The 57397-nt window shown below is 58.5% G+C and carries 55 protein-coding genes (2 of these 55 running past the window's edge); 23 read left to right on the top strand and 32 right to left on the bottom strand.

Annotated features, from left to right (window positions below; genetic code table 11):
* The 7 genes from IB248_RS02635 to IB248_RS02605 form a co-directional block, all read right to left on the bottom strand.
* On the bottom strand, window positions 1-541 hold the 5' portion of the coding sequence (locus tag IB248_RS02635; RefSeq protein ID WP_192240228.1) for a sugar phosphate isomerase/epimerase family protein. It extends 329 nt beyond the left edge of the window; the window shows 541 of its 870 coding nt (coding positions 1-541); its start codon is at window positions 539-541; the stop codon falls past the left edge of the window.
* An 89-nt stretch (window positions 542-630) separates the two neighbouring features.
* A complete protein-coding gene (locus IB248_RS02630; RefSeq protein ID WP_192240227.1) occupies window positions 631-1278 on the bottom strand; it encodes a nucleoside triphosphate hydrolase in 648 nt (215 codons plus the stop codon).
* Window positions 1279-1347: 69 nt separating this feature from the next.
* Window positions 1348-2196, bottom strand: a complete 849-nt coding sequence (locus tag IB248_RS02625) for a sugar phosphate isomerase/epimerase (RefSeq protein ID WP_192240262.1) — start codon at window positions 2194-2196, stop codon at window positions 1348-1350.
* Window positions 2197-2198: 2 nt separating this feature from the next.
* Window positions 2199-3194 (bottom strand): ABC transporter permease, encoded by a 996-nt coding sequence (locus IB248_RS02620; protein ID WP_062369877.1) that lies wholly within the window; start codon window positions 3192-3194, stop codon window positions 2199-2201.
* Window positions 3191-4207 (bottom strand): ABC transporter permease, encoded by a 1017-nt coding sequence (locus IB248_RS02615; protein WP_192240226.1) that lies wholly within the window; start codon window positions 4205-4207, stop codon window positions 3191-3193. Before IB248_RS02615 ends, IB248_RS02620 begins: the two co-directional genes overlap by 4 nt.
* On the bottom strand, window positions 4200-5690 hold the full coding sequence (locus tag IB248_RS02610; protein WP_112645786.1) for a sugar ABC transporter ATP-binding protein: 1491 nt from the start codon (window positions 5688-5690) through the stop codon (window positions 4200-4202). Before IB248_RS02610 ends, IB248_RS02615 begins: the two co-directional genes overlap by 8 nt.
* 115 nt (window positions 5691-5805) lie before the next feature.
* Window positions 5806-6780, bottom strand: a complete 975-nt coding sequence (locus IB248_RS02605) for an autoinducer 2 ABC transporter substrate-binding protein (RefSeq protein ID WP_025662254.1) — start codon at window positions 6778-6780, stop codon at window positions 5806-5808.
* 249 nt (window positions 6781-7029) lie between these two features.
* Between IB248_RS02605 and IB248_RS02600 the strand changes: the two genes are divergently transcribed.
* The gene (locus tag IB248_RS02600) at window positions 7030-8112 is read left to right on the top strand and encodes a LacI family DNA-binding transcriptional regulator (protein ID WP_192240225.1); all 1083 of its coding nucleotides are present in this window, start codon (window positions 7030-7032) and stop codon (window positions 8110-8112) included.
* Window positions 8113-8477: 365 nt separating this feature from the next.
* Window positions 8478-9494 (top strand): DUF4105 domain-containing protein, encoded by a 1017-nt coding sequence (locus tag IB248_RS02595; protein ID WP_192240224.1) that lies wholly within the window; start codon window positions 8478-8480, stop codon window positions 9492-9494.
* A gap of 160 nt (window positions 9495-9654) precedes the next feature.
* Here IB248_RS02595 and IB248_RS02590 read toward each other — a convergent pair whose 3' ends face one another.
* Window positions 9655-10296, bottom strand: coding sequence for a dihydrofolate reductase family protein (locus tag IB248_RS02590; protein ID WP_192240223.1), 642 nt, complete (start codon window positions 10294-10296; stop codon window positions 9655-9657).
* Between the two features lie 146 nt (window positions 10297-10442).
* Here IB248_RS02590 and IB248_RS02585 point away from each other — a divergent pair, with 146 nt between their 5' ends.
* Together IB248_RS02585 and IB248_RS02580 are read left to right on the top strand one after the other, a co-directional pair.
* Window positions 10443-10778, top strand: coding sequence for a metalloregulator ArsR/SmtB family transcription factor (locus IB248_RS02585; protein ID WP_025662250.1), 336 nt, complete (start codon window positions 10443-10445; stop codon window positions 10776-10778).
* Window positions 10778-11266: an SRPBCC family protein gene (locus IB248_RS02580; protein ID WP_192240222.1), complete on the top strand. Its 489-nt coding sequence runs from the start codon at window positions 10778-10780 to the stop codon at window positions 11264-11266. Before IB248_RS02585 ends, IB248_RS02580 begins: the two co-directional genes overlap by 1 nt.
* Before the next feature lie 142 nt (window positions 11267-11408).
* On the opposite strand, the gene IB248_RS02575 is transcribed toward IB248_RS02580, so the two are convergent.
* The 4 genes from IB248_RS02575 to IB248_RS02560 all read right to left on the bottom strand — a co-directional run bounded on the left by IB248_RS02575 (window position 11409) and on the right by IB248_RS02560 (window position 15350).
* On the bottom strand, window positions 11409-11651 hold the full coding sequence (locus tag IB248_RS02575; protein WP_192240221.1) for a DUF982 domain-containing protein: 243 nt from the start codon (window positions 11649-11651) through the stop codon (window positions 11409-11411).
* Between the two features lie 547 nt (window positions 11652-12198).
* Complete coding sequence (locus IB248_RS02570) at window positions 12199-12957, bottom strand: sulfite exporter TauE/SafE family protein (RefSeq protein WP_246779199.1); 759 nt, start codon at window positions 12955-12957, stop codon at window positions 12199-12201.
* Window positions 12958-12985: 28 nt separating this feature from the next.
* A complete protein-coding gene (locus IB248_RS02565) occupies window positions 12986-13864 on the bottom strand; it encodes an MBL fold metallo-hydrolase (RefSeq protein ID WP_192240219.1) in 879 nt (292 codons plus the stop codon).
* Complete coding sequence (locus IB248_RS02560; protein WP_192240218.1) at window positions 13851-15350, bottom strand: aminotransferase class V-fold PLP-dependent enzyme; 1500 nt, start codon at window positions 15348-15350, stop codon at window positions 13851-13853. Before IB248_RS02560 ends, IB248_RS02565 begins: the two co-directional genes overlap by 14 nt.
* A gap of 101 nt (window positions 15351-15451) precedes the next feature.
* Between IB248_RS02560 and IB248_RS02555 the strand changes: the two genes are divergently transcribed.
* A complete protein-coding gene (locus IB248_RS02555) occupies window positions 15452-15988 on the top strand; it encodes an Lrp/AsnC family transcriptional regulator (protein ID WP_281419698.1) in 537 nt (178 codons plus the stop codon).
* Between the two features lie 370 nt (window positions 15989-16358).
* On the opposite strand, the gene IB248_RS02550 is transcribed toward IB248_RS02555, so the two are convergent.
* Complete coding sequence (locus IB248_RS02550; protein WP_018855691.1) at window positions 16359-16631, bottom strand: hypothetical protein; 273 nt, start codon at window positions 16629-16631, stop codon at window positions 16359-16361.
* A 798-nt stretch (window positions 16632-17429) separates the two neighbouring features.
* Here IB248_RS02550 and IB248_RS02545 point away from each other — a divergent pair.
* Entirely contained in the window at window positions 17430-17762 is a 333-nt protein-coding gene (locus IB248_RS02545) for a DUF982 domain-containing protein (protein ID WP_169679655.1), read from the top strand.
* A gap of 93 nt (window positions 17763-17855) precedes the next feature.
* On the opposite strand, the gene pmtA is transcribed toward IB248_RS02545, so the two are convergent.
* The 3 genes from pmtA to IB248_RS02530 form a co-directional block, all read right to left on the bottom strand.
* On the bottom strand, window positions 17856-18446 hold the full coding sequence (gene pmtA, locus IB248_RS02540; RefSeq protein WP_112645766.1) for a phospholipid N-methyltransferase PmtA: 591 nt from the start codon (window positions 18444-18446) through the stop codon (window positions 17856-17858).
* 77 nt (window positions 18447-18523) lie between these two features.
* Entirely contained in the window at window positions 18524-18979 is a 456-nt protein-coding gene (gene panD, locus IB248_RS02535; RefSeq protein WP_169679657.1) for an aspartate 1-decarboxylase, read from the bottom strand.
* A 464-nt stretch (window positions 18980-19443) separates the two neighbouring features.
* Complete coding sequence (locus IB248_RS02530; RefSeq protein ID WP_246779178.1) at window positions 19444-20271, bottom strand: DMT family transporter; 828 nt, start codon at window positions 20269-20271, stop codon at window positions 19444-19446.
* 169 nt (window positions 20272-20440) lie between these two features.
* On the opposite strand from IB248_RS02530, the gene IB248_RS02525 reads away from it, so the two are divergent.
* The gene (locus tag IB248_RS02525) at window positions 20441-21313 is read left to right on the top strand and encodes a LysR family transcriptional regulator (protein ID WP_192240216.1); all 873 of its coding nucleotides are present in this window, start codon (window positions 20441-20443) and stop codon (window positions 21311-21313) included.
* Between the two features lie 813 nt (window positions 21314-22126).
* Here the strand turns inward: IB248_RS02525 and IB248_RS02520 are convergent.
* The 3 genes from IB248_RS02520 to IB248_RS02510 form a co-directional block, all read right to left on the bottom strand.
* A complete protein-coding gene (locus IB248_RS02520) occupies window positions 22127-23299 on the bottom strand; it encodes an adenylate/guanylate cyclase domain-containing protein (RefSeq protein ID WP_192240215.1) in 1173 nt (390 codons plus the stop codon).
* A gap of 329 nt (window positions 23300-23628) precedes the next feature.
* Window positions 23629-24444, bottom strand: a complete 816-nt coding sequence (locus tag IB248_RS02515; protein WP_192240214.1) for a PDZ domain-containing protein — start codon at window positions 24442-24444, stop codon at window positions 23629-23631.
* A 358-nt stretch (window positions 24445-24802) separates the two neighbouring features.
* Window positions 24803-25285 (bottom strand): Lrp/AsnC family transcriptional regulator, encoded by a 483-nt coding sequence (locus IB248_RS02510; RefSeq protein WP_192240213.1) that lies wholly within the window; start codon window positions 25283-25285, stop codon window positions 24803-24805.
* Between the two features lie 110 nt (window positions 25286-25395).
* On the opposite strand from IB248_RS02510, the gene IB248_RS02505 reads away from it, so the two are divergent.
* From IB248_RS02505 to IB248_RS02495, 3 genes are read left to right on the top strand one after another with little or no spacing between them, the layout of a single operon-like run.
* Entirely contained in the window at window positions 25396-26604 is a 1209-nt protein-coding gene (locus tag IB248_RS02505; protein ID WP_192240212.1) for a diaminopropionate ammonia-lyase, read from the top strand.
* Entirely contained in the window at window positions 26601-27845 is a 1245-nt protein-coding gene (locus IB248_RS02500; protein ID WP_192240211.1) for a Zn-dependent hydrolase, read from the top strand. The genes IB248_RS02505 and IB248_RS02500 overlap by 4 nt, the downstream gene beginning before the upstream one ends.
* 4 nt (window positions 27846-27849) lie before the next feature.
* The gene (locus tag IB248_RS02495; protein WP_192240210.1) at window positions 27850-29004 is read left to right on the top strand and encodes a M20 aminoacylase family protein; all 1155 of its coding nucleotides are present in this window, start codon (window positions 27850-27852) and stop codon (window positions 29002-29004) included.
* Between the two features lie 281 nt (window positions 29005-29285).
* On the opposite strand, the gene IB248_RS02490 is transcribed toward IB248_RS02495, so the two are convergent.
* The 6 genes from IB248_RS02490 to IB248_RS02465 form a co-directional block, all read right to left on the bottom strand.
* Window positions 29286-30440, bottom strand: coding sequence for a mandelate racemase/muconate lactonizing enzyme family protein (locus IB248_RS02490; protein WP_192240209.1), 1155 nt, complete (start codon window positions 30438-30440; stop codon window positions 29286-29288).
* 13 nt (window positions 30441-30453) lie between these two features.
* Window positions 30454-31662: a D-mannonate dehydratase ManD gene (gene manD, locus IB248_RS02485; RefSeq protein WP_192240208.1), complete on the bottom strand. Its 1209-nt coding sequence runs from the start codon at window positions 31660-31662 to the stop codon at window positions 30454-30456.
* 3 nt (window positions 31663-31665) lie between these two features.
* Window positions 31666-33366, bottom strand: a complete 1701-nt coding sequence (locus IB248_RS02480; RefSeq protein ID WP_192240207.1) for an ABC transporter ATP-binding protein — start codon at window positions 33364-33366, stop codon at window positions 31666-31668.
* Window positions 33363-34517 (bottom strand): ABC transporter permease subunit, encoded by a 1155-nt coding sequence (locus IB248_RS02475; RefSeq protein WP_192240206.1) that lies wholly within the window; start codon window positions 34515-34517, stop codon window positions 33363-33365. Before IB248_RS02475 ends, IB248_RS02480 begins: the two co-directional genes overlap by 4 nt.
* Window positions 34514-35500, bottom strand: coding sequence for an ABC transporter permease (locus IB248_RS02470; protein ID WP_018855673.1), 987 nt, complete (start codon window positions 35498-35500; stop codon window positions 34514-34516). Before IB248_RS02470 ends, IB248_RS02475 begins: the two co-directional genes overlap by 4 nt.
* A 72-nt stretch (window positions 35501-35572) precedes the next feature.
* Window positions 35573-37513: an ABC transporter substrate-binding protein gene (locus tag IB248_RS02465; protein WP_192240205.1), complete on the bottom strand. Its 1941-nt coding sequence runs from the start codon at window positions 37511-37513 to the stop codon at window positions 35573-35575.
* A gap of 185 nt (window positions 37514-37698) precedes the next feature.
* Between IB248_RS02465 and IB248_RS02460 the strand changes: the two genes are divergently transcribed.
* The 8 genes from IB248_RS02460 to IB248_RS02425 all read left to right on the top strand — a co-directional run bounded on the left by IB248_RS02460 (window position 37699) and on the right by IB248_RS02425 (window position 44932).
* Window positions 37699-38379 carry a GntR family transcriptional regulator gene (locus IB248_RS02460; protein WP_245267907.1) on the top strand — a complete coding sequence of 227 codons (681 nt, stop codon included), beginning with the start codon at window positions 37699-37701 and terminating at the stop codon, window positions 38377-38379.
* A gap of 253 nt (window positions 38380-38632) precedes the next feature.
* Window positions 38633-39331: a GntR family transcriptional regulator gene (locus tag IB248_RS02455; RefSeq protein ID WP_192240204.1), complete on the top strand. Its 699-nt coding sequence runs from the start codon at window positions 38633-38635 to the stop codon at window positions 39329-39331.
* Window positions 39332-39557: 226 nt separating this feature from the next.
* On the top strand, window positions 39558-39869 hold the full coding sequence (locus tag IB248_RS02450; RefSeq protein ID WP_192240203.1) for a hypothetical protein: 312 nt from the start codon (window positions 39558-39560) through the stop codon (window positions 39867-39869).
* Window positions 39866-41059: an amidohydrolase family protein gene (locus IB248_RS02445; RefSeq protein ID WP_192240202.1), complete on the top strand. Its 1194-nt coding sequence runs from the start codon at window positions 39866-39868 to the stop codon at window positions 41057-41059. The genes IB248_RS02450 and IB248_RS02445 overlap by 4 nt, the downstream gene beginning before the upstream one ends.
* A gap of 53 nt (window positions 41060-41112) precedes the next feature.
* Entirely contained in the window at window positions 41113-42636 is a 1524-nt protein-coding gene (locus IB248_RS02440; RefSeq protein ID WP_246779195.1) for a gamma-glutamyltransferase, read from the top strand.
* 47 nt (window positions 42637-42683) lie between these two features.
* Window positions 42684-43886: an amidohydrolase family protein gene (locus IB248_RS02435; RefSeq protein ID WP_348648496.1), complete on the top strand. Its 1203-nt coding sequence runs from the start codon at window positions 42684-42686 to the stop codon at window positions 43884-43886.
* Window positions 43887-44076: 190 nt separating this feature from the next.
* Window positions 44077-44427: an antitoxin Xre/MbcA/ParS toxin-binding domain-containing protein gene (locus IB248_RS02430; RefSeq protein WP_025658548.1), complete on the top strand. Its 351-nt coding sequence runs from the start codon at window positions 44077-44079 to the stop codon at window positions 44425-44427.
* A 7-nt stretch (window positions 44428-44434) separates the two neighbouring features.
* Window positions 44435-44932: an RES family NAD+ phosphorylase gene (locus IB248_RS02425; RefSeq protein ID WP_169680129.1), complete on the top strand. Its 498-nt coding sequence runs from the start codon at window positions 44435-44437 to the stop codon at window positions 44930-44932.
* A gap of 91 nt (window positions 44933-45023) precedes the next feature.
* Here IB248_RS02425 and IB248_RS02420 read toward each other — a convergent pair whose 3' ends face one another.
* The 4 genes from IB248_RS02420 to IB248_RS02405 form a co-directional block, all read right to left on the bottom strand.
* On the bottom strand, window positions 45024-46004 hold the full coding sequence (locus IB248_RS02420) for an ABC transporter permease (RefSeq protein ID WP_025658546.1): 981 nt from the start codon (window positions 46002-46004) through the stop codon (window positions 45024-45026).
* Window positions 46001-46996 carry an ABC transporter permease gene (locus IB248_RS02415; RefSeq protein ID WP_169679703.1) on the bottom strand — a complete coding sequence of 332 codons (996 nt, stop codon included), beginning with the start codon at window positions 46994-46996 and terminating at the stop codon, window positions 46001-46003. Before IB248_RS02415 ends, IB248_RS02420 begins: the two co-directional genes overlap by 4 nt.
* On the bottom strand, window positions 46993-48531 hold the full coding sequence (locus IB248_RS02410; RefSeq protein WP_192240199.1) for a sugar ABC transporter ATP-binding protein: 1539 nt from the start codon (window positions 48529-48531) through the stop codon (window positions 46993-46995). Before IB248_RS02410 ends, IB248_RS02415 begins: the two co-directional genes overlap by 4 nt.
* Window positions 48532-48603: 72 nt before the next feature.
* Complete coding sequence (locus IB248_RS02405; protein WP_018855660.1) at window positions 48604-49743, bottom strand: sugar ABC transporter substrate-binding protein; 1140 nt, start codon at window positions 49741-49743, stop codon at window positions 48604-48606.
* Window positions 49744-49980: 237 nt separating this feature from the next.
* On the opposite strand from IB248_RS02405, the gene IB248_RS02400 reads away from it, so the two are divergent.
* Together IB248_RS02400 and IB248_RS02395 are read left to right on the top strand one after the other, a co-directional pair.
* Window positions 49981-51066, top strand: coding sequence for a LacI family DNA-binding transcriptional regulator (locus IB248_RS02400; protein WP_192240198.1), 1086 nt, complete (start codon window positions 49981-49983; stop codon window positions 51064-51066).
* 184 nt (window positions 51067-51250) lie between these two features.
* Window positions 51251-52324 carry a GSU2403 family nucleotidyltransferase fold protein gene (locus tag IB248_RS02395; RefSeq protein WP_192240197.1) on the top strand — a complete coding sequence of 358 codons (1074 nt, stop codon included), beginning with the start codon at window positions 51251-51253 and terminating at the stop codon, window positions 52322-52324.
* 202 nt (window positions 52325-52526) lie between these two features.
* Here IB248_RS02395 and IB248_RS31505 read toward each other — a convergent pair whose 3' ends face one another.
* From IB248_RS31505 to IB248_RS02385, 3 genes are all read right to left on the bottom strand, one after another.
* On the bottom strand, window positions 52527-52769 hold the full coding sequence (locus tag IB248_RS31505; protein WP_246733567.1) for a hypothetical protein: 243 nt from the start codon (window positions 52767-52769) through the stop codon (window positions 52527-52529).
* A gap of 106 nt (window positions 52770-52875) precedes the next feature.
* Window positions 52876-53073 (bottom strand): hypothetical protein, encoded by a 198-nt coding sequence (locus IB248_RS31500; protein WP_062369951.1) that lies wholly within the window; start codon window positions 53071-53073, stop codon window positions 52876-52878.
* A gap of 499 nt (window positions 53074-53572) precedes the next feature.
* Entirely contained in the window at window positions 53573-54352 is a 780-nt protein-coding gene (locus tag IB248_RS02385; protein ID WP_192240260.1) for a GntR family transcriptional regulator, read from the bottom strand.
* A gap of 178 nt (window positions 54353-54530) precedes the next feature.
* On the opposite strand from IB248_RS02385, the gene IB248_RS02380 reads away from it, so the two are divergent.
* The 3 genes from IB248_RS02380 to IB248_RS02370 all read left to right on the top strand — a co-directional run.
* Window positions 54531-55787, top strand: coding sequence for an ABC transporter substrate-binding protein (locus IB248_RS02380; RefSeq protein ID WP_025658538.1), 1257 nt, complete (start codon window positions 54531-54533; stop codon window positions 55785-55787).
* 92 nt (window positions 55788-55879) lie between these two features.
* Complete coding sequence (locus tag IB248_RS02375; RefSeq protein ID WP_192240195.1) at window positions 55880-56989, top strand: ABC transporter ATP-binding protein; 1110 nt, start codon at window positions 55880-55882, stop codon at window positions 56987-56989.
* A protein-coding gene (locus tag IB248_RS02370) for a sugar ABC transporter permease (protein WP_025658536.1) crosses the window boundary here: on the top strand, window positions 56986-57397 show its beginning. 479 nt of this gene lie beyond the right edge of the window; 412 of the gene's 891 nt are visible here — the first part of the coding sequence; the start codon lies at window positions 56986-56988; its stop codon lies off the right edge, out of view. The genes IB248_RS02375 and IB248_RS02370 overlap by 4 nt, the downstream gene beginning before the upstream one ends.

The raw sequence follows: 57397 nt of genomic DNA, 5'->3' as shown, positions 1-57397 counted from the left end.
TCACTTTAACATTCGGCTTCCCGACATCCTTCACGAATGCGACACCCTCTGTGGCGGTGTTGAGAACGTGGTTCTCGAAGCGGTTCAGGACTTCGATGCAAAGGTTAATTCCCAAGTTGGCGGCGAAATCCGCAATGCCGTGAATACCCTCGACTCCGCGAGCCCGGTCGCCCTCCTTGTCGACTGGCTTCGAGTAGTCCACCGGCCAATAGGAATGCAGCGCGCCGCCGATCGTCTTGATGTCAAGCTTTGCGACGTTTGTAAGCGTTTGCTCGAAGAATGCTTTTCCCGCCTGGCGCACCGCAATGTCCGGTGATGAAAGGTTCTTGGATTTCGAAGGACCGATCCCGGCCGTGAGGACGATGTCATTGTCCGTGGCGGTCCGTCTGATTTCTGCCAGTTCGGCGTCGCTGTATTCATTGATATGGTGTGCAGCTACCTCGATGACGTCGAAGCCGAGTTTGGCTACCTTCTCGACGTAGGGGCCGAATTTTGCGCTCCACTCGTGTTCCCAGTAAGAGTAGTAAATTCCGTGTTTCATAGGAGTCTCCAATGTAGTAGATCCCGCCGAATGTCCCTGGCGGGGTTGGCAGTGGCGGACCGCAGCTACCTCCGGTCGGCCTTCGCGGATCAGTTGTTCTCGATGCGGAGGTCCGGCTCGGCGCTTCCCGCTACGATCGCAAGTCCGTTCGGCAGATCGTTCTCTTCGACCTTCCGATTGATCTCCTTCGGATCGAGGCCGTAGCTCCGCCAGCGGTTCTGAAGTCTCTGCCGCAGGTGATCCTCGTCCACGTCGACGAATACGGTGAAGTCGAAAATCTCCTTCAACTTGTCCCAGGGCGGCTGGCGCGCCAGCAGGTAGTTGCCTTCGCAGACAATGATGTTCGTCGACCGGGGAATTAGATTGCCGCCAGCCCGCGCGATCTCGATCGAGCGGTCGAATACCGGAACGGCAACGACGTCGTCCTCGTTGGCCTTCAAGCGCTTGAGCATGTGACGCAGACCATGAGCATCGAAGGTGTCGATTGCCCCCTTGTAAGGCCGGCGCCCCATCTGCTCCAGGACGACATCGTCATAGTGGTATCCGTCCATCGGAAACAGGGCTGCGTTGAGGTGATGATCCTTGTTGATAATCTCCACGGCGCGCTCCGCGAGCGTGGATTTACCTGAACCGGGTGCTCCCGCTACGGCTATCAGAACTCGCCGACCGTTGCTTTCGTTGAAGCGTTGCGCCGCGATCTTCGCGATATTCCGCGCGTTTCCTTCAATCTTGCTCAAGGATTTCCTCCCGTTGCCACTTCGCACTTTCCGCTACCAACGCCGTTGGGGGCGCTGAACATTGCGAAGTCATGCCAGTTGGTATTGTGCGGCTTTGTTGCGCAGGAAAGAGAGGCCATTGCCCATGACTTCCTCCTCGTCACGCGCAACCGGTCGCCAGGTCGATATGTCGCCGGCCATCTCCGGCGGCATGCTGACGAAACTCTCCAGGGTAAGCGCGCCCTTGAAGCCGATCGCCGACAAAGCGGCGAAGATCGGATCCCAAGGCACGTTGCCTGCACCGGGGGTCCCGCGATCGCTTTCCGAAAGATGCATGTATTTGAGGTGATCGCGCGCGGCCAGGATGCCGTTTGCGGCCCCCTTCTCCTCGATGTTCATGTGGAACGTATCGAGATGGACGAACACATTGTCCACACCGATGCGTTCGACCAAAGCCACAGCTTGTTCGGCCGAGTTGACCAGATGGTTTTCGTACCTGTTCACGGCTTCAACGCCGAACTGGATGCCCTGGGATTTGGCATGCTTCGCGGCCGCCTCGAGCGCACGCGTGACGTTGTCGTACTCCGCCTGTGTCGGAGGAGCTCCAGTGCGTTCGTTGGTACCGCCGTAGGTGACGCCCGTAAGTGCCTCGGCGCCCATCTCGGCCGCCTTGTCTATCGCCACCTTCAGGTGACGGATGGCGGCGTCCGGCCTTGCCGAGGCCCATGCCGCTTCCGGCAGTACGAGCGAGCATGCTGCACGCAGGCCATGTTTTTCCAAAAGGTCGCGAGTGTGCTTGGCATCGACCGACGGCGCGTCAGCAAGTGGAATCTCGACAAATTCCATCTTGTACTTTTTAGCACCGGCAATGGCCCGCTCCGCGCCTGCGCGGTCCCAGTTCATAGTCCACATGCTCGCGTGAATTCCAAAACCTTGCACGGTCATCCCTTCTTTCTGCGTGATGCGATGTACGTTGAAACGATAGTTCTTGCGGCCATGACGACGATCATCAGCACGCCCCAAAGCGCCGTTGCCAGATGCTGGTTGGCACCCATCAGGTTCAGGCCCGACGAAAGGAGCTGGAGCACGATGAGAGCGACAAAGACCGGCAATACGCGACCGAAACCGCCGAACGGGTCGATGCCGCCGAGAAACGCGGCGAGCACGGTGATCAGCAGATAGGACTCGCCGTGGCCGACGCGGACCGAATTGAAGCGGGCGAGCATTATCACACCTGCGACGGCGCACATCAGACCCGACAGCGTGTAGACCAGCACCAGTATGCGACGCGTATTCAGGCCGGAGTATCGAGCCGCCTCGATGTTTGAGCCGATCATCAGCAGGCCGAAGCCGAGCTTGAAGCGCGTCAGCAGAAGCTGCCAGATCCCGACGCAGGCTATGAAAATCAAGAGCGGAATTGGAAATCCGAAGATCGACCCGTGTCCGATAGGAGCGATGAAGCTCGGAAATCCGGACACGTCGCCGCCTCGGGTGAGGAACTCGCCAAGCCCGCGCAAGAAGATCATCATCGACAGCGTGACAAGGATCGGGTGGGCCCGCGTGTAGGCAATGGCAGCGCCGGTCATGAGGCCTGCGGCGCCGCCCGTCGCCAGCGCAGCAAGGACGCCCAGCAGGAATGCAGCCGGCGAGGCATCTACGCCGCCGTACGATTGCATGACCCAGGCGGCGGCCAGTCCAGATAGGTTTGCGGTAAACGTCACCGAGAGGTTGATCCCGCCGGTCAAAAGTGGCAGCAGCATTGCGAGCGTCAGAAGCCCGAGTTCGGGAAGCTGGAATGCCACCGATCCGAAGGTTGCCGACGAAATGAAGTTGTTGGCGGCCAGTCCGAAGATCACCATCACTGCTAAGAATGCGATCGCCGGGCCGGTCATATCCGCGCCGAAGGTGGCGTTGAACTTTTGAGCGATGGCTTTCATGAGTGCGAGCTCCCCCTTTTGGCGTTGCTTTTCGCGAGGAATGGCAGAAGCTTGTCAATGCGCGCGGAAGAAAGCGTGATGGCGATGAGGATGATTGCGCCGACGATCATCTTGAACGCGAAGGGCGACACGCCCATCAGGTTGAGCCCGTTTTGCGTGATCGAAACCATCAGGACGCCGAGGACGCAGCCAATAACGGATCCCTTACCACCACCCAGCCGCGCACCACCGAGAACCGTGGCGGCGAGGACGTCGAGTTCGCGACCATAAAGCGCATTCGGAACAACTTCCTCGGCGTAGTGAGCCTGCATCAGGCCGGCGATGCCAGCCATCAGGCCAAGCCATCCAAACGAGATGTAGTGCATGGCGCCGATGTTGATCCCGAAGCGACGTGCTCCTTCAGGATTGTCTCCGAAAGCGTAAAGCTGGCGGCCGATCGTCGTCCTCGAGATCATCAACCAGGTCGCAAAGCAGCAGAGGATCATCACCACCACCGGAAGTGTGAGTTCGACCCAGGATCCATCGGCCATCTCGTGTTCAAAGAACACGACGCGCGTCGTCAGCCATTCCGGCAGATCGTAGATCGACACGCCCTTGGTGAAGAACATCAGGAGTCCGAAGAAGATGTTGAAGGTCGAGATCGTCGCTACGATCGAGATGATGTGAAGCCGGTAGACCAATGCGGCATTGATCAGCCCGAGGCCGATCCCAACCGCCCCCGCGATGATGAAGCCTTCCGCCCAGTTGCCGCCACCCAGCGCGCCAAGCGCAAGCGCCGTGACGTATTGGACCACCGATGCGGCAACGGCGAAGGAGATGTCGATCCCGCCGGAAATCAAGACGACTAGAAGTCCGACGGCAAAGATGATGTTGACGGCCGAGACGTTCAGCACATCAAAGGCGTTCGAGATCGTAAGAAAACGCTCCGTGCCAAAAGACAGCCCGATGCAAAGCACGACCATGACCGCCAGAAGTGTGAATTCGGTTGTGTGTCCAAGGATCAGCCTACGCATAGACGGCAGACTCCAGTTCGCTGAGCGACAACTGTCGCGGATCATAGGTCGCGTGGATCTTGCCCTCGACCATGTGAATGATGCGGTCCGCATTGAAGTAGACCTCGGGCGGCTCGTCGGAGATCAGAATGATCGCCAGCCCCTGAGCCGCAAGCTTGCGCACAATGTCGAAGATGCCCGCTCGCGCGCCGACGTCGACGCCTACGGTTGGGGCGTCCAGGATGAGAATTTTCGGGCCGATCGCGAGCCACTTGGCGATCGCCACGCGTTGTTGGTTGCCGCCTGACAAAGTCCGGATGGGGTCGTCTGGCGTTCCAATCTTGACGCCGAGCGCCGAGATCCAATGGCTGACAACGCTCGCTTTCTTGGCCGGCGAGATCATCCCGCCGGACAGCAGCTTATCAAGCGATGCCATAACAAGGTTGTCGGCGATCGACTGTGGCTGATTGAGGCCAAGCGACAAGCGGTCTTCCGAAAGGTAGGCAACACCAGCACGAATGGCGTCGCGATTGGAACCGAACCTGACCCGCTCACCTTCGATGGTGACCTCGCCCGCCTGTGGGCGGTGCATCCCGAAGAGCGTGAGAGCTAGCTCGGTGCGCCCTGCTCCGAGAAGGCCGGTGATCCCGAGCGTCTCTCCTCGGCGAAGATCGAACGAAATATCCTCGAACTCGCCGGCTCGCGTCAGTCCCCGCACGGAGAGCACGACCGCCTCGTTGTCGTGATCGGTAGCGATAACGGAACTGTCGAAGTTCCTGCCGGTCATCAGTTCGGTTACTCGTGACTGCGTCATCCCCTCGACTGGGAAGACACCAACGAGGGCCCCGTCGCGGAGCACGGTCATTCGGTCGGATATTTCGAGGACTTCCGCAAGACGGTGCGACACGAAGACCACCGCCACTCCTGAAGCGGAAAGGTTGCGGACGATGTCAATGAGATAGTCGGTCTCCGATTGGGTCAGCGACGCCGTCGGCTCATCCATGAAGACGAGCCGGGCTTCGCCCACAAGGGCGCGCGCTATCGCAACGATCTGGCGCTGCGCGATCGGCAACTCCTTGAGCGGGAGATGAATGTCGATGCTCACCCCAAGGCGAGCGAGTGCCTTCTCAGCCGCGTCCTCGATGGCACGCTTGTCGACAAGCCCATATTTGCCGTTGACTGCGTACTGGAAGCCTATGTTTTCGGCGACGCTCATTTCGCCGAACAGCGCCAAGTCTTGCCAGATCACCTGAATCCCGAGCGATTGCGCCAGAGTGGGTGTCATGGCCGAGATCGGGTTGCCGTCGAAATAAAATTCAGCACCGTCCTGTGGTTTGTAGACGCCGGTAATCACCTTGATGAGCGTGCTCTTGCCGCATCCGTTCTCGCCAGCGAGACAGTGGACTTCTCCGGGGTTGACCTCGAAGGACACACCCTTCAGCGCGCGTACGCCGCCAAAGGTGACCTTGATGTTCTTGAGTGAAAGCAGCGGTTCGACGCTCATGGAGTATCCTCCTGTTCAACCGCTGCTTCAGCGGTCGGCCCCAGGTTTTGCATTGTCCGTAAGGAGGTCGCGGGGAATATGTCCCCGCGACCTCAGGGCGTGGGTCCCGGGAGGATTAAAGGCCCATGCCAACGAGCTTGTCGATGCTGTCCTTGTTGATGGCCAGCAGTTGGTCGACGATGATGGTGTTGCCCTCGGGATTGATCTTTCCAAGGCCCTCAATGTCGTCGCCAGCCTTCGGCGTCTCGCCTTTGGAAATTCGGTCGGCAAGCGTCACGAAGACCTCGCCGGCCTGCTTCGGGTTCCACATGAAGCCGCCAGTCAAAGCACCTGATTTAATGAGCTTTGCTCCCTGCCCCGGAGAGAACGGACCGATGACGAATACCTTTCCGTCCTTGCGGCGCTCTTCCACCGCGCGACCTGCGCCAATCGGACCCTGCGAGCCGAATGCCAGGAAGCCCGTGAGATCGGCATTGGCCGCCATAAGGTCGAGAGCGGTCGAGCGACTCTTGTCGACGTCTTCGGCAACACCATAGCGGTCGCCCACCAGCTTCATGTCGGGATAGTTGGCCTTGATATAGGCGATCGCCGCGTCGGCCCAAGCGTTGTGCAGCGGAACGGTCAAGGATCCGACGAACACCGCATAGGAGCCCTTGCCGCCCATCTTCTCGGCGAGGAGCTTGCCATGTGCTTCGCCGAAGCCCTTGGCCGAAGCGAGTTCAAAATCCCAGTCGGCACCGACCTGCTTGGGCGATTCATGCGTGATGACCTTGATGCCGGCCTCCTGCGCCTTCTTGAGAACCGGCTCCAGTACCTTCGCGTCATTCGGCACCACGCCGATATAATCAACCTTCTGCGCGATCAGATCTTCGATGGCGCGGACCTGGAGTGCCGGGTCTGCACTGGTCGGCCCAACCATAAAGCCTTCGACGCCGAGCTTGGCACTTTGTTCCTTGATCCCAGCTTCCATGGCATTGAACCACGGGATGCCGCCGATTTTAACGACGACGCCGATCTTCGGACCAGCGAAGGCGGTGGATGCCAGAAGTACAAGCGACAGACCAAGCGTCGCGGCTAGCATTTTTCTCATTGGATCTTTCCTCCTCCAATAGTGCTGACAAGCAAGATCCGTTCACAGGAACGGTAGCGCTCCCGCGTTGAACGTTTCGGCTCCGACCATCGGAACCTCCTCCCTGTCACCTCCTCTAAGTGACTTGCCATCGTGCACAATCGCTCTTGCAATTGAGCACCATCGATGGTGCAATAACATTAACACGGAACGGACTTTCGTCAAGAGGACCATTGATCTAGAGAAACGGAGCGGTGGAGGAGTCTGCGAATGACGGAAAAAGAGCAAAAGAAAGCAACAATTTACGATCTTTCGGTGATCTCGGGCGTAACCGCCTCGACTGTAGCCTCCGTCCTCAATGGCACGTGGCGGAAGCGGCGGATATCGGAAGAAACAGCCGAAAAGATCCTGTCGCTCGCAAAAGCGCATCGCTACACCGCCAATCGCCAGGCTCGGGCGTTGAGAAGTTCCCGCTCGGGACTGGCCGGACTGCTCTTGCCTGTTTACGACACCCGCTTCTTTTCCTCGATGGCTCAGACCTTCGAGGCGCAGGCACGCAAGCGCGGATTACTGCCGGTGGTGGTCTCCGGCCGGCGCGATCCTGAGGAAGAACGGCGCACCGTAGAGTCGTTGATCGCGTATTCGATTGATTCGCTATTTATCGCAGGCGCCACTGATCCGGACGGCGTCCATCAGGTGTGCGCCCGTGCGGGATTGCCGCACGTGAATATCGACCTTCCCGGCAAGTACGCACCGTCGGTGATCTCGGACAACCGACGGGGTGCAGAAGCGCTGACCTCGGCAATTATCCGCCACGCTGAAGGAATGGGGCCACTCGGTGCTGAGGACGTATTCATGTTTGGCGGCCGCGATGACCATGCCAGCCGCGATCGCATCCTGGGCTTTCATGCGGTGAAGCGATCTATTTTTGGAGTGGATACCGAGGGCGATATCGAGACCACGGGATACTCGCCGGGCATGACACAGCTTGCCTTCGAGCGGTTCTTCGAACGCCATGGCAGGCTGCCGCGCTGCTTCTTCATTAACTCGTCCATAAATTTCGAGGGGTTGCTGCGCTTCATGAGCCGCCACGACGGGGTAGCATTCGAAGATATCGTGGTCGGATGTTTCGACTATGACCCGTTTGGTTCATTTTTGCCGTTTCCGGTCTACATGATCAGGCCGAACACAGCTGATATGCTCGAAAGAGGCTTCGAGCTTTTAGAAGAGCAGGACACGAACCCACAGCTCGTGATGATCGAGCCACAGTTGGTTCCGCCGCGAACTGCGTTGGAAGGGCCGCTCGACGCTTTGAAGGATCCGATAGCGGTACATGACCTCGCGCGTCGATGACGTGGTGAAACGTCTCGATCCGTGGGAGGTGGGAAATCGCCACGCTTTGCGGATGGGTGCCGCCTTCAAAGGCCACGTTTGGTGCGAAGCCGCCGTTCGAGGAAAGCAGACATGGGCCGTGGCTGGCTTGCGACAATTGCCGCCATGGGGCTAATGCACTGAGATGAACGACCTCGCTACCAGGCGATGCAACGTCTCGCACGGTGCCCATAACAGAAAGCATTTGAACAAACGAATACCCTAGCATGTGGTAAGACCTGTACTAATTGCGGTCGCAATAAGCTCTTTGTGGCGTCTTGTTGATCTCGCCGGCTAGTGTGCTGCAGCGAGATTTTCTGCACCAATTGAAACGGGAGGAGAGTAAATTGCGTCGTTCAGGGTGGGCGATTCTCGCTGTTCTACTCGCAATCCTCATAGCGATAGCCGTTACATGGGCATCACTTGCATTGTGGTATCGCCTTCCCGTTTCGGAGTTGGCCAGAGGCTTTGCCGCCGGGCTATTCGCTCTTTTTGGATTGTTCACAATCACGAGATTGTTTGGCCCGTGGCGTTTCAAAACCGTCGTTATATTCGCAGCGACGTTCGCACTTGTCCTGGTCTGGTGGCATACGATCAAACCCCTCAAGAATGCATCCTGGGCACCCGATGTCGCTCGACAGGTCACAGGCGAATTCAACGGCGACCTGCTGACACTGACAAATGTGCGGGATTTCGAGTGGCATGGCAGTACTGACTTCCTCGAGCGATGGACGACGCGCACCTACGATATGAGCAAGCTTCGGACGATCGACCTGTTCATGTCCTATTGGGCCGGGCCAGAGATTGCCCACGTGATTTTTAGCTTTGGTTTTGAAGGTGGCGAGCAGCTTGCGTGGTCGATCGAAGTCCGTCGCCGGGTTGGAGGTGCATTCTCGCCCGTCGCGGATTTGTTCAAAAGCAATCCTTTGGTGATCATCGCAGCAGACGAGCGGGATGTCGTGGGCGTCCGTTCGAACGTCCGTCGCGAAGATGTGCAAATCTACCGCCTGAAAGCATCCCCGGAACAGGCACGTGCGCTCCTGCGCGAGTATGTTGCCGACGCCAATGCCCTTGCCGCGACGCCGGCTTTCTACAACTCGCTTACGAGCAATTGCACGACGACGGTCGTCAAGATGATGCGCGTGGTTGGAGGCACCGTTCCCTTCGACTGGCGTCTCATCGTCAATGGCTATCTCCCGGACTACGCCTACGATCATGGGGCGTTGGATATGTCAGTGTCGCTCGCTGAACTCAGGACCGCCGCTCATATTGACCAGCGGGCGCGGGTCGACGCATTGTCGCCGCACTTCTCAAAGTCGATACGCGTCGGCGTACCTTCGCCACCGCCGGCGGATCCGCAATAAGCGAGAGACGTGCCATTGTTTCGATCGCGCCTGGAAGCTGCCGAAACCTCGAAAGGAGGAATAGCTTCACGTCGCGGTGACGCAGGTTGGCCAGAGCGACAACACTCCTGGCTTGGGAAGAATGCTCGAGGCCGCGATCTCCCAAGTTACAGGCTGGTGGTCAGCGTTGGAAGGTAAGATGGATGGTTCCGCTCGGCGCCGTTTCAGCTTTGACGTCGTAGCCAGTCTCCAGACCGCGCAGGTCGTCCCATAAGCGTATGCCGCGACCGAGCAGGATCGGCGCAATTGCAACATGAAGGCGATCGACAAAACCTGCTCTCAGAAAGTCACGAACAACAGTCGGGCCACCGCCGATCCGCACATCCTTGCCGCACGCCGCCGCAACAGCCTGCTGGAGCGCATCAACCGGAGTGGTATTGAGGAAATGGAAAGTGGTACCGCCAGCCACCTCTATGGAGGGGCGAGGCTTGTGTGTGAGAACGAAGACCGGAACTCGGAAGGGCGGCTCCTCGCCCCACCAGCCACACCAGTTCGGATCGTCGGGGAAGTTGTGGAGCCCGAACATGCCGGCGCCCATGATCTCGGCGCCCACGTTGGCGAAATATTCCTTCGCGTAGTCGTCATCGACGCCGGTGGTCCCGGTTCCGCTGGTATCCTTGAGCACGCGCTCACGGAAAGTTCGCGTTGCCACATATGCGCCGACAAGGCGCGGCCAGTCCTCCCCGAACGGGACTTCGGGCGTTTGATCCGTCGTGGTCGCGAAACCATCGAGCGAGATCATGAGATCGACACGAACTGCCATGGGAGCTCTCCTTGCGAGTGGTTGCACCCTAGCCGCCCCAAGCCAGGGCATCGATACTAAGGCAGATGCCTTTATAATTGATCTTTATACTAAGGCAAGTGCCTTATTGTCCTTGACCACCATTCCAATGCGTCTTAACAATTCGCATGCCCTATCATTCGACCCCACTCGACCTTGCCTTTCACGCTCTCAGCGATCCGACGCGTCGCGCGGTCGTATCACGGCTGGCTGATGGCGAGGTGCCGGTCAGCGTTCTGGCCGAGCCATTCGACATGGCGCTGCCCTCCTTCGCCCAGCACCTCAAAGTACTGGAAGATTGCGGACTGATCGCCAGCGAGAAGCGCGGGCGCAGTCGCTGGTGCCGGTTGGTACAGGCGCGCTTCGACGAGGCGGCGGACTGGATGATAGCGGAGCGCAGGCGCTGGACCGAGCGGTTGGATCGTCTGGAGGTCTACCTGGACAAAGCGGGAGAGGATGATTGATGAAGACCATGGCAACCCTGTTTGACACCTGGTCGCTTGATCGGGAAATTGTGCTGGTGAAGCTGCTCAATCACTCGCGTGACAAGGTCTTTGCTGCCTGGATGGACCCCGCGGCGCTTGCCGAATGGTACGGTCCGGCCGGCCTCAGGATCGAGAGCCATGAGGCCGATATCCGTGAGGGTGGGCTCTGGCGGTTCGACATGGTGGGCGTGTTCGAGGGCCAGGAGCAGCGCTTCCCGAATCTGATGCGCTTTCTGGAGATCGTGCCGAACGAGCGGATCGTGATGGACTATGGCACACCCGACCCGGACGATCCCGACCGCTTCCGCGTCACGGTGACTTTCGATGAGCAGGCCGACGGCAAAACAGTGCTGACCTTGCGCCAGCTCCACCCCAGCCCCGTACGGCGTCGGATCGTCATCGGTTTTGGCGCAGTCGAATACGGATTGCAAACCCTGGATGGCCTGGCAGCCTGGCTCGACCGCTGAGCGTTTGGCCAATTTGTGCCTCGGTCGCCATTGACTGGGGCTGCCACGAGCCGTGCCCGGAGACAATGACCGCAATGGGCCCGGAAGGAAATCAGCCACGGAGGGCCTGTTTGACGCGAGAACCCCTCACGTCAATCCTTGGCTAGTGCACGCGCATCTTGGCCGCGGTTACTGCTTCCAGAAACTTTGCACGCGCGACTTCGGCGTCGACACGACCGGCAAGGGCACCTCGGCAGGCATTTCGCGCCTGGAGGAAGGACACCGTTTCACAGTCCTCCCAGCTATCTTTCAGAAACAGGACGGCATCGAAGGCGCTCGATACGAATTCGCTACCTCGCGAGCCCACCGAGATTTGAACGGGCTTCTCCCACTTGACGATTGACATGACGATCTCCCCACTGGCTCTAGCGACGGGCAAACGTGCAATTCGTGGAAGAGTTCCGTGACCCCTGGCGAGGTCACGGATGGTGCCTCTGCGAGGGCGCGGACAGCCGACGAGAAGTGTCGCCGACCGCCCACGCCTCGTGTGCTACCCAGCCCCATCCAATGATCAGCAGATACTAACCTGTTCCCGGTCTTCTCCCTACGTGGTCCAGGTAGCAGTGGTTCAAAAGGAGAGAGTCTCCTGTCTGTTGAATTGGTTAGGCTGTGGTTATCCTGTTGATAGGCGGTGTATTGTCTGCTGCCACCGGAACCTGCCCACGCGCCGGTTGTCGGGATGGCGCTGCGGGAGGGACGCCTTAGCGCGTGCAGGTAGCAAGTTCTGGCGCCCGTCCAGAGTGAGCTTCTGGCCCGTGAGCAGTCATCCGGCGATGCCGCCTTTGCATTCAACTGTCGTCATCAAACATGCTGATGCAGGAGCGAAAGGCTGTTTTACGCCACGCCGGCGGTTCGCCCCTTTTGTGGGACCGAAGTATCTTGGTTGTTCGTTGCTAGAATGCCGCGTGGCTTCGCCAGAGAACATACAGGCTGACGCAAAATATCAACCACCTGAAGACCTGCGCGAGGATGTTCCTGTAGTTCGCCAGTCGCGTGGCGGCAATCGTGCCGATGATACCGCCACCGATGCCACCTAGAATGAAATAACCCGCAGTAAGCCAATCGACAAAGCCCGACGCGGCATAGTTCACGGCCGTCGCCAATCCGAAAGTGCCGACCGCGAGCAGCGAGGTTCCAATCGCGTTTATGAGAGGCATGCCCGTTGCGACGAGGAGACCGGGCACAATAAGGAAACCGCCCCCTATTCCGAAAAGGCCGGAACATCCGCCGGCAAAAAGCGCAATCAGGCTTGTCTTCCCGTGCGCCCGTATCGTCAGCGACTGCGCGGTAACATCCGCCCGGCTCCTCGTCCTTCGCATCATGAAACTGACGAGCATCATCAGGAGGCCAAACATGAAGAGCAGGTTTTGGCCGTCGATGAGCTTCCCCAGACTGGAACCCAGGTAGGCACCGAGACATCCGGCGATCGCAAAGATCAAGGCGCATCGCCACCAGACATGACCCTTCACCGCATGGCCGGCCAGGTTGAGATACGCATTGGCCGAAACAGCGAGAGCCCCTGTGCCAATCGCGGTGTGCACATCGCGCATTCCGACAACATACACCAGCAGCGGCGTGGCGAGGATTGATCCGCCTCCGCCAATCAAACCGAGAATACAGCCGATCAATGATCCTGAGCCGAGAGCAAGCATAAGTTGCAAGAGACTGCCATCCACCTTGTTACGCGCCCCACGCCGATCCGGAAAATGCATCGAGGGGAATTTTTAGATAACGACGGCCGTTCTCCTCGATCGGAGGCAGTTCCCCTCCCCGTAAATTCACCTGCAGCGCGTGCAAGATAAGCTTCGGCATGGGCAGGATCCTGTCGCGGGCTTCCCGCAAGGCGATGAAGTCACTTCGCGATTGGCCTGCGACATGCGGGTTCTTCCTACGCTGCTCTGCAACCGAGCTTTCCCAAAGTGCCTGACGTCCTTGGGGAATGTAGTCATGGCCGGTGAACAGGCGTGTCTCCTCCGGCAGCCGCAGGATATCCTGGATTGACTGCCACAGGCTGGCTGCGCTGCCGCCTGGAAAATCAGCGCGGGCGGAGCCGCTATCGGGCATGAACAGTGTATCATGGATGAAGGCTGCGTCGCCCACGACGTAGGTGATCGACGCCAGGGTATGGCCGGGCGAATGCATGATGCGGACCTCGAGCTCGCCGATGTTGAATGTGTCGCCATCACGAAAGAGCCGATCCCATTGCGAACCGTCGCATGCGAAATCATGCCAGTTGTAGATATCTTTCCAGATCTGCTGCACTGCCGTCACATGCTCACCGATCGCCGTCGGCGCTCCGGTTTTTGCCTTGAGATAACTGGCTGCCGAAAAGTGGTCCGCATGAGGATGAGTGTCCAAGATCCACTCAAGCTTCAGGTCGTTGCCCTCGATGTAATCGAGGATGATGGTCGCATTGATCGAAGCGGTCGTGCCGGACTTCTCATCGAAATCCAGCACCGGGTCGACGATGGCGCAGTTTCGCGTTTTGGGGCACGAGACGACATACTGGATACTGCCAGTGCTCGGGTCGTAAAATCCGGCGACCTCAGGTTTTTGCATGGGGGCTGCCCTCTGGTGCTGCTCCACGCGCAAAGAAGATCGCCCGGCTCGGATCGACGTCGTAATCCTTTTCGAAGGTCGTCGCGTCAGTTGCGATTGTTGCCACTGAATCGAGAATGAACTGCACCTTCTCGTCCGGTAGCAGCACACTAAAGTTCAGCCGGACAAAGCCGGGCTTCTTTAGTTCATCTCCTGAGAGAATGGCCTGTCTGATCTCCTCGGACTGCTGTTCATCGATCGACAGCAGTCGGTGGACATAAGGCCCGGCACAAGCGCAGCCACCGCGCGCCTGGATCCCGAAGCGGTCACTGAGCATTCGCGTCACCAGTTGCTGGTGGACGTAGCCGCCCTTCCCGTTCATCACTCTGAAGGAGAAGATCGGCAGCCGATCGGCATTGGACAGACCGAGCAACTCCAGTTGCGGGACGTCCTTCCAGGCTTGGAGTGCACGTCGTGCAAGCTCGCGATTGCGCATCGTCATTGCATCAGCCCCGATCGCATCCTTGACGATGAATGCGAGGGCCGCACGGATATCGCCGACCACATTCGGCGTACCGGCTTCTTCGCGCGATTCGAGACTGTCGCTATAATCATGCGTCTGCGGCGAGACGAACTTCACCGTGCCACCACCCGGCCAGGTCGGTTTCTTCGTCGAAAGCCCGTCGCGCCGAAGGATCAGGATTCCGGAGGCACCTGGGCCACCGATGAACTTGTGCGGCGAAACAACGATCGCGTCGATTTCCGCATCGGCGGCAGGTGACATGGAAATCGGCACATAGGGACCGGCCCCCGCATAGTCCCAAATCATCTTTGCGCCAGCAGCCTTGACCATCGCAGTAATCGGCTCGACGTCGCTGGTGATGCCGGTGATGTTTGATGCAGCGGACAGCGCGCACACCACCAAATCGGCGTTAGCGTGCTTGAGCGCATCTGTCAGCAGCGACAGGTCAGGTCCGCCCGATGGACTCTCGGCGATCTCGACAACCTCGGCACCACTTTCCCGCCAGGGCAGGATGTTCGAGTGATGCTCGTAAGGGCCGACAACAACGCGAACGTGCTTACCAGCCGAAACCGCCTCGGCAATGCCATAGAGCTTGACGAGGCGATTGATGCCAGACGTCGCGCCTGAGCCCGTGAAAATTACTGCATGTTGTTCACTCGCCCCACAGAATTCCCCGATCATCGCGCGTGCTTCCCGGCGCATACGGGTCATGAACCCTCCGCAGTAGGAAGCCTCCGTGTGACTGTTGGCATAGTAGGGAAGGATGTCTTCCAGGACGAAACGCTCGATTTGGTGGAGCGCGCGACCGGATGCAACGTAGTCTGCATAGACCAGTTCCTTCGCCCCGTACGGCCCGTCGATCGTCGCATGCGATCCGACCAGTCCTTCCCGGAGGTCGTCCACGAGGCGGTTGCGTTTCAAACTTCGGCGAAATCTGGAAATTGGGGATTCAGTCTGTCGCGCCGCAGGTTGTGCAAAGTCCACGATCGTTCTCCTTCGCCTCGGGGCGTTGACACCGATCGTATCCTCCTTCAGGCTCAAAAAAGTCACCTAATTTTCGCTAATTTCTGCAAAAGACCTATCATTTGAACGAAGAAACCACAAAAATTGACGATTTTGATATGAAGATACTGAGTGCGATGCAGCACGATGCCAATCTCTCGCAGCGCGATCTCGCGGAGAAGATCGGCTTGTCTCAAAATGCCTGCTGGCGGCGACTGCAACGTCTTCATTCCATCGGCCTGATCAAAGGCGCACACTGCGATATCGATCTCCAGGCGCTGGGGTTAGACCTCACCGTTTTCGTGATGATCCGGACGCGCCACCATTCGAAGGAATGGAGCGAAGGATTCCGCGCGCATGTCGAGGGCCTGCCGGAGGTGATCGACTTTTATCGGATCGGCGGGGATTGGGACTATCTGATCAAGGTCATCACCAAAGGCATGTCCGGCTACGACGCATTTTATCAGAAACTGATCACGAACTTCGACCTTGCAACGGTGACAGGCTTCTTTTCCATGGAAGCGATCATCAACAATCGGCCGGTCGAGTTGAGAAAACTGACCTCCAAGGGCCCGGGATCCACCCCGCCGAAAGCGACCCCGACGCGTGACCGCCTCTAGTGCCTCAGCAACGGACTGACTTCTTCCGCCGGTGTTGCTTTCGCACCGCAAACATCCCCGTGGAGGAAGAAAACGATCAACATTTTCGTCTGCAAAAGGAACTCCATTTTGCGGGGCAAGGCAGCGACGCAGGCTCAACCTGCTTCTCCTTCGACGCCGACCGCCTTGCAGAAAGCGGCAGGAAGGTGCCGCCCAACCTCCCCGCCCGTCCCGGTCTCGCCAAACTCACTCGCATACCCTGGGCTGTCTAGCCCGCCGCGGGTAGGGACAAGGCGTTGCCAGAACGGCGGCGTCCGCCAGCCGTCGGTTGGACGTCCGGCGGTGAGCGAGGTTGAACAGGCCCGAAGGAGAGCCTATTCCGGGAAAGCGATTACCCCTTCGATTCGACGAGGATCACCAGAGACTCCGGCACCACCCCGTCAAAGGCCATCGCATCGGCGGCGGCCTTGCTCTGCATCGCCGCCTGCAAGCCATCCATATCCGCAACGTCCATCATCAACGCCACGCGAGTCGGATCCTGAGGATCAACAAACGTTCGGATGTTGGTAACCCCGAGCGGACCAAAAAACTCCTCCCGCTTTGGTGAGGTGAGCCAGTGTTTCGCGCCCTTTGTGATGTTGTGATAGCCAATAATCGTCGGCATGGCATCCTCCCTGCGACGACGACGTCGGCCGGATCAAGGGCCGCGCTCCATCGCGTAAAGCTACTGTGCCCTGTTTTTGCAGGGTTGTGAATTGGTGACGGTGAGATGACGAGTTCCACGTCACAGAGTTCGTGATGAAAGCCACACGCAGGATCAGTCGTCTGGTGGCGAATGAAAGCCAGATGGCAGGAAGGATCCAGCCGGGGGGACTTCGATATCCTTCCGAGACGAAGCGGATGGTCGGCGAACGCTGAACGCGGCGGCAATCGCCCTAAATCCGATCGGGCGATAGGCAGGATCGTCGCCCGGTTCGCCAAGGTCCTTCGATTTCGGATCTTTCAACGCACTGTCCTCCCGACCCCGCAACGACAAGGTCAGATAATACCAGCCTTTCTCTATGCCCGCCACGGAAGAGGCCCCCTTGCCAACCGCGGTCTGGCGCGCGAATTTGCAGCTCTGAACAAAGCGCCAGAGGTCGGAACCAGGAGCTGGATTGGCGCGTCTTCAACTTTTGCTTCTTGCTGCCAGAGATTTGCTTCTAGCCGCCAGCCATCTTGCTGGTGCTGTTTCGACTATCCATTTGTCGATGCAACGGTGGGGAAGCGCTTTGGGACCTTCCGATCTCTTAAGGAGGAAAGTAGATGACTAGTCTAGCGTCGAGCCGCGTGTACCGCAAAAGTCGAGTTACATGGTGACTTCGATCTTTGCTCCTTCGGATCCTATATGCCGCTCCCCGGGTCTACCGGAACAGCAATTGCATGGTCTCTAATATAATTTGCGGTTGGGAGGCTGGGTGTAATGAACTGGCACAGATCCGATAATTTCGCTCCACTGATCCTCGTGTTCCATGGTCAACAAAAATACAGGCAGATCCGTTCGCTTCGGCAAATGGCTGAAGTTCTTATTGCCGCCTGGCCCTCCTTTGACGGTGAGGAATACCTGACGGCTGCGAAAATTTGCCTGGATGCGCACCTTGGCACCTGCTCGGTGAACGAGGCGCGGATCGCGTTGATTCGTGCTGCCGCAGAAGCAAATATTCCGGTCATCGCCGTCGTGCCAGCAATCTGCGACGAGCAGTCTTCAATTGTGGAAGGCGGCGCTTCGTTAGTGAAAGGGGTTCATTCCGCATAAGTCTGAACCACGATCGGCTTGGCCCCGACGGTACGCTCCGTTGCTCTGCACGCTATCACTGCAGGTCATAAATCGCCGGACAACGCCATAAGCCTACGGAATCTTCCGGTAAATCCAAAGCTGGGCCGGAGGGATATTTCGTACCATGAACGCCAAATGGCGCACCTCGTAGCCGGCGGGAAGTGCCACGACCGGAGACAATAGGCCGTAGGTTATTTGAACAACCGGTCTCCCGACGGGAACGCGTTCCAACAGATCGAGGACGAGTGCCAGCCTCCGATCCACAGGCAGGTGCAAAAGCGGGATGGCGGAGATGACGCAATCAAACTTGGCGGCTCGTTTCTCACCCAACGTTAGGTCGAGTGCAAAAGCGTCGCCGCATCGAATATCGACCTGTGGGAAAAGACTTCGCAGATGCTGACAGAACTCTGGCGAGTACTCGATGGAGGTAAGGTTTTGTGGTGCGATACCGCGTGCCAGAATTGCTTTGGTAATCACGCCTGTGCCTGGACCGAGTTCAAGTACGGGTAGCCCAGAACCGGGATGCACAACGCTAGCCATCTTTCGAGCTGTCACGGTGGAGGTCGGCGCAATTGCACCGACAGAAGTTCGATCACGTTTCCAACCCTTTAAGAAAGCAATTTCATCCCTGAACTTAAGTCCGACACGCTTCCGCACACTCATTGAACTGTCCCTTCATTCGTTACGAAGCCTCATCACGAGCTGTCAGCTGCGAGGCCAAAATGCGTTTGTGAAAATCTTTAGGAGGCGCCGGACACGAGCAGTGGCACGGAGAGGGGCTTCGCGTTGTCGTCAAGAATTTCGAACCGGTAACGATTGTCTTCATCGAACGATACCGAGTAGGTCAGCCTGTCGACGACGTTGTTTTGGGCGTCAAAGGTGAGAACCGTGGGCTTAAGTTCCGTGATCTCGTGCTCGGCGAGATAGATCGAATTGCAGATGATAATCTGGTCCCCGGGCTGGCATGTGCGGGCGGCGGCACCGTTTAGGACACAGCATCTGGATCCGCGCACACCTAAAATGACGTATGTGGAGATGCGGGCGCCGGAGTTCTTGTTCCAGATTTCCACAAACTCCATCGGAAGGATTCCGGCCTCTTCGCAGTGAGCGGGGTCGAGTGTGATCGATCCGTGGTAATTGAGATTTGCCTCAGTCACATGGATCCCATGGAGCTTCCCGGCCACCAATTTTCGCATTTTGCCCCTTCGCTATCGGTCTTGCCCGCTCCGACCGCTGTCGGCTGTCCGGCACTGTAAAGCAGCCGTCGGAAATTGGAGGCTCGCGTCGGAGACTCAAGAAATAACTTCCAACCAGCTAATTAAGTTGGTGCTATCGGATTGGAGGCGGCGTTAACAGGCCAGAATATGTCGTTTGGGTACGGTTGGGCAATTATTGCGGATGCCAACGCGCCTAGCCGGCGGGCGCCAGTTTGCTCGCCGCTCCAGCAGGCAGCATTTGCTCGGTCGCGGTGGAGAGCGGCGGGTTTTCCAGCATGAGTTCCGTTCCGAGTGGGGTGATTCCGAAAGCAGGCTCTATGAGGCGAGCGGAGTATTAGCTGCGTGTGATCGCGACTGCCCTCTCCTGCGTGCTGTGGGCCGTGATCCACCGCTCCGCCGCATCCCGACATCGAAACGATGAAAGCTCCATTCGAGCTCTCGACCTAGCGGCTGCTGTTGACAGACCAGATTGCAATACCCATCAAAGCAAGTCCGGACATTTGAACGAGTGAAAGCGAATGGCCGTAAATCTTCCAATCGATCACAAAAGCCGTCATGGGATATACAAACTGCAGTGCGGCAGTTCGACCGGTGCTTAGGCGAGCAAACCCGGCAAACATTACGACATAGGCAAGACCCGTATGGATTGCGCCTAGCCCTGCTAGCCAGGCTATTGTGTCCCAATGGCTGGGCCACCCGTATAGAACTGGCCACCAAAATGTAAGGAAAGCGCCAACTAGACACTGCCACCAAGCGAGGGCGAATGAGCTTACGGATCTCATCACTTTCGTCAGTAATGGAACCCAGGCGTAGACAAACGAGCCCGACAGGCTCATCAGCAATCCATAGAAATACTCTTGATGCCGCGCGCCCGTACCCATCACGTCGGTCGTCAGCACCAATCCCGCGAATGCCAAGAGCGCCGCGCCCACCTGCTTTCGGGACACCTTTTCCCGAAGAAGCCACACACCGAGCGCCATCGTCCAGAATGGCTGGATGTGGAATACGACAGTGGAAACGCCGATTGACGTACGTGGAATCGCGGCGAAATGGAGCGCCCAGCTAATAATCATCAGTACGCCCGTCGCGACAGCGCCGAGTAGGTCCCGTGCCTGCAGCCTGATTTCAGCCAACCGCCCACTCAACACGCCCCAGGAAAGCAGAGCAAGAAACCCAAAAAAGCATCGGAAGGCTACCGTAGTGATCGGGTCTTGGTTCGCCTGGAGCACGAAGATGCCGACCGTCCCAAGGATCAGCCCGCCGAGCACCATAAGGATCGTGCCCTGGCGTTCCCGCGCGTCGCCCGGGACGGCCAAACCGGCAGATGTTGCAAGTGATGTGAGACCCCGTGTGTTCATGGGAAAATAATGGCGCTGGATCGATATCCAGAAAAGCGAATATCTGTTACAAGTAGCATTCGATAATCGAATGGTTGGTGAGATGAACGATCTCCAGATTGATTGGCTTAGAACCTTCGTGGCAGTTGTTGACACTGGCTCCATCACGGCGGCATCCCGTCAAGTTTCCCGTTCCCAGTCGGCAGTCAGTATGCAACTCAAGAAGCTTGAGGAATGCGTAGGAAGTTCCTTGCTAAACCGGGGGCCACGCCACCTGTCTCTGACGCCTCCCGGCTTCGATTTACTCGCTTACGCCCGACAACTGATCGAATTGCACGGCCGCGCCCAGATCGCGATGCGCGGATCAACGGTTTCTGGGAAGGTCGCCGTCGGTGTCCCTGACGACTACGTCGCGAGTTACTTCGCGCCAATTTTGCGGACCTTCGCCAACCGTTTCGCCGAAGTAGAAATATCAGTCGTTTGCGAGCCGTCGAGTTCGCTATTGCCAAGGATCGACCGTGGTGATCTGGATTTGGCACTCGTGACACGCGACATGGCGACCCGAGGGGAACCAAATCGCGGCATATTCCTTTTCTACGAACCCTTGGTGTGGGTTGCGTCAGACCAACATGAGGCGTGGCGGAAAAACCCACTGCCCTTGGCATTGCACGAACTGGGAAACCGCTTCCGTGGCGAAGTTCTGGCAGGCATCGCGGCACTTGGGCGGGACTACCGTGTAGTCTATAGCTCACATAACCTAACGGGACAGTTGGCGGTAGTAGAGGCAGGTTTGGCCGTTGCCGCGCTCGCACGATCCAGCGTTCCCAGCCATTTCAAGTTACTTGATACTCGCCATGGTCTGCCGGAGCTGCCTAAAATGGAGGTAGCCTTGGTTCGCAGCAAAGACTCTAAGCGCTCTGCGGCGGTCGACGCTATGCACAGCGAGTTCCTTCAAGTGTTGAATTTCCAGCCTTGATTTTCCGTGTCCGTTGGCAGCATGGCGCCGGGATGACGCCCCCGAGAGGTGCTGTGGCTCGATGGCGGCATTTTCCGATATGGCTGGATTGTTTAGCCACAACTTGATCGAAGGACCATCGATAACCATGACATGATGGACCCCCTTGCCCGTTGACCAAAGCCTCAAGAAGCGTGTGAGCCATGGTCGTTTTCCGGGGCAACTTTTGTGATGACCGGTGACCACCCGGTCACCGCCAGGTCAGAGGACCGATTGCCTCCCAGCGATTGCCACGCCTTATTGAAAACGGCGTTCAAAATCACAATCTCAAAGTGATGATTGGAGCCTGACGGATGCTATACCTAACTCTCGCCCTCACCTTTTGCATTTTAACCAGCACATACTTCGTCGGACGTTTCTACGCCGCAAAGACCCGGTTGGTTGAAAAGGCAATTGAGGAAACGATTGAGCGTAAGCTGTCGACATCCCCAATAAGCGCCGAGCTGCACCGCCTGCGGGAAGAGAACGGAGTGATGCGCAACCTGCTGATCGACATGGTGGAAAACGAGGCTTCGCTAGCCGACGCAACCACAATGTCAGAGGTGGAAAGGACACGCGCGGCAAACGCTCGAACACTCCGGCGCCGGGAGGTTTTTGGTGAGGCGATACTCGTGCTTCAGCAGACCAATGGGGGGAGACCCCCGGCAGACAGGCGACTGAACGGGCCCAGAGGCAGGCCTGGGGTGAACGTCATCCATCCGCCAATCTAGGGTGGCTCTCACTTGGAAGCCAATCGTCATACCGCGGAAGATGGGCGATAGACGGTCAGGCCCATCAGCCCGTCCAGGCGTATACGTCCGCTGGCTCTGCTACCCCCTTAAGCACGAATGAACCAACATTCCTAAACCCTTTCGGTACCTGTGCTGCGAATGGCCTTGATGCCAGAAGGCTGTAGCCGACCGTATCTGCAACTTTCTCGATCCGGGCAGCTTCGTTGACCGCGCGGCCGATCGCCGTGAAATCGAGGCGGCGGGAGGCACCTATGTTGCCGTAGAAAACCTCGCCAACGTGCAGAGCGATATCGACCAACAGCTGCGGCTCCTCTTCATCGTTGCGCCTTGCATTCAGCAATTGATTGGCTTTCATGGCCATCCGAGCCGACGACAAAGCACGGCCACAAGCCTCGGAGGGATCGTCGATGTCAGCAGGGAAAATCGCCAGCAGGCTGTCACCCATAAATTTGAGGATCTCGCCACCATTCTCCTCCACCGGCCCGGCGATCGCCTCGAAGTGTTCGTTCAGCCAGCCGACGATCCTCTCCGGTGGCCACCGCTCGTTCAAGGACGTGAAGTCTTTTAGATCGGCAAGCAGGATTGCTGCGTATATCGAGGCGCCATCTCCACGACGGGTCTGTCCGCTGAGAATGCGGCCACTGGTTCGCGTCCCGGTGTAGACGGCAAGCATGTCGGTCGCAACGCGGGTGGTTGCAACTCGGCAGCAAGTCAGTGCCAATGCGGGCATCAAGCGTTCGACGTCTGCAATTTGCTGTTCTGAAAATCCGCCGGGTCCATCGACTGCTATCGAGAAGCCCACGCCACCAAGGGCAGTCTCTCCAGGAAACTCCGCAAGCTTGATCAAGTACTCAGTCGCGCCGAGCTGTGCCAATTCGTCGAACAACGGAAAGCTATTTGTTCCGTTCGCCGGCAGGCTCCACCGGCCGTAGAGAAGGTTATTCGACAGCAGATGGAAGATCGGTGAGCGCTCGAACATCTCCTGTCCCGCGTCATCATGCCCTTGGATGTCAACGGACATGACCGAGTGTGGCGACCACGCGACCGAAAATCCCTTCTGCATCGGGTCGATGGATGGCATTGCAATCGAGGCGCGGACAATCGGAAAACCTAAAGCGACCAATCTTGGCCCAAGTCCCTCCATGATCTGCTCGACGCTCCGGCTGGATAGGCCCTCCCCTGTGATCCAGTCGATCAGCTCCTGCAAACCCTCCACGAAAAATCCTCCATCATCGCGCATCCACCATAGGCTGGCACTGGATGCCCGGTCGAGAAGGCAAACGAAATCCAAAAGAAAAAAAGGAGGCTTTCCGACGAGGCGGGCGGTCGTAGAAGCTACCCTTCGAAAGTTCTCCGCGCTTGCGGGCCCTTGGTTTACAGTCGTGGAAGGCCAGAACCAGGTTTCCTCGCCTATTGCTGCTGCCTCATAGGGATGCGCGTCTCTTCGCGAGATTGACTGGCGGGTCGCGCGGTTTGCGAATGGCTGCGCGGTCGGCCAAAGCAAAAAGGGCCGACGCGTCTGTCGCGTCGGCCCCAGTCTGCCGGTTAAGCCGTCGTGAACGGCACGGCTACGAAGGTCGTGTTATTGCCGCGCTGTATCAGCAGCAGCACTGACTTCTTCTTGGCCTTCGCAACATCCGCAACTGCGTTCTTGGCTCCACTGGCATTCTGGATTGTCTTGTCGTTGACCGACAGAATGACGTCACCGGCTTTCAGCCCCGCCGAGGCTGCCGGTTTGTCAGGCGATACATTGGCAACGACGGCACCTTGGACGTCCTGTGAGAGGTCCAGCCGCTCACGAACGTCCGGCGTCAGGTCGACAAGTGCGACACCAATCCGCGGACCGGCTGGGATTGCCTGTTCGGAGCCTTTGGGAGCAGCAAGCTTAGCCATTCCGTCATTGCTGCTGCCGATCTCGACCGTAAGGTCGACGCTCTTGCCAAAACGCCAAACCGTAACGGTCTCTTTGTCACCAGGGGTAAGATCCGCCACGAACTGCGACAGGTCCTTTGGTGTCGACACCGGCTTTTCGCCAACCGCCGTAATGGCATCGCCCTGCTTGATACCGGCGCGAGCGGCGGGCGAGTCTTTCGAGACGTTTGCAACAAGCGCACCAGCCGGATTTGCCAGATCGATCGCGTCCGCAACTTCCTGCGTCACCGGCTGGATCTGGACACCGAGGTAGCCGTGATCGACGGAACCGGCGTTCTGAGAATTTGCGACAACCACCTTTGCTTGATCGGCCGGAACGGCGGATGCGGCAAATGCAGATGACGTTTCGAGGGAGATGGAGGCCGCGCCGATCATAATGGCCACGCCCAGAAGAGCCGCAGATCTGCGGCGATTGACAATGCTTGTCACGATTTCAGTCCTATTAAATTGCTTCACCGCGTAAAGCCTCTCAGTGAAGCTCAACACTTGGCGAGGATATGAAGCCAGCCAATTATGTTTTCAAATTAAAAGTATATTACAATTTCATTGCCAATAAGTAATGTATTAAAATAATTTAATACTTGATGGCAAGCTTTTGCAACTGGAGCGATGTATTAGCCTTTGGGATGCTGGCGCTGCATCGTCCGCCCTGGTCGCAAGGGTTTCGCCACAAGGGGGGCGGGCACCTCCAAGACGCTGCGGTCGCCGTTCACCGCGCACGGCCAAGGGCGACATGACCTCCCGCTGCCTCCTTGTGCTGATCCGCGCTGCACGAGTTTCGCCGAATTCACGGAACCGGGACTTCCAGTCCAGTTTTGATGCGATCCATCGCGACAAACGTCCGGAAACGTTTGACGTTGTTATTTCCGAAAAAGAGCCGCCGGGTCAGGGATTCATATTCCTTCATGGATGGTACGACGACGAGGAGGAAAAAATCCGCTTCGCCGGTCACATAGTAACACTGCTGGATTTCGGGGGTCGCCGCGAATTCCCGCTTGGCGCTTTCGATTTGTTCTGCGGTCTCGCTGATCACCTCCACTTCGACGAAGATTGTGATCGGATGCCCCAGCGCTGCGGGATCGACGATCGCGACATTCGCCTTGATCACACCGGCTTCCGTCATCTTCTTGATCCGGCGTTGAACGGCTGGAGCCGACAGATTGACCGCTTCGCCGATCATTCTCTGCGGCGTGAGGTTGTCCTTCTGGAGGAGGGCGAGGATTTTGCGGTCGAAGTCATCCAAAATGATCTTCTGCGGCAGCGCACCCATACTTCTTCGCTCCCCTGGACGAAACAAACTTGCAAATCAGACCCCAATATTCAGCGCACGATGCGGAGGCAATGCAATATATTTTCCCCTCGAACCCGAGCGAGGCCCCCATGTTTCTCATAAATTCGAATAGCGCCTACAAGTCTCCGCTGGACCCACGGGACGCGGAAGCTCTCGGCCCGGTGGCTGCCGCGGAGGTCGAGAGGTTCCTGTCGCACCGCCAAAACAACGCGAAGACGCCCTTGGTGTCCCTCGGCGGCCTTGCTCGCAAACTCGGGGTGTCGAGCATCCATATGAAGGACGAAGGCTTCCGGCTCGGCCTTGGCAGCTTCAAGGCGCTTGGCGGTGCCTACGCGGTGATGCGTCTTGTGCTCGAGGAGGCAAGCAAACGCCTTTCCAGGCAAGTCGATGTAACTGAACTTGGTTCACCGGAGGTCCTGGCCGTGGCAAAAACCATGACGGTTGCCTGTGCCACCGACGGCAACCACGGACGTTCCGTGGCCCATGGGGCGCAGACCGTCGGCGCACGTGCCGTGATTTTCGTTCACTCGGGCGTCAGCGACCAACGGGTGGCGGCCATCGCAGGATTTGGCGCCGACGTGTGCCGCGTCGAGGGAACCTACGACGACTCTGTCAAGGAAGCGTCCAGGGTTGCGATCGAGCGTGGCTGGACAATCGTGTCGGATACGTCCTGGCCTGGCTATGAGCGCATTCCAAGCCTTGTAATGCAGGGCTACACCGCGATATTCCGCGAGGCACTCCGGGAGTTGCAGGACCCGCCGACCCATGTTTTCGTTCAGTCAGGGGTTGGCGGCATCGCTGCTGCGGCAGCCGGCTATCTCGCGCTTGTCATGGGGGACACACGCCCGATCTTCACAGTTGTTGATCCCGAACGTGCAGCATGCATCGTCGAGAGCGCCAGGGCCGGGCATCCGGTGACGGTCGACCACGGTGAGCCGACAATCATGGCCATGCTCGAATGCTACCAGCCGTCCCTGGTAGCCTGGCGCATCCTCTCGCGTGTGGCAGACGCGTTCATGACCGTAGACGAACACGACGCAGTCACCGTCATGAAGAGGCTGGCCTATCCGGTCGTGGGAGACCCCGCCGTCGTGGCGGGCGAAAGCGGTGGCGTTGGCCTGGCCGGATTGATCAGGGCCATCGGTGATCGGCAGATCAAAGCTCATTTGCGGCTTGGAGATCAATCGCGCGTCCTTGTGATCAACACCGAAGGAGCGACCGATCCGCTCAAGTATGAGGCGATCGTCGGGGAAACACCCGGATCGGTTTTGTCGAGAAACGCAGGGGCGGCGGCATGACTGGATCATCGGTAAATGAGGAACGCTTGCTCGGACGTCTGCGTGAACTCGGCTCCACCGGCAGAGACAAGGATGGCCGCCTTGTCAGGCTCGCGGCGTCCGACGCGGACAAGCACGGCCGGGATCGCTTGATCGCCTGGATGCAGGAAGCCGGGCTCGATGTCGCAGTCGATCGCATCGGCAACATCTTCGCCATCTGGGCGCCGATACAGGCCGACGATAAAGCAAAACCGCTGATGCTGGGGTCTCATATCGATACTGTGATCAATGCAGGGGTGTTTGACGGCTGTTACGGTGTCCTTTCGGGACTGGAAGTCGTAGAAACTCTGAAATCGGAGGGCTTCAATCCAAACCGACCTATCGCGATTGCTGCATTTACCAACGAAGAAGGCGTGCGCTATGCGCCTGACATGATGGGGTCGCTGGTCTATGTCGGCGGACTTGATGTCGATGAAGCGCTTGCCACCGTAGGCACCGATGGCTCTGTCCTTGGTGAGGAGCTTGCCAGGATTGGCTATGCCGGACCACGAGCGCCCGGCTTCCTGCAACCGCACGCCTATATCGAACTCCACATTGAACAAGGGCCGATCCTCGAGCGCGAGGAGACCACGGTTGGGGCCGTCGAGAACCTGCAGGGCATTTCCTGGCAGCGAGTAACCATCGAAGGAGATGCCAACCATGCAGGCACGACACCCATTTCCCTGCGCCGCGATGCCGGCTTGGCAGCGGCGCGCGTCATCACCTTTCTGCGCGACCGGGCGAAGGCATCTAACACCCCTACGGTCGCCACAGTCGGGTGCATGGAGTTCGAGCCAAACGCAATCAACGTGATCCCCTCGAAAGCGACTTTCACGGTTGACCTGCGCGATCCCGATGAGGAGAAACTGTTGGCGGAAGAAGCTGCCTTGGCAACATACCTCGATACGGTTGCGGACGATGAGCAGGTCACAATCACCACGAAACGTCTGGCAAGATTTCAGCCGGTGACTTTCGACAGCGGCATTGTGGCGGCGGTCGTGGAGGCTGCGACGGCCCGCGGATTGAAATCGAAAAGGATGACATCAGGTGCAGGGCACGATGCTCAGATGATCGCCAGGATCGCACCCTCCGGGATGATTTTCGTACCCAGTATCGGCGGCATCAGCCATAACCCCAAGGAATTCACGCCCAATACCGATCTGGTCGCGGGAGCCAATGTGTTGCTTGACGTGGTCCGCAATCTCACCGCACCGGAGAACTGATCTGATGACCGACATTGAGACGCTCCATGCCGAGATGAGTGAGTGGCGGCGACACCTCCATGCCAATCCAGAATTCGGTTTTGCGGAGCAAGCCACGGCTGCGTTTGTCGCCGACAAACTTAGAGCATTTGGCCTCGATGAGGTCGCTGAAGGCGTCGGTGGTACCGGGGTTGTCGGAACCCTCAAGCGAGGGACCGGCAACCGCGCCATCGCCTTGCGAGCCGACATGGACGCCCTGCGCATCACCGAGCAGGGTGACATGCAGCATAAATCCCGCAACTGCGGGCTGATGCACGCCTGTGGTCACGACGGTCACACCGCTATGCTCCTCGGAGCCGCGAAGATGCTTGCCGCAGAAGGCGGTTTCGACGGGACGGTCCGCTTCATTTTCCAGCCGGCCGAGGAATGGGGCAAAGGCGCCCTCGCGATGATGTCCGATGGTCTTTTCGAGAAATATCCGTTTGATGAAATCTATGGCATCCACAATATGCCGGGTCTTCCCGTTGGCTATTTCGAGACAAAACCCGAAGAATTCATGTCGGCGGAAGACAATTTCGAGATCACGCTCAAGGGCGTCGGGGGACACGCCGCCCGACCGCACTGGGGCAGCGAAGTCCTGGTCGCCGCTTGCGCCATCGTCACCAATCTGCAGACGATCGTAGCGCGGCGCATCGACCCGGCCGACATCGGCGTCGTATCCGTCACTGAGCTCATCACCGACGGTACCAGGAATGCCCTGCCCGGCATGGCACGCATTCTCGGCGATGCCCGCAGCTTCCGCAGGGAGATCAGCGAGCACATCGAGCAGCAGATGCGGATTATCGCGCAAGGCACTGCGCTTGCCTATAATGTCGAGGCCGATGTCCGTTACACGCGTGAATTCGTTCCACTCATGAACGACACCGCCTTGGCTGCCGAAGCCATGGTCGTGGCGGTGGAATTATATGGCGCGTCGAACGCAAGGGTCGCATCAAAACCGATGACGGGATCAGAAGATTTCGCGCAGTTCCTCAGCCGGGTGCCTGGGTGCTTCGTCTTCCTCGGCAATGGCGAGACATCGGCTCCGCTCCACAATCCGAATTATGACTTCAATGACAACGGCCTTGTCCATGGCATGCGATTTCATGCAGCAATAGCGCGTCGACGCCTAGCAAATTGACCAAAGCGACGGCAGTTGCAGGCAAATTTTGCCATCCCGGATCTAGCGGCTTAAGTCAGAAGACGATGATGGCAACATGCGACGAAGTGACGTTGGTCCGCCGGTCTTTCCGGGCCCAACGCGGGCGACCTCAATCCCAAAAATTCGAGCCAAGTGCCCTGCGGTAGTTCTCTGCCTGGACCGAGAAAGGGTCGGTGAAAAGTGCGCCTTGCGCCATGTGCGAGGACCGATAAACCCGGCGCGCAATTTCCCGCCCGTTCAAGTCGGCTCGCTTCCCTTTCTCACCAATTCGTCACCGAGCCATCCCGGCGTTTCAGATGAGGCGCCTCCCAGAATTCAAAGCTCTGCCTGGCAATCAACGCCTCGTTCACTTCGACCCCCAGGCCGGGCGCATCGGAAACTGGATAGCAGGCAGCCTCAAGCCGTGGCTGGACCGGAAAGAAGTCAGAATTGTCAAAACCCAGATGCGTCTCCGCGGGGCTCGCCCGCGTTTCCAACCAGGCAAAATTCGCAACAGCGGCGCAGAAGTGGATCGTGGCAGCCGTGCATACCGGGCCGAGTGGATTGTGAGGCATCATGTCGACATAGTGAGCCTCGCTCCAGCCGGCGACCTTCATCGATTCAGTCAGGCCGCCGACATTACAGACATCAAGGCGATTGAACTGGTGAATGTCGCGCTCGATGAAGGGCAGGAACTGCCACTTCGACGAGAACTCCTCGCCGATCGCAAACGGAACATCGGTCATTCGACGCAGCGCCTCGTAGGCGCCCGGTGTCTCGTCGCGGATCGGCTCCTCGAGGAAGTCCAGTGTGCCCTTCGGCATCTTCTGGCAGAAGCTTGCAGCTTCAGCGACCGTCAGGCGGTGGTGATAGTCGATGCCCAGCACGATTTCCTCGCCCAGTGTTTCCCGAGCTTTGACGCACCATTTCGCTGTCATCGCGATATGTTCGCGGGGCTCGTAAATCTCCTTGTGCTCGTGACCCGAGGGCGAAAGTCGCATGGCCCTCCATCCATGCTCGACCAGCATCTGTGCCTGCTCGATCATCGCTGGCCCCGGCTCCGCGAAGGTCGTCGCAAAGGTCGGTATCCGGTCGCGCTGCTTGCCGCCGAGCAACTCGTAGACGGGCACGCCAAGCGCTTTGCCCTTGATGTCATGGAGCGCGATGTCGATCGCCGAGATCGCAGCCTGCAATACGCGACCGCCCTCGAAATACTGGCTGCGATACATCTCCTGCCAGAGCGCCCCGATCTTGAACGGGTCGCGGCCACGCAAGAATTCCGCATAATGTTCCAGCGCACCGGCGACCGCCTTCTCGCGGCCGGAGAGTCCACTCTCGCCCCAGCCGAAAATCCCGTCATCGGTCTCGACCTTCACCAGAAGCTGGTTGCGAATGCCAACCTTGACGGCGTAGCTCTTGATTGCTGTGATCTTCATGACTGTTCTCCGGTTACCAGTGCCAGAGCGTGCCGTCTTCGAGACGGTTCACAGGCAGATAGGCGCGCTGATATGGATATTTCTCGGCAAGCTTTTCATCGATATCGACACCGTGGCCGATCGCATCGCCCGGATGGAGATAACCGTCATCCAGGCTCCAGGCACTCGGAAACACCTCAAGGATTTCCGGCAGGTAGCCCGAATATTCCTGGATGCCGAAATTCGGCACCCAGAGGTCGAGATGCAGGTTGGCGCCGAGGCAGATCGGCGACATGTCCATTGCGCCGTGGCAGGCAGTGCGGACATTATAGACGCAGGCGAAATCCATGATGCGCCTTTGGGCGGTCACACCGCCGGCGTGTACCGTGGTCGTCCTGATGTAGTCGATCAGCTGCTCTTCCATCAACAGCCGCGCGTCCCAGATCGTGTTGAAGACTTCACCCACGGCAAGCGGTGTCGTGGTGTGTTTGCGGATCAGACGGAAGCCCTCCTGATACTCGGCCGCCACCGTGTCTTCCAACCAGAAGAGCCGTGCAAATTCGAGGTCTTTACCCAACCGCGCCGCTTCGATCGGCGTGAGGCGGTGGTGGCTGTCATGCAGGAGCTCAATATCCCAGCCATGCGCCTCGCGGACCGCCTTGAAGAGTTCGGGAACATAGCGCAGATATTTCGACGTCGACCATGTTTCCTCGTGAGGAATGGCATCGTCTGCAGCGTTGTTGGTGACCGACTTCTTGCCGGTGCCATAGACGTCAGGCAGACCGGGAATTCCGACCTGAACGCGGATCGCCTTGTAGCCCTGCTTAATTCGCTTGCCGACCGCTTCGACCGCTTCGCCAATATCAGTGCCCTGCGCGTGTGTGTAGCACAGCACCTTCTCGCGGCTGGCGCCGCCCAGCAGCTGGTAAAGCGGCATGTTGGCGGCTTTCGCCTTGATGTCCCAAAGTGCGGTATCGATACCGGCGATCGCCGCCATCGTCACAGGACCGCGGCGCCAATAGGCTCCCTTGTAGAAATACTGCCAGATATCCTCGATGCGGCTTGGATCGCGGCCGATGAGCAATGGTGCAAGATGATCCTGAAGATAGGCTACGACGGCCTTTTCACGACCGTTCAGAGTGGCGTCGCCGACCCCTGTCAGCCCCTCGTCGGTGAAGATCTTGACGGTGACGAAATTGCGTCCGGGCGAGCAGACAATGATTTTGACGTCGGTAATTTTCATGACTTATCCGTTGGCTGATACTGTACGTGCGGGGTCGTAGCGGAACCGGTTGTGAATGCGCCGGTTGCGCGGGTCGGGATGAGGAATGGCGGAGAGCAGCGCGCGGGTATAGTCATGCGCCGGATTGTTGACGACCTGATCGGTGTCGCCCGCCTCGACGATCTTGCCGCGATACATCACAGCAACGCGGTCGCACATGTAGCGGATAACCGACATATCGTGCGAGATGAAGACGTAGGAGAGACCGAGCTCGTCCTGCAACTTCATCATGAGGTCAAGCATCTGTGAGCGCAACGACACATCGAGTGCCGAGGTTGCTTCATCGGCAACGATCAGCCGCGGCTTGAGCGCAATCGCCCGCGCAATACCGATACGCTGTCGCTGACCGCCGGAAAAAGCATGCGGGTAGCGTTCACGCCAGGCCGGTTCGAGGCCGACCTGCTGCATAAGTTCCGAGACCCGATCATCGAGGGATCTGCCCTTCACGCCAGCGAGCTTCAGCGGCTCGGCAATGATCTGGCCGACCGTCTTGCGTGGGCTGAGCGATCCGACCGGGTCCTGGAAGATCATCCGGATATCGTGGCGAACATCCTTCAATGTCGTTTTGTCGGCCGAGCAAAGATCGACCGTGCTGCCGTCAGCGCGGCGGTAATTCATAGCGCCGGCTTGCGGATCGTAAATGCGCAGCAAGCAACGTCCCATTGTCGTCTTGCCCGAGCCGGATTCACCGACGATGCCGAGGGTTTCACCGGCACGAACGATCAGCGACACGTCGTCCACTGCCTTCAGGCCGGATGGGAAAGTCAGCGACAGGTTCTTGACCGCGAGTAGCGGTGGCGAGCCAACGGGGATTTCGGATCGTGTCAGCCGAACTTCCGCCTTCTTCTCCAACTTGACGACCGAACCGATCAGGCGGCGCGTGTAGTCGTCCTTTGGTGCGTGGAAAATCTGCTCCACGGAGCCACGCTCCATCACCTTGCCCCGATACATCACCAAGACTTCGTCGGCGATTTCGGCAACGACACCCATGTCGTGGGTAATGAAGAGCACGGCCATGCCGTGGCTGTGCTGCAGTCGTTTGATCAGATCGAGAATTTCGGCCTGGGTGGTCACGTCGAGTGCTGTCGTCGGCTCATCGGCGATCAGAACCTGGGGATTGCAGGCGAGCGCCATGGCGATCATGACCCGCTGGCGCATGCCTCCGGAGAATTCGAAAGTGTAGCGGTCGATTGCGGTTTCAGGGCGCGGTATTTCGACCTGGCGCAGCAGCTCGAGAACGCGGTCGCGCTGCGCCTTGCCGCGAATGCCGAAATGTATGCGCAGCGCTTCGCCGATCTGCGCGCCGATACGATGGACGGGCGACAGTGAACTCATCGGCTCCTGGAAAATCATGGCGATCTCCTTGCCGCGAACGCCGCGAATTTCCTTGCCGCGCGGGTCGAGCTTGGCGAGATCGACCGATGAGCCGTCTCCCCGCGTCAATACGATCGAACCATCCTCGATACGACCGGGTTTATCGACGATCTGCAGGATGGAGCGTGCCGTAACCGATTTCCCGGATCCGGATTCGCCGACAACACAGAGTGTCTTTCCGCGCTTCAGCTCGAAGGACACGTCGTCGACCGCCTTGAACAGACCCGTGCGCGTCGGGAAGTAGGTTTTCAGGTTGTCGACCTTGAGGAGTGTATCGTTGTTCATGGTCATGACACCGACTCGTAGGGATCTGCGGCATCGCGGAGGCCGTCGCCGAGGAAGTTGAGGGAAAGCACCGAGATGACAATTGCGGCAGCCGGCGTGAACAGGAGCCAGGGCGCTTGAGCGACCGCACGGATGTTCTGCGCCTCCTGAAGGAGCACGCCCCAGGAAATGATCGGCGGCTGTAGACCGACGCCGAGGAACGAGAGTGCGGTTTCAGCCAGGATCATCGAGGGGATCGCCAGCGTCAGCGTGGCGATGATGTGGCTCATGAAGGACGGCACCAGATGGTGGAAGATGATGCCGAGCTCGCTCATGCCGTCGAGACGTGCGGCAATCACGAAGTCCTCATTGCGCAGAGAGAGAAACTTGCCACGCACCTCCCGCGCCAGGCTCGTCCAGCCAATCAGCGAAACGATCAGGGTGATGACGAAATACGTCCTGAGCGGTGGCCAGCCAACGGGGATTGCTGCCGCCAGCCCCATCCATAGCGGGATCGTCGGGATCGAGCGCAACAGCTCGATGAAACGCTGGATGGCGATATCGGCCCAGCCCCCGAAAAATCCGGATATGCCGCCGATCGTGACGCCAAGGATGAGGCTCATGAAGACCCCGACAAGGCCGATCGAGAGGGAGATCTGGGCACCATGGACCACGCGCGAGAAGATGTCTCGTCCGAGGCGATCTGCCCCAAAGATGTACATGCTGTCTCCCGGCATCGGGTTGGTGAGGCCAAAGAGCTTGGTCCTCATAGGGATGATGCCGAGGAGAGTGTATGGTTGCGCCGCAGGTACGAAAAAGCCGACCGGGATCGGCTTGGCGGGATCCGGGGTGAACTCACGCCGCATGGATTCTGTGTTCAACGTCATCTTCAGCTGATTGACGTGTGGGCGCAATGAGCCGTCCAAGAGAAGCGATATGCCCTGTGGCGGGGCGTAGGTGAAACGCGCATTGGTCGCGTTGGGATCGAACGGCGCGATGAAATCCGCGAAGGCAGCGACGAGATACATGAACACGATGACGACAAGGCTTGCCAGCGCGATCTTGTGCTTCTTGAATTTCAGCCAGAAGAGCCGCCATTGGCCGGCAACGGCAATATTACTGCGGTGAAGGTCGATCGGTGTGCCGGTCTCCGGCGGGAGCCGAGTGATGTCTGTCATTGGAACCGGATCCGCGGGTCAGTGATGGCGAGCAGGATGTCGGAAATCAGCGTGCCGATAATGGTAAGCACCGAAATCAACAGGATGAGCGAGCCAGCGAGATACATGTCTTGTGCAAGCAAGGCGCGCAGCAGCAGCGGTCCCGTCGTCGGCAAGCTCATGACAACCGAGACAATGATCTCACCCGAAATTACGGCGGGCAGGATCCAGCCGAGCGTCGAGATCAGCGGATTGAGTGCAAGCCGCACCGGGTAGCGAATGAGAAGCTCGAATTCGGACATGCCCTTGGCGCGGGCCGTCGTCACATAGGGCTTGGACAATTCGTCGAGCAGGTTGGCGCGCATGATGCGAACGAGTGCTGCAAGCGAGCCGAGGCCGATGACGAGCACGGGCAGCCAGACGTGTTTGGCAAAATCGCCAAGCTTGGCAAAACTCCAGGCCGCGTCGACGAAAGCGGGCGAAAACAGGCCGCCGACACTTTGGCCAAAATAAGCCGACATGACATACATCGCCGAAAGCGCCATCAGGAAGTCAGGCACGGCGAGAAAGAAGAAGGCAAGAAAGGTCGCCGAATAGTCCGAGATCGAATACTGGCGCACGGCCGACAGAATGCCGATCGGAATGGCGATCGCCCATACGAAGCAGAGCGTCAGGAAGGACAGGAGGAGCGAGAAGCCAAGGCGGCCCCAGATCAATTCGGTGACCGGCTTGCCGAGCTCGAATGAAATCCCGAAATCGCCATGCATGAGGATCCCGGCCATCCATTTGTAATATTGGAAATACATCGGTTGATCGAGACCGTAGCGCTCACGCATGGCGGCAACCGTGCCCTCTTCGACCGCCCCACCCTGGCTTGCCCAGTCGGCCATTAGAGTCGTGAGATAATCACCGGGCGGAAGTTGGATGATGATGAAGGCGATGATGGAAACGGCAAGGAGTGTCGGTATCGCGAACACCAGCCGTTTGGCGATATAACGGAGCATGATTTCTGACCGCTCGATAGGATCGAAGGGGCGGACCGGGGGGGGGAAGTTTCCCCGCCGGCCCGGAGGAGTTTAGTTAGCCGGCTTGTCGAAGTACCACTGGGTCAGCGTCGGGGCCGGATGCCAGAGATTGCCGGTGATCGGAATGCCGTTGACGACATTCTTCAGGTTCTTCGACACCATCATATATTTCGGCATGGGGCGCGAAATGCCGATGTTGAGGAAGTTGTCGGCGGAAAGATTGAGGAATTCCTTCATCTTCTCGCGACGATCGTTGTCGCCTACGGCAGCGTTGACCTTGTCGTAGGCTGCCATGAGAGCCTTGATCTCGGCTGGAGGTTCCTCGCCCGTGGCGTGGTTCGAATACCATTCGCTCCACTTCATCGCGAAGAAGATATCTGCCTTCTGGAACGGCATGTAACAACGCGGGTCGGTATAGACTTCAGACAGGCCGCCAACGCAGTTCCAGATATAGGCATCCTGCTCGTTTGCTGCCCACATGGTGTTCAAGCGAGCGCGATCCGTGGTCCGCAGCTGGATGTCGATCCCGACGTCCTTGGCGTATTTCTGCACCATCTGCATCACGTCGGGATAGGAGAGCCCGAAAACGTCCGCCACCATGAAGTTGATGGTGAAGCGCTTGCCGCTGTCGTCGAGACGGAAACCTTCCGCGTCTTTCTTCGGCATGATCTTGTCGAGCATGTCGTTGGCAAGCTTCGGATCAAATTCCGTGTATTGCTTGGCTTCACGCTCGTTGAAAAGCTCGTGCTCGGGCTGCGTCGCCACCTGCGCCGGGGCGCCCTGGCCGACATAGACGAGATCGATAATCTCCTGCCGGTTGATCGCGTGGCTGAGCGCGATGCGGAAATCCTTGTTCTGGAAAAGCTTGCGCTTGGTGTCGTCGGTCGAGTTGAGATTGAGCAGGATGACGGCATCATTCGCCGGCAGGTCCTTCACGTCGACAAAGCGATAATTGCCGCTTTCCTGGCCATCGAAGAGCACCGACTTGAAGGTCGAATTATTGATGTGGCGGAACGCGAAATCGAACTCGCCCGAGGTCATCTTCAGCGCCATCAGCTGTGGATCGTCGAGCTTTGCCCAGGTGACGCCGTCGATATAGGGCAGCTGGTTGCCCTCAGGATCCACCTTCCAATAGTAGGGATTGCGGGTCGCGACGACGCGTTCGCTGTCGGCATAGGGTACCGTCAGGATCCACGGGTTCATCGTTGGCAGCTGGAGGTTTTGCCAGTAAGGCGGCTGGAAGGTCAGGGAGACCTTCGAGTTGAACAGCGCCACCCAATCGCCTGCAGCCGGATTGGCTTTCAGCAGAGCGGGGATGCCGTCCTTGTTATACTTCTCGTGGAACTGGCTGAGGTAGTGCTTGGGGTAGATGACCGGCAGATGACCCTGGCCGTAGGCGAGCTGCTGCAGGAACAGGCCATAGGGGCTGTCGAATTTGAATTCGACTGTCAGGTCGTCGATCTTGCGCACTTTTACCGGTTTTCCCGCGACCGTAAAGGTCGGGTTCTTGGCCGGGGAAAGCGCGTCGTTCATGAACACGTCTTCGTACCAGAACAAGATGTCATCGGCCGTGAAAGGCTGGCCGTCGCTCCACTTCAGCCCCTTGCGAAGCTTGAAGGTATAGGTGGTGGCATCATCCGATGCGGTGAATTCCTCCGCCAGCGAAGGTATCACCTTCTGCCAGGCCGGATCCCAACGAACGAGCAGTTCATTGGCGATGGTGCGGGTCAGATTGTACTGGTCGCCATTGGCGAGAATGGTGGTGCGCAGCGTGCCACCGTATTTGCCTATTCCATCAACCATAGCTTCGACGAAGGGATGCTCAGGAAGGCGATCGGCAACGGCTGGCAGCTTGCCGGCCTTCACTTGCTCGTCGAGCATTGGCGCCTGTTTGAAATCCACCGCAAAGGCAGGAGCAATCGCTCCCAAGAGCGCCGCACTCAACAACCCCGTCGATAGGACGAGGCCACGCAGCTGTTGCTGGTAACCCATTCTTTTCCTCCTGATAACCGGCCCTCTCCGCCGACTGAAAACGAAAGCCAGGTCGGCAATCGCGTGGAGCGAAAACTTTCAGATCGTACATTATATGTCAATCAGAATGTACAAACAATTTGAAGAGGTATTGGCAAACCGGGGGAAAGTGTATTAAAAGCAATCTTATGACCACGATAACGCGAATGCCCCAGACAATGCCTGACGGTGACGAGTTGACCGAGGAAAATGGCGCGTCCATCTACGAGCGCCTGCGCGATGACATCATCCATGGCCGCGTCAAGGCTAACGAGCGCCTGAAGGTCGCCGAGCTTGCCGCGCGTATGGGCACCTCCACCAATCCGGTGCGAGAAGCATTGCAGCAGCTGCGCGGCGAGGGTTTCGTGGTCATGATGCCCAATCGCGGCGCCCGAGTGCGGCCGATTGACGAGGAGTTCGTCAGAGATATCTGCGAAATAGAGGTCTTGATCGAGCCGGCGCTGACGCGTTGGTTTGTCGGGGTTGCGACGCGAGCAGATGTCGATGAACTGGAGCGCATTCAGGCCGAGATCGAGGCCCTGAATTTTTCGGATGAGCTGAAACACTCAAATCTGGACATGCAGTTTCATCGGCTGATGTACGACCGGCACTACAACAGGCACGCTGTCGATCTCTGGATTCGCCATCGTCAGATTTTGTGGGCGATAAGTCGCGGCTTTCCCACCTCCCTAAGCCGCCAGTCGAACGTTCTTGAGGAGCATCGCGAGCTCATCGGATGCATCAAGGAGCAGGATGCGGACGGGGCGGCGAACGCTATCGCCAAACATGTTGGTGGATCAGGACGACACATCATCGAGCGCATGCGGCTCAACAAGCAGCGGTCGTGATTTAGCCGCAGCTCGGCCATCGCGCCGGGCCGGGGCCGTCACGGTTGTTGCGCCTTTCGATGATGGGAAATGGCCCTCGCAGTAATTGCGATCGGGACGCTGACCTTGTCCACGCGCCGATCGTTCGTTGGCTTGAGGCTGGCCATGGCTGTGGCTCATGACGCGAGGTGCCTTCGGCAATACAGGGCAAGTCCTTGATGCACGCGTGATCACGAGATAACGTATACGTCATCGAAAACATTCCTGAAGTCCAATGTCATCGAATTCCGACCGGGTAGACGTTGCCCATCGCACTCTCCGACAGGCCATAATCGAACAGGCGCTGAAAGCCGGAACCAAGCTGCCAGAAGACGAGATTGGCAGGCACTTCGCAATGAGCAGAACCTTGGTTCGCGCCGTGCTGGCGAAACTGCAGGCCCAGGGGCTCGTCGACACCTACCACAAGCGAACTGCCACGGTTGCCCAGCCGAGCCTCGACGAGGCGCGCAATGCCTTTGCTGTTCGGCGCGCGCTTGAACGGGAGGTGATGAAGGCGGTGATCGCGCGCTGGAGCCCGGTAGTCGAGAAGATCCTCTCCGATCACGTGCAGGAAGAAGAGGCCGCCCATGCCAAGGGGGATGTGCGCCTCTCGACCCGGCTAGCCGGCGAATTCCACCTCAAGCTTGCGGAACTCTCGGGCAATGCGCTGCTCGAACGATATCTCTCCGAACTCGTATCCCGCTGTTCGCTGATCCTGGCCATGTACAGCCGGCCGCACTCAAGCGAGTGCGCCATCAGCGAACATTCCGGTCTGATCGGCGCGCTCAAGAAGGGCGATATTGCTGCGGCTGAGCATTTGATGGACGACCATCTGTCATCGGTTGAAAGCAGGGCCCTGATCGAGGACGATACCGCGGCGGAACTGGATCTCGGCTCGATCCTGTCGCGCTTTTCCGCCCGTGGCAGCGGTTAGGCTGCCGCTTTTTCAATCATGTATACATGATTATGCATCTTATGTAGACATTCGAGAACCGGAGACGACACGCTTGTACGTGATGGTGTCGGCGGCTTTCCTCGAATGAATCCATGTATCTATCCACTCTGTGCTGCCAGGAGTCCTTTTCTGATACAATCTGGCACCATTGTTGCATACATGATTACGGATATCATGTAGCCAAGAAGCGGGTGGATATGCCAAGATGACGACGAGCAATCCGGACCTGCCCGAGCCGGTCGCCGCCGAAATGAAGGCCGCAGAAGCTGCGATCACCAGCGCCAAACTGAAGCCGTTTGCCAGCGTGAGCAAGGACCAGAACGGCACGGGTAAAGGTGACCAAGGGCCAGGAACTGGCGGATGCCGATATCAAGGGCATGACCTGGCTCATCGAAGGCGTGCAGGGAACCTTGCCGCAGAACTGATCGTCGCACGACGATCGATTGACAGGCGCCTCCCCGATCCCAACGGATTTGGATTGATGATACAACAAAGAAATCAAGGGAGATCCCGGTGACCGAAACACTTTTTACAAACGCCAAGCTCGCCGACGGCACGCTCAACGACATTCTGGTCTCCAACGGCCGCATCTCTACCATTGCTGCTGCTGGGTCGAGCCCCGGCTCTGCGCGCACGTTCGATATTGCCGGTGCGCTTCTCGTCCCGGGCTTCGTTGAGGGCCACATCCATCTGGACACGAGCTTCTACGGCGACAAATGGATCCCGCATAAACCTTGCACCAACGGGTTTGACGTGCATGAGCGCGTCGCCTTCCAGGCCGAGAACATGGCAGCCGCCGCACCGATGGACGAGCGTGCCCGCAGCCAGCTCGACCTCTGCATTTCGAACGGCGCGCTGCAGATGCGCAGCCATGTCATGGTCGATGGCTCGGTCGGGCTGAAATCGCTCGAAACCATCCTGGCCGTCCGCGAAGAATACAAGGACATCATCGACATTCAGCTCGTCGCCTTCCCGCAGAGCGGTATCCTGACGAGCCCCGGCACGCGCGACCTGATGGACGAGGCGATTGGCATGGGAGCCGATCTGGTCGGCGGGCTCGATCCGCTGTCCTTCGATCGTGATATCAAGGGGCATCTCGACGTGGTCTTTGGAATTGCCGAAAAACGGGGTGTCGATGTCGACATACATCTCCACGATGCCGGCACGATGGGCGCCATGACGATCGAGGAGATCTGCGCGCGGACCGCAACGCTCGGCATGCAGGGGCATGTCGCCGTCAGCCACGCCTACGGGCTTGGAGACCTCGCTCCGGATGCCGCAAAGAAGATCGCCGCCGTCATTGCAGAAAGCGGCGTCTCGATCATGACCAACGCTCCAGGAAATCACAATTTCCCGCCGGTCGCATTGCTGCGGGCCGCCGGCGTCAATGTTTTTTCAGGCAACGACAATATCCGCGATTCGTGGTGGCCCTTCGGCGATGGCGACATGCTCCGTCGGGCAGAGATCATCGCCTATCGCTCCGGCTTCTATACCGATACCGAGCTCTCCGCGGCTTTCGATGTGGTTACGACAGGAGGCGCCAAGGCGCTCAATCTTGAAGGCTATGGCATCGCCGTCGGCGCCAAGGCTGATTTCGTGACACTCGCCGCCGATCACATTCCGGAGGCAGTCGTCGCCGTCCCCAAGCCGCGACGCGTCTTCAAGCAGGGTCGGCTGGTGGCCGACAACGGCGCAGTGGTCCGCTGATGCAATTTTCAAGCAGGCAGACCAAAACGGGCGGCGCGCGATCGCGTGATGGCATGGTGACAACACCGCATTGGCTGGCGAGCGAAGCCGGTGCCCGGGTGCTTTCACGCGGCGGGAATGCGATCGAGGCGCTGGTCGCGGCTGGAGCAGCACTTTCGGTCGTCTACCCGCATTTCTGTGGTCTCGGCGGAGACGCCGTCTGGATGGTCTCCGACGAGGCCGGCGATGCACGGACGTTCCTCGGCATAGGGCAGGCGGCAGATGTTGCCGTCCCCGGCAACACGATCCCATTGCGCGGCGCTGCCTCGACCTTGACCACCGCCGGCCTGGTCGACAGCTGGGACAAGGTGCTCAGCTATTCCGCAACCGCTTGGGGTGGCGCCGAGAGCCTGTCGGGATTGCTGGACGATGCGATCGCCCTGGCCGGAAACGGTTATGCCGTGAGCGCGTCGCAGGCATTCTGGTTCGATTTTCGTGCCGCCGAATCCGACGCGTGGCCGGGCTTTCGCGACCTTTTCAGGCGGGACGGCATCCAGTGCCAGCCGGCCCTGGCGAGGAGCCTTGAAGCGATCGCCAGCAACGGCGCCCGCGAATTCTACGAGGGGGCGCTCGCCGGCCGCATCGCAAGCGGTCTTGCCGCGGCCGGCTCGCCGCTTACTGCTGCCGATCTTGCAGCGACAAACACCCAGGTCGTTGCGCCCCTGCGACTATCCTATGGTGAAACAGTGCTTTTGGCGCCGCCACCCCCGACCCAGGGCGTGACCACACTCGCTATCATGGGCGTGCTCGCTCATCTGTTACCGGCAGACAAGGCGGTCGACAGTGCATCCTATTATCACCTGCTGGTAGAGGCGGTGAAACAGGCATTTCGCGACCGGCATCTGATTGCTGATCCGGCATTCGGTCACGATGCCTCCGGGGCACTCCTTAATCCCGATCGACTTTCCGGGAAGGCCGCCGCAATTGACCCCACCCGTGCTGCCGCCTGGGCGCATCCCTATCGGCAGGGCGACACGTCCTTCCTGGCCGCGGTCGATTCCAGGGGGCGGGCAGCCTCGATGCTTCAAAGTATCTATTTCGATTGGGGCAGCGGCGTCCTTGCCGGCGATACGGGCATTCTCTGGCAGAACCGCGGCGCCGCCTTCAGCATTGATCCCATAAGCCCGAACCGCTACGGGCCTGGAAAGCGTCCATTCTACACCCTCAATCCCGGCCTGGCGCTGAAGGGCGGCCGCCCGCATCTGGTTTATGGCACGCAAGGTGCCGACGGTCAGCCGCAGACGCTGGCACTGCTGTTGAGCCTCCTCATCGACCATGGCCTCGATCCCCTGGCGGCCCTTTCCAGGCCACGCTTCCTGCTCGGCCGTACCTTTTCCGATAGCCGCGACAACCTGAAGATCGAGGAGAATATTGGCAGTGACGTGATCGCGGCGCTTGCCTTGATGGGCCATGAGGTCACGACCATCGCTCCGCTCAGTCCACTCGGCGGTCAGGCAGGTATCATCCGCATCAGTGGTGACGGCATGTTGGAAGCAGCTCACGACCCTCGCAGTGACGGCGGGGCAATCGGCCTGTGAGCGCTGCAAGCGACAGTCCGCTCGACCTGCTTGTCCGCAATGTCCGGGTGAAGGAGCATGGCGGACTCGTCGATATCGCTGTTCGCGGCAACCGGATCGTGGCGATCGAGCCCGGGTTTCGTTGCGAGGCCGTCGAGGACTTCGAAGGCGATGGCGCTTTTGCGTTTGGTGGTTTCGTCGACACGCATGTCCATCTGGACAAGGCCTGCATCCTCGATCGTTGCTCGATCTGCGAGGGAACACTTGCTGAAGCGGTGCGACAGACTTCCAGCGCCAAGGCAGACTTCACCGAGGCGGACGTCTACGATCGCGCCGCCCAGGTCGTCGAAAAGGCGATCTCGCACGGCACTGTACGGATGCGAACCTTCGTCGAGATCGATCCGCGCGCAGGCTTTCGCTCCTTCGAGGCAATCAAGCGCGTCAAGGCGGAATACGCTTTTGCGATTGATATTGAAATCTGCGCGTTCGCGCAGGACGGTCTCACGAACGAGCCGCAGATGCTGGACATGCTCGACCGGGCGCTCTCAGAAGGGGCCGATCTCGTCGGTGGCTGCCCCTACACTGATCCCGATCCAGTCAGGCATGTGGACCTGATCTTCTCCCTCGCTGTCAGGCACGGCGTCGCAGTGGATTTTCATCTCGATTTCCATCTGGATCCCGGCCAGAGCGATTTGCCGGCTGTTATTGCGGCCACAGAGCGCCATGGCTGGCAAGAACGGGTCGCAATCGGCCACGTCACCAATCTTTCGGCCATGCCGCTGGCCGATGTCATTCATATCGCCGACAAACTTGCTGCAGCGGGCATCGCGCTCACCGTTCTTCCGGCGACAGATCTTTTCCTCACTGGCCGCGGGCACGACCGACTGGTGCCGCGGGGCGTCGCACCGGCGCATGTCATCGCGCGGCGGGGCGTCGTCACCTCAATCGCTACCAACAACGTCATGAACCCTTTCACTCCCTATGGCGACGCCTCGCTGATCCGCATGGCAAATCTCTATGCCAATATCGCACAGCTTTCGCGGGACGAGGACGTGCACTCGGTCTTTGAAATGGTAGGACAATCGGCGGCGAGGCAGCTCGGCGTTCCGCACGGCCTTTGGGTCGACGGTGACGCGACCATCGTGCTTGTCGATGCGGTCGGCCCGATGGCGGCTGTGCGCGAGGTCGGCCGTGTCCTCGCCGGCTGGAAGAATGGCCACATGAGTTTCAACAATGGTCGAGCTCGGATCCGCAGACGTTCACTTGTGTGAACGCGGTACCAATGCCGACCGTGTAACCGTCTTGTGCCTGTGTGGCTCTGAGCCTGCTGGCCTGCAAACAAATCAGACGGAGGGTTCAAGGGGACGCCGTTCCGGCGCCAATGTGCCAGCCATTGAATCACAGTGGAATTGACGCTATATAACGTCAGTATCAATGGCATGTATGGGAGTTTTGGATATCATGGGTCTTGCTCGGTATGCAGACGGCGGCCTGTTCTCGCCCCGCAAGATCGCGCAAGCATTGCGCACGACCAGCGAGGAAATCGCGCTGACCGCTGGACTTGGCAAGGATGCCATCCAGCGTAAGGATCGCATTCGTTCCGACAAGACGCAGCGGCGACTACGCGAGGTCACAGAAGTCATCAACAAGGTCGAGCCCCGGTTCGGTTCGGCTCTGATGGCTTATGCCTGGTATCGCTCGGAGCCCTTGTCGGGATTTTCCGGTTTGACGGCAATGCAACTGGTGCGTGACGGACGCGCGAACGACGTCCTTGACTACATCGATGCAGTCGATGCGGGCGTTCACGCCTGACTTGCCGATGCACTTTAAGGGCACCCTTTATCGCGCGCTCAACCCGATCTACGCGCAAGACGCGTTGTCCGGGCGTGGAGCGGAACTCTATCGCGGACGGTTCAACCGAAAAGGAACCCCGGCGCTCTATACGTCTCTTTCGGTAATTGCCGCGCTACGCGAGGCCAATCAGGTCGGCAGCTTGCAGCCGACCACGCTGGTATCTTACGACGCTGACATTGAGCGTGTTTTCGACTGCCGGGACGAGGTTGCTCTGCGAAGCGAAGGAATGGACGCCAGCATGCTTGCTGATCCGGCATGGCGCGATCAAATGAGGAAACACGGGGAGGCATTGACGCAGGCGTTCGCCCGCGCACTCAGCCAGGCGGGTTTTCACGGATTGCTAGTGAGGAGTTTTGCGCACGGGGCAACTGACAATGATCTCAACCTTGTCCTCTGGCAATGGAGCGCCGCGTTACCCAGTCGGGTGACGCTCATCGACGACGAACATCGTCTGTCGCCTTAGCTAGGCTCAGCTGATCGCAATCGCATTGGTGTATGACTTGAACGTCGCAACGTTCGATCGGGCTCAATAGCGGATCCGCCGCCAACCGGCTTCAGGTCTTCTGTCGGCCATAGAGCAAAAGCATGCTCACGATCACTACGCCGTAGATCAGCTGGCGACCCGCTTCTTCAATTTGCATTACCGAGAGGATCGACTGCAGTAGGGTAATAAGGATCACGCCTGCCACCGTACCGAGGTAGGTCCCTTTTCCACCAAGTACATGGGTTCCACCAAGGACCACGGCCGCGATTGACGGCAGAAGATAGGCGTCGCCCATCGACTGTGAGGCTTTTGACGCATAACCGGCCAGCAAGACTCCACCAAGTGCGCTGAGCGAACCCGAGATGACAAAGGCGATCATAGTAACACGCCGGGTATCGATGCCCGACATATAGGCCGCCCGTTCGCGGTTTCCGATCGCATAGAGCGATCGACCGAAGGTCGTTCTGGTCAACAGGAAAACCGCCAGTATGCCAACGGCAAGCCAGACAAGAACGCCGTTGGGGACAGAGGGGATGGTGTATCCGGTCGCGAGAAATCGCATCGCCCGAGAGGCAGAATCCTGCGGCGAGAACCCGCCCGTGTAGACGACCATCAGTCCCTGCACGACGGCGTTGGTCGCAAGCGTGATGATCATAGAGGGAATGCGCAGGTAGGCGACGGCAAGTCCGTTGACCAGACCAATCGCTGCCCCGCACGTAATTCCGAATGGAATTGCCAGGAGTGATCCACCTGCGCCATAAGCCGTCGCAGCACAGGCCATCATCGCGCCAGCGGTCACTGTCCACGGAACGGACAGATCAATCTGCCCGAGCAGGATTACCATCATCATCCCCGTCGCGATCACGCCGAGGAAAGAGGCCACCTTCAACTGTTGCAGGAGGTAATCGGGCGAGAGAAAATTCGAAGAATAGATCGATCCGCCAAGCAGCAGGAGCAGGATGCAACCGAAGGCGATCGCCACCGCGGGATCTCTTCCCCGCAGCCGACGAGGAATTATTGAATGCCGCATGCCGAAAGCATCTTCGCTCATTGGAACCATTCCAGTCGATTGCGTACACGGGCCAGCCCGATCGAGCCAATGCCGATCGCGAGCATCAACACGATGCCCTGGAACAGAGGCTGCCAGAGTGGGTCGAGATCAAAGACGAAAAGAAGATCGCCGATCGTGCGGAAGGCAAGCGCCCCGAACACGGCGCCGACGGCACTGCCCTTTCCCCCCGCTAGAGACACGCCTCCAAGGACAACTGCGGCAATCGAGTAGAGCGTGTAAGCATTGCCGCTCGCAAAGGCCGCCTCGCCTGTATAAGAAAAGAAGGTGAGATAAAGTCCGCCAATGGCCGACAAGAGCCCCGCAAGGGCATAGGCCAGAAGCTTAGCCCGCTTGAGCGGCATGCCGGACATATAGGCAGCATACTCCGAAGACCCGGCGGCGTAGGCTGCACGCCCATAAACCGACCTGCTGAACGGGATCCAGACCAAAAGTATCGTGGCAGCGAGAACGATCAGGCTAGTGGGCAACACCCCGAACATCTTGGAGGTGAAGACGTCAGCAAGTGTCTCGTTAACAGAGCCGCCCGGCGTTGGGCGCAAAAGTAGCGCAAGCCCGAAAAAGATAGCACTGGTGGCGATTGTCGTTACGATCGGCTGCAGTCTGCCGAAGATGATGATCAGACCGTTCAAGGTGCCGCAGGCCAGACCCGCCGCCAGCACGGCGACGATGCCGAAGCCCGTCTGCAGTGGTGTGCCGACGACAAGCCAGGATGCGAGACAGTTGCACAGAACCAGAACCATCCCGGCCGAAAGGTCTATGCCCGCCGTGATCACCACGAGACATTGCGCCATCGCGACGAAGGCGAGGAGCGTTGCCTTGTTGGACGCTGTCTGCACAACGTTTGGTGTGAAGCCCGCTGGATGGTTGGAAACATAGATGACGAACATCACCACAAAGAGGGCCGCGGCAAGAAGCGTTCCTTTATGAAGCTCGTACCGGAATCGCCATTCACCGACCTTTCCCGTGTTCACAGTGTTGGCCCCCGCTCCACCTGTTTGGCAGCGATGTTCAACGCACTGCCAATCAACGCGCGTTCGTTGATATTGTCACCTTCAAGCATGCTGGCGATCGTGCCGTCGTACATCACAAGGACTCGATCACAGCAACCAATCAGTTCGTCGTAGTCGGTGGAATAGAAGATAATTGCCGCGCCACCGTCCGCAAGGTTTCGCAGCAGCTGGTAGATCTCCTGTTTGGTCCCGACGTCGATGCCGCGTGTGGGATCGTTCAGCAGTATGATCCGGGGCCGGTTCATCAGCCATTTGGCAATGACAACCTTCTGCTGGTTTCCACCGGACAGATTGCTGACCGGCATGTCGATGTTCGCCGCCTTGATGGCAAGGAGCTTCAAGAGTTCGCCAACGCAAGCGGCCTCCGCGCCGCGATCGATGACACCTTTCCGCGAAACGCTGCCAAGGGCCGCTATCGAAAGATTCTCCCGCACTGTCATGGGCAGCATCAATCCCTCGGTCTTTCGATCTTCCGGGATGAGAGCAATGGAGGCTGCCTGCGACTTCGCCTCCTTGGGACTGGTCAATCGCACACCGCGACCATCGATCCTCACGTCGCCCCTGACGTCGCGAAGCACGCCGAAAAGCGCCAGCAGGAGCTCACGTTGACCCTGCCCGTCCAGGCCGCCCACACCCACAATTTCGCCCGGGCGCGCATCGAATGTAATGTCAGTCAGACGATCCCCCCAGCACAAGCCAGAGCAGGAAAGGACGGGCGGCCTCGAAATCTCGACGCCCGGCTTGGCTGGAAACACACTTTTGTATTCCCGACCGATCATCAGCTCAACAACCTGCTGATCGGTCTTTGTCCCGGCTTTGTAGGATTCGATGCTACGCCCGTTCCGGAACACGGTACAGTCGTCGGCGAGTTCTGCAATTTCATGCATGCGATGCGAAATATAGACGAGCGCCAATCCCTCCGATCGCAGTCGCTTCAGGACACTGAAGACCTTGTCGACATCTGACTTGCTCAAGGCGGAGGTCGCCTCGTCCAGGATCATCAGCCGAGGGCTGCGCGCGAGAGCCTTGGCAATCTCGACCATTTGCCGACGGGAAAGCGGAAGGTCCTTGACCAGCGATGACGGATGAATGTCGAAGGCGCCGGCGCGCGAAAGCGCCTCCTCGGCGATCCGTCGCTGGGCGCCGCGGGCGATCATCCCGAAACGCGTGGGCGGATTGCTGATGACGATGTTGTCGGCGACCGAAAGGTCGGGAATGAGCGACAGCTCTTGAAAGACCGAAACGATCCCTGCCGCATTCGCCATCGCAGGCGACGAGAAAGATACCGCCTTGCCATCCAGCAGCATTCGGCCGTCGTCGGGTGCCGTCACCCCGGCCATGATTTTGATCAGCGTCGATTTTCCTGCACCGTTCTCGCCGAGGACGGCATGGATCGCGCCGGGTCGAATTGCAATATCGGCTTCGTTGAGGGCTATGACGCCGCCGTAGCGTTTCGATATGCCTTCCATGCGCAACAGTGGTTCTGACAAGATCACCCTCCCATCGGGTGCATTTCGCCTGTGACTGCGAGCACGCATGCCCGCAGTCAATCCCATGAGCACTTGCTGCTATTGGTTTTCCTTGGTCTGCCCCATGATTTCTTGCGCCGTGAAATTGATGCCGCAAGTTGGGAAGGAGTTGCCGACGAAAAAGTTGTCGGACTGGTCAGGGTAATAGTCCTGATCCTTCTTCAAGTCGGGATGCGACACGAGTGCCGTCGGCAACTTGACGGCTTGCGGGACCACTTGGCCCTCAAGAGCTGCGATGGCAGTCTTTATGGCGACAGCAACCTGAGCTGGCCCTGTCCCGGCTGACGAGCAAACTAGCCCCTCGCCCGCATGAGCGGCGCAAAGCTTTCGGAAGCCATTTTCGGTCTCGCCGCCGAACGGAACGAAGGGGTGCTTCGCGTCGATCATCGCCTGAACGACACCGGTGTCGCCACCCTGGGCGGTAATCCCGTCAAAGGGTCCATTTGTCGCTATAGCATCTGCTGTCGCCTTCTGGGCAACGCCGTCATCCCATTTGCCGACGACTTCGGTCACGTCGAACTTCTTGCCGGAGGCTGCCAGTGTTTCCTTGATGCCATTATGGCGGTCGGTATCAACGGACGTGCCAGCGACACCCCTGACTTCCAAAATCTTGCCGCCGTTCGGCAGGTGTTTGACAAGCCACTCGGCCCAGGTGACACCAAGGCCCTTCTGATCGACGTTGACGTTGATCGCGTCTTTCGTGTCCAGGGTGTTGTCGAATGCTACAAGCACGACGCCAGCTTCCTTGGCTCTCTTGATCACGGGGCCAAAGGCTGTCGGGTTTTGGGCATTGACGACGATCGCATCATAGCCGGCGTCGATGAAGTTGTTGATCGCTGAAATCTGCGCCGGCACGTCCTCTCCGGTTGAGACAACCTTGAACTCCTTCAACTTCGCCTTGACGTCCGGTTGCGCCGCATACGCCTTTGCAGTCTGGACCATCTGGATGCGCCATGTGTTGGCAATGTAGCCGTTGGCGAGCGCGATGCGGTAAGGACCTTCCTTTTTCGGATACTGCAGAAACTGAGTATCGGAAGCCCAAGGCGTCATGCAGCCTGGATCAGCTGCTGGTCCGTTCACAACTTTCGGTTCTGCATATGCAGCGCCGCACAACAGCGCAAGGATCGGTGCGGAAACTGCCGCAACGCGCGCAGAATTCGCTTTCACGTTTTTAAGCATGGATGTCCTCCTCCAGAGGCGGACGCAGCCGCCCTCCAATATCCTCAACCTCCAGTATTGTCATTGGTACGCTTGGTCCGAAAAGGCTCCACCCTGCCCTTTGCGGAACGATCGAAACGTTAACATACGTGACAGCGCTGTCAAATTCTATTTGATAGCGCTGTCAATTGTGGAGTATCACTTTGTTCTGCTTGTTTCTCGCTGCTCTGTGACCTTTTGTATTTGGACAATGCTTTAATGCGCCGAATAACTCTCGACGATGTTGCTAGCCTGGCGGGTGTCAGCCCGATCACGGTTTCGCGCGTGCTCCGCAAGCCGGCAACGGTCTCGGAAACCTTGCGGCTACGCGTTATCGAGGCCGTCGAAAAGTTGGGCTATGTGCCGAATGTGGCGGCAAGCAGACTTGCCTCATCGCGCACCCACACGATCGGCGTGATCGTGCCGACGCTCTATAATGTCATCTTTGCGGAATACCTGTTTGCGCTGCACGAAGTTCTAATCGCTGCAGGTTTCCAGGTCGTCGTGGTCAACAGCAGATACTCGGAGGTGGAGGAGGAGAATGCGATCAAGGCGCTCCTTGGTCAGCGGGTGGAAGCGATCATCATTGCAGGTATTCACCATACGGCACTGTCACGCCAGCTTCTGGTCCAGGCGCGACTTCCGGTTGTGCAAACTTTCGAATTGTCCGACGATCCAATAGATCTCAACATCGGCATGTCACAGGAGCATGCGGGCCACGTTGCAACCCGCCATCTCATTGATCGGGGGTTCCGACGGATTGCGTTCCTGACAGGCAATCTCGACCATCGCGCCCAGTCACGCTTTGACGGGTATCACAATGCGATGCAGGAAGTTGGCCTGAAAAGTCTGGAAATGATTGCGCATAGACCGCGCCACAGTTCGGTGGCGCTCGGATCCGAGCTCTTTGGCGAGATGGATGACCGCGGCGATCTGCCCGAGGCGATATTTTGTACGGACGACAACCTGGCTCTTGGCGCAATGCAGGAGTGCAGGAAGCGGCGCATCCGCGTGCCGGACGATATTTCGATTATCGGTTTTCACGACCTCGAATTCTCAGCCTGCGCAGCACCGTCCCTTTCCTCGATCGCCACCCGCCGTTACGAAACCGGCAGGCTTGCTGCCGAGAAGGTTCTCCTGGCGCTCGATGCAGCAACAAAATCCGGACCCGAACAAATCGACATGGGATTCGCGCTTGTCGTGCGCGAAAGCACTTCTAGCGAACTTGTCTTCGCGAACCGGACGAGCAATTCGAGTGCCGGCGCGATCAGGCCGACAAACGAGGGCGAGCAGCCCGACGATTGAGTCGATACAACATCTTTAACGCCGTCTCCGGTTTTGCAGCAGTCAGCCCGTTATAAGGTTTTGGCAGAACCCTATAACATTGACAGCAGCTCATGGAACTATAAGGTTTTGGCAGAAACTTATAACGGCAATCCAAGCGGACGTGCCAACGAGAGGCCGCGGCACGGGATACGGAACGTCAACGATGAAAGAGATCGACATCAGCTATCGAACCATGTTCGCTGAGCTTACTCAGCGAACGCTCGACGCGCAATTTGCGGCAGATTTCCCATTGGAGGGATGGTTTGTAACTGTAACCGTAAAGAACCGTGACTACTGGTATTTCGATCTCCCCACGCCTGAGGGCAAAGACAAGCGAAGCTACGTCGGCCCCGCTAGCGACGAAGCGATCACCGAGCGTGTGCGAGCCCACAAGGAGATCAAGGACAATATTCGGGAGCGGAGGCGAATGGTCAGCACGCTGCGACGTGCTGGCCTCCCCGGTCCAGACCCATTTGCGGGCGACGTCACGAAGGCCCTGGCCGACGCCGGATTGTTCCGGCTGCGGGCCGTCCTGGTCGGATCGGTAGCATTCGGTACCTACGCAGGGATGCTGGGCGTTCGGCTGCCCGCTGCGTCCATGCAAACAGGCGACGCGGATTTCGCCCAGGACTTCGCGATCTCGGCAGAGGTCCAGGACAGCCTGCCGCCGATCCTCGATATTCTCCAGTTGGTCGATCCCGAATTCCGAGCGGTGCCGCACCAGGCTGACACGGCCAAGGTTGTCGCCTTCGTGAACGGCAAGGGCTACCGGGTGGAGTTCCTCACCGGAAATCGGGGATCAGACGAATACACGGGCAAACCCTCGCCCATGCCCGCCCTTGGCGGTGCGTCGGCGGAAAGTCTGCGGTTCCTCGACTACCTGATCTACGAACCTGTCCGCACAGTACTCCTCTACCGCGAAGGCGTGAACGTGCTCGTCCCGGCTCCCGAGAGATATGCCGTCCACAAACTGATCGTATCCTCGCGAAGGCTCACGGACACGCTAGGACGCGTGAAAGCGGACAAGGACCTGTTGCAGGCCGCCTTGCTGTTTGAAGCCCTCGTGGAAACGCGACACGGCGACGAGTTGGCCGATGCTTGGGGGGAGGCTTGGGACCGAGGAGATGCTTGGAAAGAGGGCATCATCAAAGGTCTATCAAGGCTGCCCAAGAATGGGGTGAAAGCCCTCGAAAAGGCTCTTGGCTCCGATGTGGTCGAAGCCCTGATGTCAAGGTGATCCATCCATTGAGGCGGGGGACAAATATTCAGGAATTGGCCTGAAAGACGTGCCCACGCGAAGAACGAGCGGCATCTGATCGAGGTGCTCTACATCGCAATATGCCAGCTCGTAATAAGGTCGGCTGGGACGATAACGTCGAGCTCCCCAGGCGTGAGGGGCATCGCCACGCAGGAAGAGCGAGGCGATGCTCAACCTTGAGCTAATGAAGAGCGCCGGACCTGGGCGCATTGACATATGTGACAGGCGCTCCGGGAAACCGAGCAATCAATATCCGGGTCAATTCCTCCTGCGTGCGATGACCGCGATTGAAGAGGTCGACTGCGGCGCTGCAGATTACTTCCGACGTTCTGTCATCTGGTTTGGCCCTGTAATGTCGGTACCAGGATTGAACGGACAGCGAGAGCACGGCCAAATCGGCTTCGAGGATACTCGAGACTAGCATTCCTTACCTCCCCTCAGAATTACACGAGCTGCTCGGCCCGAACCTGTGCGAGCATCTCCAGGCTCCGGCCAGTTCGAGTGACGACCGCCAAGGCGCGCCGGGGCGCTCATTGCGACGTGATGGTCTGTCGTCCGTCGTTCGCAAGATGCGCAACAATCGCGCGCCGGATTTCGCTAATCGTATCGAAGACCATGTTGTCCAGATCAATGACGCTGAACCGGACAGCGATGAACTTCAGACGAGTTTCTACGGGAACAGCGATCCCAACTTCCTGACCATTGAAAACGACAGCCTGTTTCTGCATGACAAACCCCGAGGCACACACCATCGTGCGGACCATAAGCAATTTTCGGTGATGGATTTACGACGGGTCAGACCGATGGTGCGGCTCGATATCGGGTTGAAACGCGATGGCGCACCCGCTGCACAATTGCGAAGAAAGAAACGCTCGGACGCAATGTCTTATCCTCCTCAAGCGTCGTCAACCAACACTGAGTACAAGTACCAAATTTTGATATTGGGCACCTCTCCCAGAACAAAACGTATTCGAGAAAAGTCGGATAAGCAACTGAAATAGTGTAATTTTTAGCGCGTTGAATTATATGATAATTGCCGCATCTGCGAAGCGGAAAATGACGTACGTGCGTCCAGGTGCGGTGGCAATATTGTCGGGGCGGCCGTACGTGTCACCGCGTCACCGAGCGAAACTGCTTCCTGAGGGCGCGACGCGGATTGAGCTCACAAAGGCTCCCGCAGTCTTGCGGATCGCCGGCAACTTGTGCTGAGCTAAAATGCAGGCGCATCTACCAGTATTGACGAAAGTCACCCGTGGCTGACTGTAGCAGTGTAAGCGGATATCGGCCGGGGTGATGGACAAGCGCTGTCATGTTGATTGGCCGGTCCCGCTCGTCAAAGGCGATTTGATCGACAGTGAGCACGGCCGAAGGTGACGGGAGTTCGAGCATCGCAGCTTCGGCTGGATCCGCCAGTCGCGCACTGAGTGTCGTTTGCCCCCGCCGCGGCTGGATACCGTAGACTTCGCGCAGCTCGGTATAGAGCGAGCGATTTGCGACCGTCCAGTCCATGCCGGTCAATTCTGGCGCGCGGGAGGCCGCTATCCAGTCGGTCTGGAGGACGACCGGCACGCCGTCAAGTAGCCGCAGGCGCGACAGCACGATCACATCCGATCCGGGAGGCAAGAGCAGCGGCCGGGTGATGTCAAGCGACGCCTTTACGACCTCCATCGCAAGCAGGCGATGTCCGGGCACGCGACCACTTGCCAGTGCGGTGCTCGTAAAGCTTCTGAGGACCTCGAGTTCAAATCCTCCTCCATTTTCCGCAACATACAAGCCCTTGCCCGGCTGACTTTGAACAACGCCCTGGCGGATCAGTTCGCGCACCGCATGCCGCACCGTGATGCGACTAACATCGTAAAGTGAAACGAGTTCACGTTCGGAGGGCAACTTGCCGCGCAATGGCACCTTCCCTTCCCGGATCGTAGCCAGCAAGTCTTCGTAGACCTGCTGATGAAGCGGACGAGGGTCGGCCCGATCGATTGCCGCATGCCTCTTTGTCGCTGCCACGGGTTCACGGGTCTTCACGTTGCGTTCGCTTCCTTGGTCGGTGCTTGTATTTGCTTTTGCATCTTTGCCCACAAGGGACAAAAGAGTCCAGTTGACATGACTGGTCATAACCAGTCCTACTAGGTCAGGAACCGGAGAGTTCCGCACCGCTCAAGTGTGATAAAGACAGGAACAGCCCATGTTGAAGAAATGCCTTACTGCAGTTGCAGTCTATGCCGGCCTATGGGCCAGTGCCGCGCATGCGGAAAGCATCTCCGTATTCTGCGCACCAACCGAATTCGAACTTTGCACCAAGGTTGCCGACGCCTGGAAGACAAAGACAGGCAACGAAGCAAAAATTAACAAGATGCCGGCTCTCCTCGACGACGCGATCCCGCTCTATCAGCAATTGCTGGCGGCAAAGTCCAAGGATATCGACGTTCTGTTTCTCGACGTCATCTGGCTCGGGATGTTCAAGGCCAACCTGCTTGATTTGAAAACCATGATTCCTGCGGCCGATCAGGACAAGCATTTCACTTCCACGCTCAACGCTGCCAAGCTGGACGGCAACCTGGTCGCGATGCCTGCCTATATGGACGTGGGCCTGATGTTCTACCGCAAGGATCTCCTGGAAAAGTATGGCAAGCAGCCTCCCAAGACCTGGGATGAGCTTGCTGCGACCGCAAAGGAAATCCAGGACAAGGAGCGCGCCGCCGGCAACGCCAAGATGTGGGGCTACGCCTGGCAGGCAAAGAGCTATGAGGGCCTGACCTGCGATGCGATCGAACTCATTGCATCAAATGGCGGCGGCACGATCATATCCGACGACGGCAAGGTTACGATCAACACGCCGCAAGCCGCCGAAGCCATCGAGAAGGCCAGAGGCTGGATCGGTTCGATCAGCCCGGAAGGCGTTCTGAACTACGATGAGGAAGCGTCACGGGCAGTTTTTGAATCCGGCGACGCGGTATTCCATCGCAATTGGCCCTATGTCTGGGGTACATCGCACAAGGAAGGCAGCTCGATCATCGACAAGGTTGGCGTCATGCCGCTTCCGGTTGGCAAGGAAGGCCAGAAGTCCAGCGGCTGCCTGGGGCCCATGTATTATGGCGTCTCGAAATACAGCGCCAAACCTGAGGTCGCAGCCGACTTTGTGAACTTCATCACGGGTCCGGAGATGCAGAAGATGCGTGCCGTGGAGGCGACCCTCAACCCTTCGATCCAGTCGCTTTATAGCGATCCGGAGGTGCTGGAAAAAATTCCGTTCCTGAAAGACAACCAGCAAGCCTTCGCCGATAGTGCCGTCCGTCCGTCCGGCTACACCGGCACCAGCTACAACCGTGTCTCTCAGGCCTTCTATCGCGCCACCCATGACGTGCTGTCGGGCAGTGGCGATGCCAAAGACAGCTTTGCATCGCTGGCCAAGCGCCTGGAAAAGCTCAAAGAAAGCCGCTGATTGAAGGAAAGTTGCGGGAGCCTCAGCTCCCGCAACCTTTGCAGCCGGCGCTCTGTGCCGGTCGAGCCCCCATGCGCAAGCCAAGGTGAACGATGGCATCGGTTTCGATGGAGTCCGTTTCGAAGAGTTTCGGAACACACAGTGTCATTCATGATGTAGACTTGAAGATCGACGATGGTGAATTCGTTGTCTTTGTCGGCCCCTCCGGATGCGGAAAATCCACGCTGCTGCGCATCGTGGCGGGCCTGATCTCAGCCTCGTCTGGAACGGTCAAGATTGGTGGCGACGATGTCACCGATGTCCCCGCTTCGAAGCGCGGTGTTGCCTTTGTTTTTCAATCCTATGCGCTCTACCCGCATATGACGGTGGCGCGCAACATTGGTTTCGCACTCGAGACCATGGGGATCCGACGCGATGCGATTGCTCAAAAGGTGCAACAGGTCGCGCGTATGCTCAAGGTTGACCATCTCTTGAGCCGGCGACCGAGAGAGCTGTCTGGAGGTCAGCGCCAGCGCGTGGCGATTGGACGGGCATTGGTGCGCCAACCCGAGATTTTCCTGTTCGACGAGCCGCTTTCCAATCTGGATGCGGACCTGAGAATGGAAATGCGCATGGAGATCGCCAAGCTTCATGACGATCTCAAGACGACGATGATCTACGTCACGCACGATCAATCAGAAGCCATGACGCTTGCAGACCGGATTGTTGTCCTCAATCACGGCAGAATAGAACAGATCGGCACACCTTCGGAGCTGTATCGTCAGCCCGGCAATCGGTTTGTTGCGGGTTTTATCGGCAGTCCGCGCATGAACTTCCTTGCCGTCGAGACACAGCGAGAGCATGACGATGAGCACATCGTCGGCCCGGGCGGCCTGGCAATTGGGCGATCGCCAAGCGATGCAATTCCGGTTGCCGAGATAGGCATTCGGCCGGAGGCGTTGCGCCTGGTACCAACGGGAACCGGGCGTCTCGATTGTATGCTCGAGCGGGTCGAAGACCTCGGACACGAACACTTCGCCTATTGCCGGGTGGGGAGCGGCACACTCTGGGTTGTTCGCCTGCCCGCGGCACCAAACCCCGACGCGATCGGCAAGCCGGCTGCACTGACTTTCGACGATCATTCGCTGTTTTTCTTCGCCGCCGACGGCAGACGACTTTTGCCGTCGGCCGAACCATTCGGTGTCAGGAGCGCTCTATCATGAGTGCACGCCTTGCCCGCCGCGATCACCTTGCTGCCTGGCTCTTCCTCGTGCCGGTCATTGCCTCAATGCTGCTTGTCGCCGTATGGCCGTTAGGACGGACATTCTTCTTCGCTTTTACGGACGCCTTTCTCGACGATCCCAGCGTCTACTCCATGGTCGGCATCGACAACCTCATCGAGGTTTTCAATGACCACACCTGGTGGCTTGCGGTCAGGAACACACTGACCTTCACGGTCATCTCGGTGGCAATTGAAACAGCGCTGGGATTGGCTATCGCTCTCCTTATCAACGAGGCCATACCAGGCCGGGGACTTGCGCGCGCTGCGATCCTTGTCCCGTGGGCCATTCCGGTCGTGGTGTCCACCAAGATCTGGGAATGGATGTTGAACGACCAGTTCGGTGTTATCA

The organism is Rhizobium sp. RHZ01, from assembly GCF_014851595.1.
Classification (GTDB): Bacteria; Pseudomonadota; Alphaproteobacteria; order Rhizobiales; family Rhizobiaceae; genus Rhizobium; species Rhizobium altiplani.
Note: the sequence above shows the minus strand (reverse complement) of the source record. Positions and strands in the feature narration are given on the sequence as shown.

What these genes read in the sequence shown, in the direction of transcription:
- IB248_RS02620 (WP_062369877.1), bottom strand. Translation starts at nt 3,194, where the DNA reads ATGAAAGCCATCGCTCAAAAGTTCAACGCCACCTTCGGCGCGGATATG.
- IB248_RS02615 (WP_192240226.1), bottom strand. Translation starts at nt 4,207, where the DNA reads ATGCGTAGGCTGATCCTTGGACACACAACCGAATTCACACTTCTGGCG.
- IB248_RS02610 (WP_112645786.1), bottom strand. Translation starts at nt 5,690, where the DNA reads ATGAGCGTCGAACCGCTGCTTTCACTCAAGAACATCAAGGTCACCTTT.
- IB248_RS02605 (WP_025662254.1), bottom strand. Translation starts at nt 6,780, where the DNA reads ATGAGAAAAATGCTAGCCGCGACGCTTGGTCTGTCGCTTGTACTTCTG.
- IB248_RS02600 (WP_192240225.1), top strand. Translation starts at nt 7,030, where the DNA reads ATGACGGAAAAAGAGCAAAAGAAAGCAACAATTTACGATCTTTCGGTG.
- IB248_RS02590 (WP_192240223.1), bottom strand. Translation starts at nt 10,296, where the DNA reads ATGGCAGTTCGTGTCGATCTCATGATCTCGCTCGATGGTTTCGCGACC.
- IB248_RS02585 (WP_025662250.1), top strand. Translation starts at nt 10,443, where the DNA reads ATGCCCTATCATTCGACCCCACTCGACCTTGCCTTTCACGCTCTCAGC.
- IB248_RS02580 (WP_192240222.1), top strand. Translation starts at nt 10,778, where the DNA reads ATGAAGACCATGGCAACCCTGTTTGACACCTGGTCGCTTGATCGGGAA.
- IB248_RS02575 (WP_192240221.1), bottom strand. Translation starts at nt 11,651, where the DNA reads ATGTCAATCGTCAAGTGGGAGAAGCCCGTTCAAATCTCGGTGGGCTCG.
- IB248_RS02570 (WP_246779199.1), bottom strand. Translation starts at nt 12,957, where the DNA reads ATGCTTGCTCTCGGCTCAGGATCATTGATCGGCTGTATTCTCGGTTTG.
- IB248_RS02565 (WP_192240219.1), bottom strand. Translation starts at nt 13,864, where the DNA reads ATGCAAAAACCTGAGGTCGCCGGATTTTACGACCCGAGCACTGGCAGT.
- IB248_RS02550 (WP_018855691.1), bottom strand. Translation starts at nt 16,631, where the DNA reads ATGCCGACGATTATTGGCTATCACAACATCACAAAGGGCGCGAAACAC.
- IB248_RS02545 (WP_169679655.1), top strand. Translation starts at nt 17,430, where the DNA reads ATGAACTGGCACAGATCCGATAATTTCGCTCCACTGATCCTCGTGTTC.
- pmtA (WP_112645766.1), bottom strand. Translation starts at nt 18,446, where the DNA reads ATGAGTGTGCGGAAGCGTGTCGGACTTAAGTTCAGGGATGAAATTGCT.
- panD (WP_169679657.1), bottom strand. Translation starts at nt 18,979, where the DNA reads ATGCGAAAATTGGTGGCCGGGAAGCTCCATGGGATCCATGTGACTGAG.
- IB248_RS02530 (WP_246779178.1), bottom strand. Translation starts at nt 20,271, where the DNA reads ATGGTGCTCGGCGGGCTGATCCTTGGGACGGTCGGCATCTTCGTGCTC.
- IB248_RS02525 (WP_192240216.1), top strand. Translation starts at nt 20,441, where the DNA reads ATGAACGATCTCCAGATTGATTGGCTTAGAACCTTCGTGGCAGTTGTT.
- IB248_RS02510 (WP_192240213.1), bottom strand. Translation starts at nt 25,285, where the DNA reads ATGGGTGCGCTGCCGCAGAAGATCATTTTGGATGACTTCGACCGCAAA.
- IB248_RS02505 (WP_192240212.1), top strand. Translation starts at nt 25,396, where the DNA reads ATGTTTCTCATAAATTCGAATAGCGCCTACAAGTCTCCGCTGGACCCA.
- IB248_RS02500 (WP_192240211.1), top strand. Translation starts at nt 26,601, where the DNA reads ATGACTGGATCATCGGTAAATGAGGAACGCTTGCTCGGACGTCTGCGT.
- IB248_RS02495 (WP_192240210.1), top strand. Translation starts at nt 27,850, where the DNA reads ATGACCGACATTGAGACGCTCCATGCCGAGATGAGTGAGTGGCGGCGA.
- IB248_RS02490 (WP_192240209.1), bottom strand. Translation starts at nt 30,440, where the DNA reads ATGAAGATCACAGCAATCAAGAGCTACGCCGTCAAGGTTGGCATTCGC.
- manD (WP_192240208.1), bottom strand. Translation starts at nt 31,662, where the DNA reads ATGAAAATTACCGACGTCAAAATCATTGTCTGCTCGCCCGGACGCAAT.
- IB248_RS02480 (WP_192240207.1), bottom strand. Translation starts at nt 33,366, where the DNA reads ATGACCATGAACAACGATACACTCCTCAAGGTCGACAACCTGAAAACC.
- IB248_RS02475 (WP_192240206.1), bottom strand. Translation starts at nt 34,517, where the DNA reads ATGACAGACATCACTCGGCTCCCGCCGGAGACCGGCACACCGATCGAC.
- IB248_RS02470 (WP_018855673.1), bottom strand. Translation starts at nt 35,500, where the DNA reads ATGCTCCGTTATATCGCCAAACGGCTGGTGTTCGCGATACCGACACTC.
- IB248_RS02465 (WP_192240205.1), bottom strand. Translation starts at nt 37,513, where the DNA reads ATGGGTTACCAGCAACAGCTGCGTGGCCTCGTCCTATCGACGGGGTTG.
- IB248_RS02460 (WP_245267907.1), top strand. Translation starts at nt 37,699, where the DNA reads ATGCCCCAGACAATGCCTGACGGTGACGAGTTGACCGAGGAAAATGGC.
- IB248_RS02455 (WP_192240204.1), top strand. Translation starts at nt 38,633, where the DNA reads ATGTCATCGAATTCCGACCGGGTAGACGTTGCCCATCGCACTCTCCGA.
- IB248_RS02450 (WP_192240203.1), top strand. Translation starts at nt 39,558, where the DNA reads ATGACGACGAGCAATCCGGACCTGCCCGAGCCGGTCGCCGCCGAAATG.
- IB248_RS02440 (WP_246779195.1), top strand. Translation starts at nt 41,113, where the DNA reads ATGGTGACAACACCGCATTGGCTGGCGAGCGAAGCCGGTGCCCGGGTG.
- IB248_RS02430 (WP_025658548.1), top strand. Translation starts at nt 44,077, where the DNA reads ATGGGTCTTGCTCGGTATGCAGACGGCGGCCTGTTCTCGCCCCGCAAG.
- IB248_RS02425 (WP_169680129.1), top strand. Translation starts at nt 44,435, where the DNA reads ATGCACTTTAAGGGCACCCTTTATCGCGCGCTCAACCCGATCTACGCG.
- IB248_RS02420 (WP_025658546.1), bottom strand. Translation starts at nt 46,004, where the DNA reads ATGAGCGAAGATGCTTTCGGCATGCGGCATTCAATAATTCCTCGTCGG.
- IB248_RS02405 (WP_018855660.1), bottom strand. Translation starts at nt 49,743, where the DNA reads ATGCTTAAAAACGTGAAAGCGAATTCTGCGCGCGTTGCGGCAGTTTCC.
- IB248_RS02400 (WP_192240198.1), top strand. Translation starts at nt 49,981, where the DNA reads ATGCGCCGAATAACTCTCGACGATGTTGCTAGCCTGGCGGGTGTCAGC.
- IB248_RS02395 (WP_192240197.1), top strand. Translation starts at nt 51,251, where the DNA reads ATGAAAGAGATCGACATCAGCTATCGAACCATGTTCGCTGAGCTTACT.
- IB248_RS31505 (WP_246733567.1), bottom strand. Translation starts at nt 52,769, where the DNA reads ATGCTAGTCTCGAGTATCCTCGAAGCCGATTTGGCCGTGCTCTCGCTG.
- IB248_RS31500 (WP_062369951.1), bottom strand. Translation starts at nt 53,073, where the DNA reads ATGCAGAAACAGGCTGTCGTTTTCAATGGTCAGGAAGTTGGGATCGCT.
- IB248_RS02380 (WP_025658538.1), top strand. Translation starts at nt 54,531, where the DNA reads ATGTTGAAGAAATGCCTTACTGCAGTTGCAGTCTATGCCGGCCTATGG.
- IB248_RS02375 (WP_192240195.1), top strand. Translation starts at nt 55,880, where the DNA reads ATGGCATCGGTTTCGATGGAGTCCGTTTCGAAGAGTTTCGGAACACAC.